Below are 44244 nucleotides of genomic sequence, written 5' to 3'. Positions count from 1 at the left end.
CTTGGAAACACGATTGAATTCTATAAAAACAATATTCCAAATTTCAATAAAACGATTATTTTTGTTTTCTAAAAATTCTTTTGAATTGTCTATTTTTTTATTTTCATAATCATAAAATATTTCAGTACAAGGACCACATGGTCCGCTATCACCCATTTGCCAAAAATTTTCAGAATTATATTGAGTATGATTTTTATCACCTATTTTTATAATACGTTCAGTAGGTATTTTAATGATTTTATTCCATATTTTATATGTTTCACTGTCATTTTGGTATACTGATACCCACAATTTATTCTTCGGTATATTAAACCATTTTTTTGATGTTAATAATTCCCAAGCGTACTCAATTGCTTTTTCTTTAAAATAGTCCCCAAAACTAAAGTTTCCAAGCATTTCAAAAAATGTATGATGTTTTGAACTATATCCTACATTTTCTAAATCGTTATGTTTTCCTCCAGTTCTCAAACAGCGTTGAATAGTAGCTATACGTGGGTAATTGCTTTTTTTTTCACTTAAAAATATTTCTTTAAATTGATTCATACCTGCATTAGTAAATAATAATGTAGAATCATTATATGGAACTAAAGAGCTACTTGGAACAATAACATGTCCTTTTTCTTGAAAAAATTTTAAAAAATCTTGACGTATTTTGTCTGTTGTTATATTCATTATTTTCTTGTTAATGTAAAAATACATATTAATTATATAAAGTATTCTAAAAGTAGAATTTATTTATTGTATCTTTAAAATTTTTAAAAAATTATAAAAGAATAATATTTTACAATTCTTTCTGTTAAATTTTAATTTTCTTGAATTTTATTTAGTAAAATTATTTTTGATATTTTTTTTGCTGTGTCAAAAATTCTTAATGCTTTATAAGACTTTTTCATATATATGAGACTTTTTCTTGCAGCTGGCGTTTCTGAATATTTTTGGATCATTTCTTCTCCTCTATTTACAACTGCTATATATTCTTTATTGAAAAAATAAAATTTTAAGATTTCAAGATCATGTTCAGATAAACGATTTTTTATATATATTAAATTTTTTTTAGCATTTATAATATAGTGACTTTGAGGATATTTGTGTATGAAATTTTGTAGTTGAAAGAATGCATTTTTCGCATAATTAAGATCATTTTTGTAATAATCTATGGGTAAAATTTTAAAAAACACATCTTTATCTAAAGACATACTAATTAGGCATTGTATATATTTAACATAATCTAAATTAGGATGATTGGGATAAAAATTGATAAATTCTTTTATATTTTTTTCGGCCATTTCAAAATTAAAAATTTTATAGTAAGCATAAATTAAATGCATTTGAATTTTATCCCTACTAAAATTAGTAACGTTGTTTTTCTTTATTTTTTCTAATATTAATATAGCATTGTTAAAATTTTCTTCTTTTAACTCTTTTTTAGACTTTTCATAGAGAGTATATGTTTCTATAAAATAATGATTACTTAAAGATTTAGAATGAACTGTTAAGTTCAAAAATAAAATCATAAAAATCAATATAATGCTGTTCTTTTTTTTCATCATTTTGTATTCAATTTCAATTAATAAAATTTTTTATTAAAATGTTTATGTTTGTAATTATATAGAATACCATATTCTATAAATAGAATATCATATTCTATAAATATTAAAGATTCGTTTTAATTACTATAAAAATATTCATTTAATTACAAGAAGGACAAAGAAGGACAATCATATTGAAAAAAATAGAATTAAGTTCTACTGCATCATGTTTTTTGTTTTCAGGACAAAGACTAGATTTGGTTTTATCTAAATTATTTAAAGAATATTCTCGTTCTTACCTAAAGAATTTAATTATTATGAATCGGGTACTAGTTAATAATGGAATTATCAATCAACCTGATAAAAAAATTTTAGGAGGAGAAATTCTTACAATTCATCCTTTCCCTCAAGATTTATTATCTAATACTCCTGAAAACATTTTTTTAAATATTGTTTATGAGGATAAAGATATATTAATAATTAATAAACCTGCTGGTTTAGTTGTACATCCGGGTCCTGGAAATAGAAAAGGTACAATTTTAAATGCTTTATTATATCGTTATAAAAATATTAAAGATTTACCTCGTGCCGGTATAGTTCATCGTTTAGATAAATATACTAGCGGATTAATGGTGATTGCAAAAACTATTTTTGCTTATAATTACTTATTAAAATTATTAAAAAAAAGAAAAATTACTCGAAAATATGAAGGAATTGTTAGAGGAAAAATGATTTCAGGTGGGACTATAAATAAACCTATCATGCGTCATCATACTAAAAGAAGGTGTATGACGGTTCATGATTTAGGAAAACAATCAGTAACACATTATAAAATTATCAATCGTTTTAAATTTCATACTCATATAGCTATACGATTAGAAACAGGACGTACACATCAAATTCGTGTTCATATGTTATATATTAAATATCCGTTAGTTGGAGATCCTTTTTATGGAGGAACTTTTAAAATTCAAATAAATTGTAGAAAAAATAAAAAAATCAATAAAATATATACATTTTCTCGTCAAGCGTTACATGCAAGCCATCTTTCTTTTTATCACCCTGTTACTAAAAACTTAGTATCTTGGACAATACCTTTGCCTGAAGATATGAAAGAACTTATTTCAAAAATACAGAGTATTTAATAATATTTTTATTTATTATTATTTTTGTTTCTAATAAAATATGTATATTTTTATATAAATTTTTCTTTTTAAGTAAAATTTCTTTATATAATACATATAATTATACAAAAACCAAGAGTTGATAGTATTATGCTAAAAAAAAAAATAAATACAGAATTTTTATTTTTATCTACTATAAACAATGAAGGTAAAAACATAAAACAACCTTTGAGTGAATTAGTTAAAAAATCTTTAAAATATTATTTGTTAAATTTAAATGGTAAAGTTGTAAACAATTTATATGAATTAGTATTAGCTGAATTAGAACAACCGATTTTAGATATAATAATGCAGTATACTAGAGGAAATCAAACACGTGCTTCTTTAATAATGGGAATAAATCGTAGCACATTACGTAAAAAATTAAAAAAATATAATATGAATTAATTATTTTAAAGATTTTTTTGATTGTTTTTAAATTGCACTTTCTATTTTATGAAAATTTGAGAGAGTGCAATAGCATATTTTAAATTAATTTAAAATTTTTTATCATATTTTGCAAAATCATTTAATGTTTTATAAATATATTATAATTATATTTTATTTTATAAAATTTTTAAAATAATAATTTTTAAAATTTTTTATATTCTAAAAATTTTTTTTATTCATAAATTTTATTTTTTTTTAAACCTATCATTCTATTAAATATTGTCTCTAATGCCCAATAGTAACCGTCTAAACCTAATCCGCAAATTACACCTTTAGAAATATCAGACAACCATGAATGAGAACGAAAATTTTCTCTAGAATAAATATTTGAAATATGGACTTCGATAAAAGGTATATCAACTGCAATTAATGCATCTCTGATAGCTATACTAGTATGCGTAAATGCAGCTGGATTGATAATAATATAATCTATATTTTTTCTTGAAGAGTGAATTTTATCGATTAATACATGTTCTGCATTAGATTGTATATGATGTAAAGATAAATTAAGTTTTTTTGCTTTTATTTTTAATTTTTCTATCAAATTATTCAGAGTAATATTACCATAAATTTCAGTTTCTCTGGTTCCTAGAAGATTTAAATTAGGTCCATTTATTAATAATACATTTATAATATTCTTCATATTTTTCTCTTTTAACAATTGAATTTAAATATAATAAAATATATTTTTTAAAATGCTATATAATATTTTTAGAAAAAATATTTTTTGTTTTTTCATTTTATATTTTATAATAGATACATATAATATTATCATAAATTAAGTGAGTTTAAATGACATTTGAATTAGTTACAGAATCTTTATTAACTCAAAACAAAATAAATCATCAAGATATTTTTAGTTCTTTAGAAGAACTCTGTACTCGCAAGTTAGATTATGGAGACCTTTATTTTCAATCTAATCTTCATGAATCTTGGTCACTAGAGAATGGTATTATAAAAGAAGGAAATTATCATTCTGATGAAGGCATTGGTGTTAGAGCTATCAAAGGAGAAAGTACAGGATTTTCATATGCAGATCAAATATCAATAGATTCTCTGCGAACAAGTACTAAAAAAGCGTGTAGTATTATTTTTACAAAAGGTTTAGTAAAGGCTAAAACTTTATCAAAAAAACAAATACAACCTTTTTATAGTAGTACTGATCCTTTAAGATCATTTTCTTCTCGAGAAAAAATTGATCTTCTTTATAGAGCAGATCACATAGCGCGCAGTCTTGATCATCGCGTTACAGAAGTTAATGCCAGTTTAACAGGAACATATGAAAAAATCTTGATTGCTTCTACTGATGGTGATTTGGCAACTGATATAAGACCATCAGTACAATTTTCAATTAGTGTTTTAGTTGAAGATCATGGGAAAAGAGAGCGTGGTAGAAGCGGAGGAGGAAGCCGTACTGATTATAACTTTTTTTTAAATAAAGATGATTTTTCAAAGGAAACACGGCTTGATTATTGGTCTAGAGAAGCAGTTCGTATAGCGTTATTGAATTTATCATCTAAAGATGCTCCTTCAGGGACATTTCCAGTAGTTTTAGGATCTGGATGGCCAGGTGTTTTGTTGCATGAGGCTATAGGACATGGCCTAGAAGGTGATTTTAATAGAAAAGGAACTTCAGTATTTACCAATATGATTGGTAAAAAAGTTGCATCAGAATTATGTACTATTATTGATGATGGAACAGTTAAAAATCAACGTGGTTCGTTAAGTATTGATGATGAAGGCACTCCTGGTCAGTATAATATTTTAATTGAAAATGGTATATTGAAAAAATACATGCAAGACAAACTGAATGCACGTTTAATGGGAATGCAATCTACTGGAAATGGACGTCGTGAATCTTATGCATGTTTACCAATGCCCCGTATGACTAATACTTATATGTTATCCGGAAAATCGAAATTAGATGACATCATCAACAGTGTTGATTATGGGATATATGCTGTCAATTTTTCTGGAGGTCAAGTTGATATTACTTCTGGAAAATTTGTCTTTTCTACTTCAGAAGCTTATTTAATCCAAAAAGGAAAAATTATTACACCGATTAAAAATACAACTCTAATAGGATCAGGTCTAGAAGTTATGCAACAAATATCCATGGTTGGTGATGATTTAAAAATGGATCACGGAATGGGTATGTGTGGAAAAGATGGCCAAAATATTCCGGTTGGGATAGGTCAGCCATCTATGAAATTAGAAAAATTAACCATAGGTGGCACTGCATAATTTTCGAAGATAAAAATTTACTTTTATTTTACTACTATAAAAATAATGCAGTCAAGAATTCTGTCATGACTGCATGTTAAAATTAACCTAGTCTTTCTTTAATACGAGCGGATTTTCCAGTTCGAGCTCTCAAGTAATATAATTTTGCTTTTCTAACTAAACCTCTTCTTTTAATAATAATTTCATCAATACTACAAGAATGTGTTTGAAAAACTCGTTCAATACCCTCTCCATTAGATATTTTACGTACAGTAAAAGATGAATTTAACAAACGATTTTTTTTTGCTATTACTATTCCTTCAAAAGATTGTAGACGTTTTTTAGAAGATTCAATTACCCAAACTTTAACTTCTACAGTATCTCCGGGCCTAAAAATAGGTATATTTTTTTTTATTTGTTTTGTTTCAATTTCTTGAATTATATTGAGCATGATTTCCTCTTCAATTTAGACGAATAAAAGAAATTAATAATTATTTTTTTTTTCTGATTTTTTAAATTCATCTAATAGAATTTTTTCTTCTTTAGTTAAAATTTTTTTCTTTAGAAGATCAGGACGTTTAATCCATGTTTTCCCAAGTGATTGTTTTAAACGCCACATGCGAATTTTATTATGATTTCCAGACAATAACACTTTAGGTACTGACATTTGTTTTATAATTTCAGGCCGAGTATAACTAGGATAATCAAGTAAATTATTAGCGAAAGAATCTTCTTCTATTGATTTTTTTTTTTAACTACACCTGGTATTAATCGAGATATAGAGTCAATCATAACCATAGCAGCTAATTCTCCTCCAGTTAGTATATAATTGCCAATAGACCATTCTTCATCTACTTGATTATCTATAATTCGTTGGTCAATTCCCTCATATCGACCACATATTAAAATAATTTTTGTTTTTGCAATTAATTCTTGCATGTTATTTTGTTCTAGTTCTTTTCCTTGCGGAGACAAATAAATAACAGTTGCATTCGCAAATTTAGATTTAGCTTCTTGAATAGCTAAATATAATGGTTCGACACTCATTAACATCCCGGGTCCTCCTCCATAAGGACGATCGTCTACAGATTTATATTTATTTTTGCTAAAACGTCTCGGGTTTAAAAATTTAATATCAATAATTTTTTTTTTGATTGCTCGTCCGACGATTCCATAATCAGTAATTGCACGAAACATTTCTGGAAAAATAGTGACAATATTAAACCATATTGTAGTATTATGTTTTTTTTTTATATTAGAATACATAACTTAGTTCCATTGTACTAATATAAATTTATTATGAGTATTCACGTTTTTTATTATTTTGTTCTCAATAAATGGAATTAATATATTTTTTTTAAATATATTTGATTTATTTTTTATTACAAGAATATCGTTATTTTTTGTTCTTATTAAATCAACTACAATTCCCAAATAATGTTGTTTTAAATTAAATACTTTATATTTAATGAGATCATTCCAATAATAATCATTTTTGTTGAGTTTAGGTAATGTATATTTGCTAATCATTATGTCTGAATTAGTAAATCGACTAATTATAGATCGATCAGAAATACCTTTTATATGAACAATAAAATTGTTTTTGTGTTTCTTCCAATTTTCAAATTGAACTTTTGTCCATTTTTTTTCTTTAAAAAAAAACCAGGGAAGATAATTAAAAATTTTTTCTTCTGTTTCTGTAAAAGAAAAAATATTTATCCAACCTAATATCCCATAAGATTTTCCAACTTTTCCTATCAATAACGGTTTATCTGGTTTATTAACACTAATATTTATAATATTACCTCTTGGAATTTAGTATTTTTATTAGTTTTTTAGTTCTTTCTGACATCTGAGCACCTTGATTGATCCAGTATTTAATGCGTTCTAAATTTAACTTTAATGTTTCAGATTTTCCTTTAGCGATAGGATTAAAGTATCCTAAACGTTCAATAAAACGACCATTTCTGGAAAAACGACTGTCAGCTGCTACCATCTTATAAAAAGGACGTTTTTTTGTTCCATATCTAGCTAAACGAATTTTTACCATATCTTTTCTTCTTAAAAGTTATTAAATTAAAAGGATTATTGTCAATGAATTAAAAAACAAAATTACACTTTTTATAGTATAAAAGTAAAGAATTTAATGAATTTATTTTTATATAATTTTTAAAATCTTTTGGGAAACATGTTTTTTATTCCTCGCATGACTTTTGTTATTCCATCAGTTTTAATTTTTTTCATGATTCTTCGTATATCATCAAAATTTTTTAATAATTTATTTACATCTTGTATTTGTGTTCCAGAACCTAAAGCTATTCTACGTTTTCTTGAACCCTTTATAATCATTGGTTTTTTTCTTTCTTTCGGAGTCATAGAACATATCATCGCTTCAGCTTTATTTAAAGTATTTTCATCTGTATTTAACAATGATATATTGTTAGATAATTGTTGGTTCATAGAAAACTTATCTATAAAGTAATTTAAACCTCCTATTTTTTTCATTTGTTTAATTTGTGTTAAAAAGTCATTTAAGTTAAAATCATGACCTTGTTTGATTTTTTTTGTAAGTTGTTGAATTTTGGATTGACCTACTTTTTCTTCAATGTCTTCAATAAGAGAGATGATATCATTCATCCCTAGAATTCTATCAGCTATTCTTTCGGGATGAAATGTTTCTAATGATGTTATTTTTTCTCCTGTTCCTATGAATTTAATTGGTTTTCCAGTGATATATCGCATAGATAAAGCAATACCACTTCTAGAATCGCCATCTGTTTTAGTCAATATTATACCAGATATTAATAAATCATTATTAAATATTTTTGCCATATTTACTGCATCTTGACCCATCATTGCATCTACGACTAAGAGTGTTTCAATAGGATTTGATAGATTTTGTATCTTTTTGATTTCATTCATCATTTTTTTATCAATATGCAAACGTCCTGCTGTATCGATTAATAAAACGTCATATAATTTTAATTTTGCGTATTTTATTGCCTGTGCAGTAATTTCTATTGGTGTTTGATTTTCAACAGATGAAAAAAAATCTATTCCGATTTCCTGAGACAATATTTTAAGTTGTTTAATAGCAGCTGCACGATAAATATCAGTAGATGCAATTAATATTTTTTTCTTGTGTTTATTTTGAATCCATTTTCCTAATTTTGCTAAACTGGTAGTTTTCCCTGCTCCTTGTAAACCAACTACTAATACAACTGCAGGTGGTTGTGTAGATAAGTTTAAAGAATTATTTTTTTCACCCATAGCAAATATTAATTCATGTTTAACAATTTTTATAAATTCTTGTCCAGGAGTTAAACTTTTATTTATTTCATGACCAATTGATTTTGTTTTAACATTTTCTATAAATTTTCTTATTACTGATAATGTTACATCTGCTTCTAATAAAGCTTTTCGAACTTCTCGTATAGTATCTTTGATATTTTCTTCTGTAAGTCTTCCTTTATTGATAATTTTTTTAAAGCTATTTGAAAGACGTTGAGTTAAATTTTTAAACATTGTTTTTACTCTTAGTAAATTTTTTAATATTTTATTTGAAATAAAAATTAAGATTCAAAATCAATATTTATTAATTAAAAATGATTATTTTTTATTATTTGAAATAGTTAAAATAAAATATTTAGAAATCTATTTAACTTTTAAATACGTAATATATAAAATTTTTTATTTTTTAATAATATATTCTAAAAAATTTTTACGGTACTATTGGAACTATATTTTCACTGGGATAACAACCTAAAATTTTTATAAATTTAGTGATATTCTTTATTTTTTTAAGAACGTCTTGCATCAATTCCGATGATAAGTTCACTTGAATGTCAATATAAAACATTTCTTCCCATGGATTTTTGTAAACTGTTTGAGAAGTTAATTTTTTCATGATTAGCTTTTTTTCTTTTAATACCAATAAAACCTTTGCTAGAGCTCCTGATTCTTGTCCTGTGCTAAATATTAACGTTGTTTTAGTTGGTATTTTTTCAGAAATTTTTATAGGGTTACGATTTAATACAATAAATCTTGTAATATTTTTTTCTTTATTTGCTAAATTTTTCGTCAAGGTTTTTAATTTATAAATTTTACCTCCTATTTCACTGCCTAATGCTGCATTAGTCGTATCATTATATTCGACAATTTTTTTCATTGCATCTGCTGTGCTTTTAGTATATTTGATATTCCATTCTGGAAACTTATTAATAAAATTACTACATTGTTGAAATGGTTGAGGATGACTGTACACTGTTTTTATTTTGCATAATTCAATTTTTTTTAGTGCAAGCAAACAATGATTTATAAAAATATTAATTTCTCCAATAATAAATAAATTAGTATTTTTTAAAATATTAAAAACTTCTTTAATAGAACCGGAGCAAGTGTTTTCAATTGGTAAAATTGCATAATCTGATTGATTATTCTCAACCGAAAAAATTACTTCTTCAAATGTTGAGCATTCATTTGTAATACATGTTTGAAAATTTCGATTTGCGTATTCACAAGCAGCAAGGTGAGAGTAAGAACCTTTAGGACCAAGAAATGAAAAATTTTTAGGAATTAAATCATGCTTATTACAAAATTTTTGTAATAATTTTTTTTGAGTAGATACAGATTCTTCAATTATCAGTTGGAACAATCGAGTTATATATTCAGGCGTTAGATGGTTTTTTTTTGCTAAAAAAATTAAATTTTGCAATATTTTTTTTTCACGTTCTAAATCACGTATGGCTTGATTATTTTCTATTTTAGATTGAGCTATTTTTAATACTAGATTCTTTCTTTTTGCTAATAGTTTTACTATTTTTTTATCGATATTATTGATTTCATTACGAAAAATCAGCAAAGAATTTTGAGTAGGCATAGTTTATTACCTATAAAAGATATGATACTTCTGAATATAATATAAAATATTGCAAAAAATTTTATATAAAATAAATATAAAATAAATATAGAAAATTATATTTAATTTTTTAAAAACATAACTAATTCAGTTAATTTAATTTTGCAAAAAACACATGAAAATAATTTTAAATTATATTTCAGTAAAATATGTTTACTATATCTTATTAATGTGAATCATAGTATTATTTTCTGTATAAATAATTATTTTAAATCGAGTTTTATATGAAAACTTTTTCAATTAAATCGGGTCAAATTAAAAGAAATTGGTATTATATAGATGCAACTGGTAAAATATTAGGAAGATTAGCAAGCATATTGTCTTTTCATCTTAGAGGTAAACATAAAGTAGAATATACTCCTCATCTTGATACTGGTGATTATATCATTGTTATAAATGCTTCAAAAATATTAGTTACAGGAAAAAAACGAACTGATAAAATTTATTATCATCATACAGGTTATGTTGGTGGTATAAAAAAATCTAGATTTGAAGAGATGATTTCTCGTCATCCAGAAAGAGTAATAGAAATTGCAGTAAAAGGTATGTTGCCGAAAGGTCCTTTAGGACGTTCGATGTTTAAAAAATTAAAAATTTTTTCTCATGAAAATCATGAACATATGGCACAATGTCCACAATTGTTAAATATTTAATAAAAGGGTATATAAAATAAATGATTCAAACTCAAAACTATGGTACGGGTCGTCGTAAAAGTTCTTCAGCTAGAGTATTTCTTAGGTCTGGCAACGGAGAAATTATTGTTAACAAACGTTCTTTAAATGAATATTTTGGTCGTGAAACATCTTGCATGATTGTTCGTCAACCATTAGAATTAGTTGATATGATAGATAAATTTAACATTTACATTACGGTTAAAGGCGGAGGCATTTCTGGTCAAGCTGGTGCAATTCGTCAAGGTATTACTCGTGCTTTGATTAAATATAATCAATCATTACGTTTTGAATTAAGAAAATCTGGTTTTGTAACACGTGATTCACGTCAAGTTGAACGTAAAAAGGTTGGTTTTCGAAAATCGAGGAAACGTCCACAATTTTCTAAACGTTAAGTTCAATAAAAAGATAATTGATCTAAAAGAACTTGGTTGTTTAATAGACCGAGTTCTTTTTTTTATTTTTCTAAATATTGACTTATGTCAAAACATAATTTTTTTATACCGATTTTTTTTGCTGAAGAGATAAAATAGCATTTTTCATTTATTTTAAATTGACTGGTTATTTCATCAGTTATTTTATTTAATTTTTCTAAGTTCAATAAATCTATTTTGTTAAAAATTAACCATCTTGGTTTATTATATAGTTTTATACTATATTTTTTTAATTCATTTAGAACAATACGTATATTTTGTGCCGGATGGCAATTATTATGAGGAACTAAGTCAACAACATGAAGTAACAATTTACATCTTTCTAGATGTTTTAAAAAACGAATTCCCAATCCAGAACCATGAGATGCCCCTTTAATTATACCTGGAATATCCGCTATAATAAATTTTTTGTTATTTTGAACAGTTACACTACCTAATACTGGATTTAATGTTGTAAACGGATAATTTGCAACTTTTGTTTTAGCTCCAGATATGCTTGTAACTAAAGTAGATTTTCCAACATTAGGCATTCCTAATGTTCCGACATCAGCTATTAAAACTAATTCTAATTGTATATCTCTTTTTTCTCCTATGGTACCTAATGTACTTTGTCTAGGACTTCTATTTGTTGAAGACTTGAATCTAGCATTACCTAATCCGTGCCAACCTCCTTTAGCAATAAGTATTTTTTGCTTATGTTGAATTAAATCACCTATTGTTTCTCGTGTTTGATGATTTATTGCTCTTGTTCCTATCGGAACATGTATTTTTATATCAGCTCCTTTTTTACCAGAGCATTTTCTACTTGATCCATTTTGTCCATTTTTTGCTTGAAATTTTTTTTTAAATCTAAGATCTATTAGTGTGTTTAAATTATTGTTGGCCTCTAACCAAACATCGCCGCCGTCTCCGCCATCTCCACCGTCTGGACCTCCTTTAGGAACGTATTTTTCTCTTCTAAAATTAACGCAACCATTTCCGCCATTTCCAGCAATAACTTGTATGATAGTTTCATCGATAAATTTCATTTTTTAATCCATATATAATATTTTCACATTAATAATTATTGTAATATTTTATAGAGTTATTTGTTCAAATAAAGTGATTTTTTAATAAATCATATATTTTAAAAAAATATAAACCCCCTAGAGCAGGGGCTTTCATATATAAATTATTTATTGTTTAATTAACAATGTTTATATATGTTCTTTTTTTTAATCCTTTTTTTTTGAATTCTACTTTTCCTTTTATAGTAGCAAAAATTGTATGATCTTTCCCGCAACCTACATTTTCACCTGGATGAAATTTTGTTCCACGTTGCTTGACAATTATACTGCCTGCTTTAATCAGTTGACCACCAAAACATTTAACACCTAGTCTTTGCGCATTAGAATCTCGTCCATTTCTAGTCGAACCACCAGCTTTTTTATGTGCCATTTATTTAAATTTCCTCTTTAATATTATTGATTTCTATAATTTTTACGTCAGTAAAGTGTTGACGATGACCTTGCTGTTTTTTATAATGTTTACGGCGATTAAATTTAATAATTTTAATTTTTTTTAGACGACCATGTTTTTGAATTTTTGCTCTTATTATTCCATTAGTTATAAAGGGAGTACCAATTTTTATAGAATCTTTATCAGATACCATTAAAATTTTGTTAAATTCTATAGTTGTACCAAGTGGATTATTTAATTTTTCTAATCTGATCACCTGATTTTTAATTGCGCGATATTGTTTTCCGCCGCTTAAAAAAACTGCATACATAAAAAACTCCAGTTATTTAATATTTATATTTTTATAAAAAATAATTGATTTTTATTAAAATATATTTTTAATAAATAGTATTTTTTGAAAATTGATTGGATATTACAGAAAAAATTAATTTTTATATAATTTTAATATTTGCTCCTATTTTATTTAGTTTATTAGGAAATGATTCATAGCCTCTGATAAGATGATAAGTATGATTCACTATTGTTAAACCTGCGGCAATACAACCCGCTAATATTAATGTTGCTGATGCTCTCAAATCGCTGCAAAAAACATTAGAAGAAATCAGTTTAGGTACCCCATAAGATATAATTGTATTTTTTTTAATTTTTATTTTAGCTCCCATACTAATTAACTCGGATATATAAATAAAACGATTTTCAAATATAGTTTCTGTTATAGTACCTACACCTTGAGAAATTGCATTCAGTAAAGCAAATTGAGTTTGCATGTCTGTTGGAAAACCAGGATAAGGCGAAGTCAAAATATTTAAAGACTTGGGTCTTCTCCCCCTCATGTCTAATTTAATCCAGTCTTTTCCTGTTTGAATTTTTGCTCCAGCTTCAGTTAGTTTTATTAATACACTTTTTAAGTGTTTAGGTTCAGTTTTATGGCAAATTATATGACCTTGAGAAGCAGCGGCAGCTACCAAGAATGTTCCTGTTTCAATTCTATCTGGAATCACTCGATGTCTACCACCATTTAATTTTAAAACACCTTTAATATGTATTTTATTACTACCTGCGCCAATAATATTAGCACCTAAAGTATTTAAAAATTTTGCGGTATCGATAATTTCTGGTTCACAAGCAGCGTTATCAATTATTGTAGAACCTTCAGCTAAAGTAGCTGCACTCATAATTGTAATGGTAGCGCCAACACTGACTTTTTCCATTAAAATATATTTCCCCTGTAAACGGCCTTTGACAAAAGCATTAATACAATTGTCTTTTAAATCAATTTTTGCACCTAACTGCATCAAACCGTTTAGATGTAAATCCACAGGTCTGCTACCAATTTTACATCCCCCAGGTAAAAATATTTTTGCTTTACCAAAACGTGCTAGAAGAGGACCTAATATCCAGATTGAAGCTCTAATTTTTTTAATTAGATAATATGGAGCATGAAAAATATTTATTGAGCTTGCATCAATACATAACGTTTTTTGATATTGTATTTTTACTCCTAAATATTTAAGTAATTTAATTGTTATTTTAATATCAGTTAAATTGGGAACATTACTAATTTTTATTTTGTCTTCTGTTAATATAGTCATAAATAAAATTGGTAAAGCTGCATTTTTAGAACCTGAAATAATAACGTTACCATTTAAACTTTTATTTCCTTCCACATATAATTTATTCATACATTAATAAATCTCTATTGCATTAATATTTTTTATTTTAATAGATGATTAGAAGTATGTATTTTGTTTTTCTTTTCCCATTCTTCTGGGGTATAAGACAGTATAGAAACTGCATGAATATGTTTTTCTGTAATTATATTTATTAAAGGTGTGTAAACTGTTTGCTGTCTTTTCACTTGACTAATACCTTTAAAAATATTTCCTATTGCAATGATCTTAATGTGATTGTTATCTCCTGTAATGTAAGCTTTTTCTAGATTTAGTTTTGTAATAAGTAATGATTTTATATCTTGATTATTCATTTTTTAATATGCTTTTAATTGAGTAAATGAAATGGCTTAAAATCATGAAGTAATAATTAATATTCTTCTGTGAATTGAGAATTTATAAGTATACAACTAAACTCTTAAAATTTTGATAAATTTTATTTTTTACTTTAAAATAGATCAATATATTTTAATGTTGAAATATATATTTTTTACATGAAATACAATAAATAATTTTTTAAATCACTTAAATAAATTATTTAAAAAATATAATATTTTTATTTCCAATGTATTTTAAATGTCTTTTTGTAATTTGTGAAACATGATCAGATAAAATTCTATTTTATCATTTTAAAATATAAAATTTTTATAGAAGATCTTATTAATAGATTAAATATAGAAAATATTAATAGTTATAAACTATAAAATATATAATTTGATTAATTACAGAAGTATAATTTATCATTTTTTTGAATTTTAAAAAATATTTTTTCACTTTTAGAAATTATTTTTAAAATATTGACCAATAAAATAGTGGAGTATTTACATGATTAATTTAATTCCAATGACTGTAAGAGGAGCAGAGAAACTGCGTCAAGAACTGCAAAAATTAAAAAATATAAAACGTCCGCGTATTATTACAGCAATAGCAGAAGCTAGAGAACATGGTGATTTAAAAGAAAATGCTGAATATCATTCAGCTCGTGAAGAACAGAGTTTTTGTGAAGGACGTATTAAAGAAATTGAGTTAAAATTATCTAATTCTCAAATTATAGATATAACAAAAATATCTAATAATGGTCGAGTAATTTTTGGTTCAACAGTCAGTATTTTGAATATAAGAAATAATGAAAAATTTACTTATCAAATTGTTGGTGATGATGAATCTGATTTTAAAAAAAATTTGATTTCTATTAATTCTCCAATAGCAAGAGGTCTTATTGGAAAAAAAATTAATGATGTTGCAACTATATGTACACCAGGTGGTGATGTAGAATATCAGATTTTAAAAATAAATTATATATAGTTTTAAGCATTGTGAGTTTAATTAAGATTGTTTAAAATTTTTTTTATTAAAAAATTGATTGCAAATTAGTGAAAATATGATTGCTAAAAAAAAGTCAAGTAGTTCTAATCGTTGGTTATTAGAACATTTTCAAGATCAATATGTCAAGGAAGCAAAAAAAAATAATATACGTTCAAGAGCTTGGTTTAAATTGGAACAATTAGATAAAATTAATAAATTATTTAAAATTGGTATGAATGTTATTGATTTAGGTGCTGCTCCTGGAAGTTGGTCTCAATATGCTATTAGTAAAATAGGAAAAAAAGGACGTGTTATAGCTTGTGATATATTACCTATTAAACCAATAACTGGTGTTAATATTTTTCAAGGAGATTTTCGTAATAAAAAAACATTAAATTTGATGCTTAGTTCTTTAAGTAATACTAAATTTCATTTAGTGATGTCAGATATGGCTCCTAATATGACAGGTAATTGTTGTATTGATATGCCAAATATTATTGACTTGTCTAAGTTAGCATTAAAAATATCAAATTATGTTTTGTCTAAAAATGGTATTTTTTTGCTAAAATCATTTCATGGAGAAGGTTTTAATGAATTATACAAAGAAATTAAAACATTATTTACAAAAACTAAAATTTGCAAACCTAAAACTTCTCGAACAAGATCTCGAGAGGTATTCATTCTAGCAACCAGATAAAAATTATAATAATCTGTGTTGTTTTTAAAATATAGATTCCATGAGAGGTTGTTCCTTTGAGTGACATGGTTAAAAACCTGATCTTCTGGTTAGTTATCACAGTAATATTGATGTCTATTTTTCAAACTTTTAATACTAATGATATCAATAATCATAGAGTTGATTATTCGACTTTTCTATCAGAAGTAAATCAAGATCAGGTCCGTGAAGCATATATTAACGGACGTGTGATTAGTGTTACTAAAAAAGATAGTAGCAAGTACACTACCTGTATTCCTATTAACGATCCTAAACTTTTAGATAATCTTCTGACAAAAAAAGTTAAAATTGTTGGAGCAATGCCTGAAGAACCAAGTCTTCTTGTTTCAATTCTTATATCTTGGTTTCCGATGTTATTACTTATTGGTGTTTGGATTTTTTTTATGCGTCAAATGCAAATGGGTGGTGGAAAAGGTGCAATGTCATTTGGTAAGAGTAAAGCACGTATGCTATCAGAAGATCAAATTAAAACTACCTTTGCAGATGTTGCGGGATGTGATGAAGCTAAAGAAGAAGTTAGTGAATTAGTAGAATATCTTAAAGAGCCCAGTCGTTTTCAAAAATTAGGAGGTAAAATTCCTAAGGGTATATTAATGGTTGGTCCGCCTGGTACTGGTAAAACATTGCTTGCTAAAGCAATAGCTGGAGAAGCTAAAGTCCCTTTTTTTACTATCTCTGGTTCCGATTTTGTTGAAATGTTTGTTGGCGTCGGGGCTTCAAGAGTAAGAGATATGTTTGAACATTCCAGGAAATCTGCACCATGTATAATTTTTATTGACGAAATTGATGCTGTAGGACGTCAAAGGGGTGCTGGATTGGGTGGGGGACATGACGAAAGAGAACAAACACTCAATCAAATGTTAGTAGAAATGGATGGTTTCGACGGAAATGAAGGTATTATTTTAATAGCAGCTACTAATAGACCTGATGTTTTAGACCCGGCTCTCTTGCGTCCTGGTCGTTTTGATCGTCAAGTTATCGTAGCACTGCCAGATATTCGTGGAAGAGAACAAATTTTAAAAGTACATATGAGAAAAGTTCCTTTATCCAAAGATGTAGATCCTATGATTATTGCACGTGGAACACCAGGTTTTTCAGGTGCGGATTTGGCTAATTTAGTTAACGAAGCAGCTCTTTTTGCAGCTAGACTTGATTGCCGGGTAGTTTCTATGTTGGAATTTGAAAGAGCAAAAGATAAAATGATGATGGGTTCTGAAAGAAAGTCGATGGTTATGAGCGATTTTCAAAAAGAATCTACGGCATATCATGAAGCTGGTCATGTTATTATTGGAAGGTTAGTTCCTAATCATGATCCTGCACATAAAGTAACTATTATTCCTAGAGGACGAGCATTAGGTGTTACATTTTTTTTGCCGGAATCTGATACTCTTAGTATTAGTCGTCAAAAGTTAGAAAGTCAAATATCCACTTTATATGGTGGTCGTTTAGCAGAAGAAATTATTTATGGCGCTGATAATGTTTCTACTGGTGCTTATAATGATATTAAAATAGCTACAAATTTAGCACGAAATATGGTAACTCAATGGGGTTTCTCAGAAAAATTAGGACCTTTATTATACGCTGAAGAAGAAGGTGAAGTATTTTTAGGTCGTTCAGTAGCTAAAGCAAAACATATGTCTGATGAAACAGCTAGAATTATTGATGAAGAAGTAAAATTGTTAATTGAAATTAATTATAGTAGAGCTCGAAATATTTTAAATGAAAACATTGATATATTACATGCTATGAAAGAAGCATTAATAAAATACGAGACTATTGATGCTTTTCAAATTGATGATTTAATGAAAAGAAAAGAAGTGAGAAAACCAAAGGGATGGATAGAGCCAGATGTAAATAAATAATTTCTTTAATATTAGACAGATAAATATATTTTTTATATATTTTAATAAAAGTTTTATTTTAAAAAAATATTAATTTGATAAATTTTAACATTCCTTCATTTGATGTATCTTAAAATAAGATGAAGTGATAAAATTATTATAACTTCATCTTATTTTTAATAAAAAAGTAAAATTTATTATAATTTATTGCAAAATATAATTATTTTTAAATAATATAGGAATGAAAGTATTATGACTTTTTTGCAATATTTTAAAACAGATGGCATCCGGGGAAAAGTAGGAGTGAATCCGATTACACCAAACTTTTTGTTAAAATTAGGATGGTCAATTGGAACAGTTTTAGGTAAAAATAAAACAAAAAAAATTATTATCGGAAGAGATACACGTGTTTCGGGATCTATGTTACAGTCTATTTTAGAATTTGGTATTTTATCCACAGGAGTGTCTACTTTACTAGCCAATTGTATCCCTACTTCAGCAATTGCATATTTTACTAAATCTTTTAATGCTTCTGCCGGAATTGTAATTTCAGCTTCTCATAATTTTTTTTATGACAACGGAATAAAAATTTTCTATAAAAATGGAATAAAACTAACTAAACAAGTAGAATGTTCTATTGAAAAAAAAATAAAAGATACTTTTTTTTATCCTGATAATACAAATTTTGGTTTTTCTAATAATATTATAGATCCTGAAAATCAATATATTAACTTTTGTAAAAACACCTTTCCTAAAGATTTAAATTTATCGAAATTTACTATTATTGTAGATTGCGCTAATGGTTCGACTTTCAATATAGCACCTAAGATTTTTCAAGATTTAGGTGCAAAAGTTATAACAATTTCTATTAATCCCAATGGTGTAAATATAAATGAGAATTCAGGATCTACTAATATTACAAAATTAAAAAAGTTAGTTTTATTAGAAAAAGCTGATATCGGTTTAGCATTTGATGGGGATGGGGATCGTGTAATAATGGTAGATCATTTGGGAAATACAGTAGATGGAGATCAAATAATTTATATTATTGCAAAAGAATATTTAAAAGAAAATAAATTAAAAGGTGGTGTTGTAGGTACTTTAATGACTAATACGGGTGTAATTTTAAGTTTAAAAAAACTTGGGATTCCTTTTTATACTGCGCCAACAGGAGATCGTAGTGTATATCAAAAAATTAAAGAAAAAAAATCAATTTTAGGAGCTGAAAAATCAGGTCATATTATTTTATTAGACAAACACACTACTGGTGATGGAATTATTGCTAGTTTACAGGTCTTGTTGATTATGATCAAGAATAACATGACGTTGTATAATTTATCGCATCAAATAAAATTATTTCCTCAAATTTTGTTAAATATTTTCGTAAAAAAAGATGAAAATTTAAATGAAAATATAAAAATAAAAAATATTCTTTCACGATATAAAGATTTTTTAGGTAAAAATAGTCGTGTTTTAGTTCGTAAATCTGGTACAGAACCGTGTATTAGAATTATGGTTGAGGGGGAAAATTATTCAAAAGTTTACAAGCTAGCTCATGATATTAAAGAAACTATTCAATTGCTTTAATTTATATATTTCATAAAAATGATAGTTATGATAAATTTTGAAATTGAATATATGATTTATATATAAAAATTTATATGTAATTTAAAAAATATTATAATCGGTAATATTAAATAGAAAAAGGAAGTAGTCTTTTATGCATTTGTTTTTTTCAATTTTTTTTATTTTTATTTCTATTTTGCTAATTTTTTTTATTTTACTACAGCCTGGGAAAGGGCTAAATAATACAGGCTATTTAAATATAAAAAATAATATTAAATTTTTCAGTGATATTAGAAACAATAGTTTTATAACAAATATTATTAAAGTTCTTTGTTTCTTGTTTTTAGTAACAAGTATTATGTTGTGTAACATTAATAATAGAAAAATTGATTCGGATTTTTTTTTAGAAGACAACCACAAAAAAACTACAATAGAAAAAAATTTTTTAAATAAAAAAAATTTAAATTCTGATATACCTGATTAATTATCGTTTCATATAAAATATATACGATTATAGTAAATTTTACCGGGATGGTGAAACTGGCAGACACGCTATCTTGAGGGGATAGTGCCTAATAGGCGTATGGGTTCAAATCCCATTCTCGGTATCAATAACGTATCATCGAATAATATTTTGGAATAATTCGATTATCTTTTAAATCAATCATACTCAAGTATTTAATTTGTAAAGATTATCAATAATCATTTTATTATAGGGTGATAGTGCACCTGAAACCCCGAATTTTCGGGGTTTTTTATTAGAACATTTATTCTGCATAATATAGCTTAATTAGTCTTTAAATATTAAGTAATAATTAATTATATAAACTCTTGATTAATAAAAATTAGTGTATTAATTGTCTAATTTCATAATTAAATTTTTTTGTAATTAATACATGAAAAATGAGTTTTAATTGCTCATTTTAAAAATTTTTATTTTGAGGTTCTATTAAGATGAATAAAGAAATATTAGCTGTTGTTGAAGCTGTTTCTAACGAAAAATCTCTCCCACGTGAAAAAATTTTTGAAGCTTTAGAAATTGCATTGGCAACAGCAACTAAAAAAAAACATGAACAAGAAATTGAAATAAGAGTAAGTATCAATCGAAAGACTGGGATTTTTAGTACTTTTCGACGTTGGATGGTAGTAGAAACAGTAACTCAACCAACTAGAGAGATTACTTTAGAAGCAGCATGTTTTGAAGGTGAAAAATTTCGTCTTAACGATTATATAGAAGAACAAATTAAATCTGTTAATTTTGATAGAATAACAACTCAAACTGCGAAGCAGGTAATTGTTCAAAAAGTTCGTGAAGCAGAACGATCAATGTTAGTTGAGCAATTTCGTAAATATATAGGTCAAATTATTACAGGTATAGTTAAAAAAATTAATCGCGATAATATAATGTTAGACCTAGGTAATAATGCTGAAGCATTGATTTTACGCGAAGGCATGTTACCTAGAGAAAACTTTCGTCCAGGTGATCGAGTTCGTGGTATTTTGTATGGAGTTTATCCAGAAGCTCGGGGAGCTCAATTATTTATTAGTCGTTCAAAAACTGAAATGCTCATTGAATTATTTCGCATAGAAGTACCTGAAATTGGAGAAGAAGTAATTGAGATAAAAGCTGCGGCACGTGATCCGGGGTCTCGTGCTAAAATTGCAGTAAAGACTAATGATAAGCGTATTGATCCAGTAGGAGCTTGTGTAGGTATGAGAGGAGCTCGTGTACAAGCCGTGTCAAGCGAATTAGGTGGAGAACGTATTGACATTATTTTGTGGGATGATAATCCTGCTCAATTTGTTATAAATGCTATGGCACCAGCTGATGTATCTTCTATTATTGTCGATGAAGATCGTCATTCTATGGATATAGCGGTAGATAATAACAATTTAGCACAAGCAATCGGTCGTAATGGTCAAAATGTTCGTTTAGCTTCTCAAATCAGCGGTTGGGAATTGAATGTCATGACCACGGAAGATCTTAATTCTAAACATCAAGAAGAAGCCCATGCTGCTTTTGATGTTTTTAAAAAAAATTTAAATATAAATGACAATCTTATTAAGATTTTAGTAAAAGAAGGTTTTTCTTCTCTTGAAGAATTAGCATATATACCATTTCATGAATTACTAGAAATTCAAAATTTAACTAAAGATCAAGCAAAGCTTATACGTGAATGTGCAAAAAGTAAATTGCTCTTAATAGAATCAGAAAAAAAAAATACTATATTTAAAGAAAAAAAAATAGCAGAAGATTTATTGAAAATAAATGGTATGAATAAAGTTTTAGCTATGCAGTTAGCGGAAAAGAATATATTTACTTTAGAAGAATTAGCTGATCAAGGAATAGATGATTTAACTGATATTAAAAATTTAAATTCTGAACAAGCTGGTTTGTTAATTATGACTGCTCGTAATATTTGTTGGTTTGGTAATAAAGTCTGATAATAGGAATAATAGTATGCCAGATATAAGTTTAAAAATTTTATCTAACGAAATAAAAATATCAATTAATGAATTAATAAAAGAGTTATCTGATATTGGTATAATAAAAAATCCAGATAATTGCATTAATGAAACTGAAAAAAATCTTTTATTAAAACATTTAGAATCTAAAAAAAAACGTTTCTTAAATACTTTTGTTTTGCAGAGGAAAACACGTAGTACTTTAAATATCTCGACTATTGGAGGAAAAAATAAAGCGGTACAAGTAGAAATTAGAAAAAAAAGAACTTATATAAAAAATAATCAATTTGAAACTGAACCTGTATTAAATAAATTAGGAACAATTAAACCTTCAATAAAAACAACATTATCTTTAAAAAATCAAGAGAAAAAATTTTTAAAGAAAAATATCAAAAACAATGATATAGAAAAAAAACATATAAAAAATTTCGAAAAAACAGAATTAAATAAAATTGATTTTAAATCTTTAAAATTAAAGAAAATAAATAAATCTAAAATATTAAATAAAGATGAAAAAAATAAAAAATTTAAAAAAAACTTAGATTCTAGTTCTTTTGATCTAAATAATAAAAAAAGAATTAAAGAAAAAACAGAAATTTGGCATGCTTCGAAAGAAGAAAAAAAAGACTATCGTTTGACAACATTTCTAAATACTCGTCAATCTGAGGATGATGACGATCGAGAAATAGAAATAGATAAAAGAAATCATGGTCGAATTTTAAAAAATTATCGTCAAAAGAAAAATAATAAAAATTTTCATAATGGAAAAAATCATAAAGAAGAAGTTCGCATTTCTAATCGCAATAAAAAAAATAGCAAACAAAAGAATAAACCTGTTGTATTGCAACAAGTTTTTCAAAAACCTGAATCTATTATTAATAGAGATGTTATTATTAGCAATAAAATTTCTGTATCTGATTTAGCAAATAAAATGGCTATTAAAAGTTCTCACGTTATTAAAAATATGATGAACATGGGAATTGTAGGCAGTATTAATCACATTCTTGATCAGGACACAGCTCAGTTGATTGCAGAAGAAATGGGACATAAAGTTATCATACATAGAGAAAATGAATTAGAAGAATTAATCATGAAAGATCGTGATACAGGAAATAATATTTCTATTGTTAGAGCTCCAATAGTTACTATCATGGGACACGTTGATCATGGTAAAACATCATTATTAGATTACATTCGCTCAACAAAAACAGCATTTTATGAAGCTGGTGGTATCACACAAAATATTGGCGCTTATCATGTGAAGACTAATTCAGGTTCAATTACTTTTTTAGATACACCTGGACATTCCGCATTTACTGCAATGAGATCTCGCGGAGTTCAAGTCACTGATATTGTTATTTTAGTTGTAGCGGCGGATGATGGAGTCATGCCACAAACAGTTGAAGCTATTCAACATGCAAAAGAAGCTAATGTGCCTGTAATAGTAGCTATTAATAAAATTGATAAAATAGATACTGATATTAATAAAATAAGAAATGATTTAACAAAATATAATATTCTTTCAGAAGAATGGGGGGGTGAAAATATATTTGTATCTGTTTCTGCAAAAACAGGAAAAGGTATTGATAGACTATTAAATTCAATTTTACTGCAAGCAGAAATGTTAGAATTAAAAGCAGTACCTACTGGAATGGCTGAAGGTGTTGTTATAGAATCTTTTCTAGATAAAGGTCGCGGGGCAATAGCTACTGTATTAGTCAAAAAAGGAAAATTAAATAAAGGCGATATAATATTATGCGGGTTTGAATATGGTCGTGTTAAATCTTTACGAGATGCAAGCGGGAAAGAAGTTTTAAGTGCAGGACCTTCTATTCCAGTAGAAATTTTGGGCTTATCTAAAGTTCCTTTTTCAGGAGATATGGTTACTGTAGTTCGTAATGAGAAAAAAGCAAGAGAAGTAGCTTGTTATAGAAAAGAAAAATCACGTGAAATGAAATTATCAAATCAGAATAGAGCAAATTTAGAAAATATGTTTGATAACATACATAAAGATAATGTTTCTGAGTTAAAAATTATTCTTAAATCTGATGTGCAAGGTTCTTTAGAAGCTATTTCTGGAGCTTTATTGAAGCTATCGACTAATGAAGTAAAAATAAAAATAATAGGATTAGGTATCGGCGGTATTACAGAAACAGATGCTTCTTTAGCACTAGCTTCAAATGCTATTATTTTGGGATTTAATGTTCGTGCAGATTCTTCTGCTAAAAAAATAATTAATTCAGAACATCTAGATCTTCGATATTATTCAGTAATTTACAATTTACTTGATGAAGTTAAATCTTCTATGACAGGTCTTTTATCACCTGAATATAAAGAAAATATTATTGGTCTAGCTGAAGTAAGAAATATATTTAAATCTCCTAAATTTAGTTTAATTGCTGGCTGTATGGTTATGGAAGGAATAATTAAACGCAGCAATCCTATTCATATATTAAGAGATAATATAGTCATATATAAAGGTGAATTAGAGTCATTACGTCGTTTTAAAGAAGATGTAAATGAGATACGTAATGGATTAGAATGCGGGATCGGTATAAAAAATTATGATGACATACGTATTGGAGATATTATAGAAGTTTTTGAAGTAAAAGAAATTAAAAGAACTTTATAAACCATGATGTATATTTTGTATATATTTAATATGGTAAAATTTTTATGGAAAAATTATTTAATCGGTCTGTGCGTGTTGCACAAGAACTACAAAAAAAAATAGCTTTAATCATACAATATTCACTTAAAGATCCACGTATTAGCACAATAATAACAGTTTCTGATGTAAAAGTTTCCAAAGATTTATCTCATGCTCAAGTATTTGTTAGTTTTCTTCGGATGCATGATGAATTTAATATAGAAAAAAAAATAATTATCTTAAATAAATCTACTGGTTATATTCGGAAGTTATTATGTAAAAAAATGAAATTAAGAATTATTCCAAATATTATTTTTTATCATGACGATTCTTTTTTAAAAGGCAATAAAATTTCTTTTATTTTAGAAAATTTAAAAAAAAAGAATAATAAATTTTATATCAATGAAATAAAAGGACAATAGATGTTTTTTTATAAAAAACGTAATGTTCATGGACTTTTTTTGCTTGATAAACCTAAAGGTATTTCTTCTAACAATGCTTTGCAGAAAGTTAAAATGATTTTTAATGCGAAAAAAGCAGGTTATATTGGAACTTTAGATCCTTTAGCAACAGGTATGTTGCCAATTTGTTTTGGTGAATGTACGAAATTTGCAAATTATCTAACAGAATCTAACAAACGATATCATGTCATTGCTAAATTAGGTGAAAAAACATCTACATCTGATTCTGATGGAATTATAATTAAAAAGCGTCCTATTTTATTTACTTCATGCAAATTAGATTTATCTATCAGAGAATTAATTGGTACAATTGAACAAATTCCTTCAATGTATTCAGCAATTAAACATAATGGTATACCTTTATATAAATATGCACGTCGAGGATTGAAAGTTCCACGTGGTATCAGAAGAGTAACTATATACAATATATATTCTATTCATCAAGAAAAAAACTTAATTGAATTTAAAATATTTTGTTCAAAAGGAACGTATATCCGAACACTCATTGATGATTTAGGAGAAAAATTAGGTTGCGGTGCTCATGTTATTTTTTTGAGACGTTTACAGGTAGCTTCATATCTTTATTCAAAATTAGTAAAAATTTCTGATTTATATGAATTGTTGAATATGAAAAAAGTTAATGATATTAACTTTTTTAAAAATATAGATAATTTATTGATGCCAATAGATAGTCCGGTATCTTTTTTACCTAAAGTCTATCTTTCTCTTAAAGAGTCATATCATTTTAGATTAGGACAAAGAGTAAATTTTTGTTCTAATATAAAAAATAGTTTAGTTCGTGTGATAGAAAAAGAAAATAAAGAATTTCTTGGATTAGGAAAAATTAATACAGAAGAATTATTAATTCCACATCGTTTAGTTTCTATATTTTCTAATTAAGTTATTCGCTATTAAATTTAAGATGCGCATGATATTATTTTAAAATAAGATAATCAAGTTAGAAATGATTTAATGTAGTTTTAAATACAGGGAGTATCATTATATGTCTTTATCAGCAATAGATACAAAAAAAATTATTTTAAAATATGGTAAATCTGAAAATAATAGTGGAATAACAGAAGTACAAGTTGTATTGTTAACAAATCAAATTAATCATCTTCAGAAACATTTTGCTTTACATAAAAAAGATCATTGTAGTCGTAGAGGTCTTTTAAATATGGTATCAAAACGTCGTAAATTATTGGATTATTTAAAGAAAAAAAATATATCGCGTTATGCTAATCTAATTGAAGATCTAAATTTAAGACGATAAGTAATTTTTATAAAAATTAAACAATTAAAAATTTTATATTAACAAAAAACAAAAATAATTTTTTGAAAAGGGCTTTATTAGCCCTTTTTTTACAGTTTTATTTAAGTTTTTTTAGATTAAATACTAATTTTTTATTAAAAAATTAGTTTCATGTTAAGGATATTATTTTGTTAAATCCAATTATACGCAAATTTCAATATGGGCAACATACAATTACTTTAGAAACAGGTGTGATGGCGCGGCAAGCTACAGCCGCTGTTATGGCTAGCATGGATGATACAGCAGTTTTTGTAACTGTTGTTGGACAAAAGAAAATACATATAGGGCAGAAATTTTTTCCACTTACTGTTAATTATCAAGAACGTACGTATGCAGCAGGTCGTATACCTGGTGGTTTTTTTAGAAGAGAAGGACGACCTAGTGAAAATGAAATATTAACAGCTAGATTAATAGATCGACCTATTCGTCCATTATTTCCTAAAAATTTTTTCAATGAAATTCAAATAATTGCTACAGTAGTATCCGTTAATCCTCAGATTAATCCTGATATCATTTCTATTATAGGCGCGTCTGCTGCACTTAGTTTATCAGGAATTCCATTTTACGGGCCAGTAGGTGCTGCTAGAGTAGGTTATATTAATAATCAATATGTTTTAAATCCTATTAGCGATGATATGAAAAATAGTTCTTTAGATTTAGTAGTCTCAGGCACGCAAAATGCTATTCTTATGGTAGAAGCTGAGTCTAAAATACTTAGTGAGGAACAAATTCTTGGAGCTATTATATTTGGTCATCAACAACAACAAGTAGTAATTAATAATATTCGTTCTTTATCAAATGAAGCAAGCAAGTTACCTTGGGTGATCTCTTATCCAGAAACAAATAAAATTTTAGAATCGAAAATAATTAACTTGTTTGAAAAAGATATAAACAATGCTTATTTTATTTTTAACAAACAAGAAAGAATCGAAAAATTAAATAGTCTCAAGGAAGATATAATTAAATTAATTTTAGAAGAAAATTCTAATATAGAGATATTAGAAATAGAAGATATTTTTGAAAAAATCGAAAAAAAAATTGTCCGAAAACGTGTATTAACTAATCAATTACGCATTGATGGACGTGAAAAAGACATGATTCGCGCCTTAGATGTTCGAACTGGTGTTTTACCTCGAACACATGGTTCTGCTTTATTCACTAGAGGAGAAACTCAATCTTTAGTTTCAGTGACTTTAGGAACATCTCGAGATGCACAAAATTTAGATGAGCTATTAGGAGATAGAATAGATAATTTTTTATTTCATTATAATTTTCCTCCATATTCTGTTGGAGAAATAGGAATAGTAGGCTCGCCTAAAAGACGAGAAATTGGCCATGGTCGACTTGCTAAAAGAAGTCTTTTGGCAGTAATGCCTGAATTAGAAGATTTTCCTTATACTATTCGAGTAGTATCTGAAATTACTGAATCTAATGGTTCTTCTTCTATGGCCTCGGTTTGTGGTGCTTCTTTAGCACTAATGGATGCTGGAGTGCCTATACAATCTGCTGTTGCTGGGATAGCAATGGGTTTGGTTAAAGAAGGAAATCAATATGTTTTACTTTCGGATATTTTAGGAGATGAAGATCATTTAGGTGATATGGATTTTAAAGTTTCTGGTACGGAAAAAGGCATTACGGCTTTGCAAATGGACATGAAAATTGAAGGGATTACTAATGAAATTATACATGAAGCTTTAAACGAAGCGAGATCAGCTAGACTACATATTTTAAATGTTATGAATCAAGCATTAAACAAATCTAGAAAAGAAATTTCTGAATTTGCACCTCGTATTCATACTATAAAAATAAATCCTGAAAAAATAAAGGATGTTATAGGTAAAGGAGGTTCTGTCATTCGTATGCTAACTGAAGAAACTGGAACAATTATTGAAATTGAAGACGATGGAACAGTAAAAATATCATCTACTATGAAAGAAAAAGCAAAAAATGCAATCCGTAGAATCGAAGAAATTACAGCTGAAATTGAAGTTGGTCGTATTTATTCTGGAAAAGTTACTCGTATTGTTGATTTTGGAGCTTTTGTCTCTATCGGTTTAGGGAAAGAAGGTTTAGTACATATTTCACAGATTTCTGATAAAAGAGTAGACAAAGTATCTAATCATTTAAAAATCGATCAAATAATATCTGTAAAAGTTTTAGAAATAGATCGTCAAGGTCGATTAAGATTAAGTATTAAAGAGATAGAACACTCTGTTATTTCTAGTAAATCAATAAATAATACTATTATCTGATATAATTATTTTATTCAAATATTGTTTATATTTTTTTAATAAAATATAGATTTATCTCTTTTCAAATAGTACCATATAAATATAAACAATATAGACTTAATTTATTTTATTTTAAGATAATCATTATATAATATGTACACATATAATGTTTAAAAATAAACTTCAATAATTTGCTAATGTTGTTTTTATAAAATATTTTAAAAATCATTAGCAATAACTAATAAATATTATTATTGTTTCTTAAATAGTTCAATATTTTATTTTTTAGATCATTTAATTTGAGCCGGTTCACACTTTTCAATGAGAATAAATAAATATTTTCATAATGAGCTATGTAGACTGGCTGCTGTAACTTAAAAGGCATATCTACTGCATGACTCATATTGAAAGCACATTTTCTTTTCTTGGTTTAAATCCTTTTATTATTCAATCTTTAACTGAAATGGGATATGTTAAACCTTCTCCTATTCAAGCATCTTGTATTCCTTTACTTTTGGCAGGACATGATGTATTAGGAATGGCACAAACTGGAAGTGGTAAAACAGCTGCTTTTTCACTACCACTATTACATAATCTTAACATTAATTTAAAAGCTCCTCAAATATTAGTACTGGCCCCTACAAGAGAATTAGCGGTTCAGGTAGCAGAAGCATTTTCAGATTTTTCTAAACATATGATAGGGATACACGTATTACCATTATATGGTGGCCAACGATATGAACTGCAATTGCGAGCATTACGGCAAGGACCTCAAATTGTTGTAGGAACTCCAGGACGATTATTAGATCATTTGAAGAGAGGCACACTAAATCTTTCAAATTTACATGGATTAGTTTTAGATGAAGCAGACGAAATGTTACGTATGGGATTTATAGAAGATGTAGAAACAATTATGGCTCAAATCCCTAAAGAACATCAAACTGCATTGTTTTCAGCTACTATGCCAGAAGCAATTCGTCGTATTTCTAAAAGATTTATGAGAAATCCACAAGAAATTAAAATACAGTCTAATATTACTACACGCCCAGACATAAAACAAAGTTATTGGATGGTATACGGTAGGAAAACAGATGCTTTAATTCGTTTTTTAGAAGCAGAAGATTTTTCAGCTACGATTATTTTTGTTAGAACTAAAAATGCAACTTTAGAAGTTTCTGAAGCATTAGAACGTAATGGATACAACAGCGCCGCATTAAACGGAGATATGAATCAAGCATTGCGAGAACAAACTTTAGAACGATTAAAAAGTGGTAGATTAGATATTTTAATTGCTACAGATGTTGCAGCACGTGGTTTAGATGTTGATCGTATCAGTTTAGTTATCAATTATGATATCCCTATGGACTCAGAATCTTATGTTCATCGTATCGGTCGTACAGGTCGAGCAGGTCGAGCAGGTCGAGCATTGTTATTTGTTGAAAATCGTGAACGTCGTTTATTACGTAATATAGAGCGTACTATTAAACAGTCTATACCAGAAGTTCAATTACCTAAAATAGAGTTATTATGTCAAAGACGTCTTGAAAAATTTGCAAAAAAAGTACAACAGCAATTAGAAAGTCGAGACTTAGATGAATATAGCGCATTGTTAGATAAGTTATATTCTACAGATGATTTAGATATAAAAACCTTAGCAGCTGCTTTATTAAAAATGGCTCAAGGCGAACGTCCTTTAATTGTTAAACCAGATGCAATAAAACGTCAATCACGAGATTTATTCTTCAGGGACGATCGTAGACGTGAAGATAATCGAAATAGTCGACCACGTCGCGAACGTCGTGATAATAAAGATATCGAATTATATCGTATTGAAGTAGGTCGTAATGACGGAGTTGAAGTACGCCATATAGTTGGTGCAATTGCTAATGAAGGAAATATTAATAGTCGTAATATTGGCAATATAAAACTTTTTCCATCTTATTCTACAATTGAATTGCCTAAAGGTGTTTCGAAAGATTTATTACAGACTTTTTCTCGTACTAGGATTTTAAATAAACCAATTAATATTAAATTATTAAGAGATGTAAAGAGCTATGACAATAAAATCTCTAATCGTTCTGTTTTTAATAGAGATAAAAATAGTAATCGTCGTGTTTTTGAAAATAATTTAAATAAATCCAGCACATCTAAAAAAAATGAAATTAAACCATCTTTTCCCCGTCGTAGAAAAATTTAATTTTTTAATTTTATGCCGCTTTGCGGCATATTAAAAATTTTGATAAATGAATTATTTCTTATGTGCCATGACTTCAATTTCTATTTTTACATTTTTAGGTAGCGCCTGAACTTCAATACAAGATCGAGCGGGAAATACTGCATTATTATCCATAAAAAATTTAGCATAAATCTCATTAATTATATCAATTTTTTTTAAATTGGTAGTAAAAATTGTAGTTTTGACAATATTTTGAACTTGAAATCTAGCATGAAATAAAATTGATTTTATATTTTTCAACACGAGATATGTTTGTTCAGCAACATTCTCTGGTATTTGATTAGATATAACATCAATGGGTATTTGTCCGGATAATATAATAAAATTATCAATTTGAATGGCTTGTGAATAAGGTCCAATAGGTTTTGGAGCCTTGTTAGTATTGATTATATGATTCATATAGTACCAATTATGTTTTTATTAACTTGTATATTTGAACAAATATTATTGACATGATAAAACTGTATTTTTAGAAAATTCTTTTTCGCAATATTTGCATGTTAAATTCATATTTAAAAACTGATCTTTTTTTAGAATAAAACTTGAATTTATAGCATTATGATTACTGACACAATTACTATTTGGACAAATTAAAATTCTGTCAATTTTTTCAGGTAAAGCAGGAAAAACTTTTCTTATTAGATTGTATTTATGAATATAATTTACAGTAGCATGTGGCGCATAAATTGCTAATTGATTAATTTGATCATCACTGAGAAAAGTATTTTCAATTTTTATAATATCTTTTTTCCCTAATTTTTCAGAAGGTAAATTTAAGCCTATAGTAATACGTTTTTCTGTTTCAGTAAATCTAAATAAAGATAATAATTTAAATCCAATATGTGCAGGGATATGATCAATTACACTGCCAGATTTAATAGCTTCTACTTGAAGTTTATTGATTTCCATTTTTTTATAAATGTTTTTCTATTAATACTAAAGATAAAATTGCTTGACGTGCATAAATGCCATTTGCTGCTTGTTTAAAATACCAGGCATAAGGTGTATAATCAACATCACGATCTATTTCATCTATACGAGGAAGAGGATGTAATATCTTTAGATTGCTACGAGCATTTTTTAACACTTTAGTATGCAATACAAATTTTGATTTTGCGTTTGCATATTCAGTAGAATCTAACCGTTCTTTTTGAACACGAGTCATATAAAGAATATCTATTTCAGAAATTATTTCTTCAATATTTTTACATCTCTTCCAAAAAATTTCTTTTTTATCAAGCATGTTATCAATATAATGTGGCATTTTTAAAGCATCAGGTGAAATAAAATAAAATTTATTATTTTTGAATTTAGCCAGTGCTTGTGTTAATGAATGTACTGTTCTTCCATATTTAAGATCTCCGACAATAGCAATATTTAAATGGGTGAGTCTATCTTGAGTTTCTTGTATAGTAAATAGATCTAAAAGTGTTTGAGTAGGATGTTGATTTGCTCCGTCTCCTGCATTAAATACTGGTGTTTTATTAGAAAACTCTACAGCTAAACGTGCAGATCCTTCTTGAGGATGTCTAATAATAATAGCGTCTACGTAAGAACTAATTACTGAAATAGTATCTGCTAATGTTTCTCCCTTTTTTTCTAAAGAAATATTATTTCCATCAGAAAATCCTATTATTGATGCGCCTAATCGATAAATTGCAGTTTCAAACGATAAACGAGTGCGAGTTGATGCTTCAAAAAAACAACTAGCAATAATCTTATTTTTTAACAAATTAGGTTGTGGTTTTTTCTTAAGCAAAGCAGATTTATTTAAAACCAATTCTAATTCATTTCGATTAAGATCATTAATTGAAATAATGTTTTTTTTATATAGAGAATTTCTCAAATTTTATTTTCCTTGATTATTGAAGAAAAGATGATTTTCAATACTTTTCAACAGTATAAAGAAACTAAAAAAGTCTTGAGTGTCTTATTAAATTCTTACGTTATTTATTATTTTTTTAAAAGTTAATTTCTTTCAATAAACTAGATATGAGAATAGATTTTATAGTATGTAATCGATTTTCTGCTTGTTCAAAAATAATTTCTTGGTTTTTTTGAAATACATCATCTGTTATTTCCATTCCATTTTTTAAACCATTTTTCTTTAATATAGATTTACCTATTTCCGTTTTTTGATCATGTAAAGCAGGCAGGCAATGTAATACTTTTACATTTGGATTATTAGTCATATCTAACATGGAACTATTAACTTGATAAGAACTCAGTAAATTAATTCTTTTTTCCCATACTTCTTGAGATTCCCCCATAGACACCCAGACATCAGTATAGATGAAATCTACATTATTAACACCTTCATTAATTTTTTCAGTACAGATTATATTTCCCTTTTTTTTCTTGGTTTGTTTTTGGCAGAATTTGAATAGATTTTTTTCTGGCCAGTATTCTTTAGGAGCAACTAAACGAAGATCTAATCCAATCAATGATGCAGCTTCTAATAAACTATTTCCCATGTTATTATGTGTATCTCCTACATAAGCACACTTTATTTCATGAAAATTTTTTTCTGGAAAAGTTTCTTTGATAGTAAGTAGATCAGCCAGCAATTGAGTTGGATGAAATTTTTTGGTTAAACCATTCCAAACCGGTGCTTTTGAATATTCAGCAAAAATTTCTATTGTGCTATGATTGTGACCTCGATATTGAATACCATCATATAAACGTCCAAGTATTTTTGCAGTATCTTCAATTGATTCCTTTGTTCCAAGATGTGTGCTACCAGGTCCAAGATAAGTGACATGAGCTCCTTGATCAAATGCAGCTACTTCAAAAGAACATCTTGTACGAGTTGATTCTTTTTCAAAAATTAAAGCGATATTTTTTTTTTTAAGTAATTGTATTTCTTGATTATTTTTCTTATACTTTTTTAGTTTTTGAGCTAATAAAATTAGATTGTTTAATTCTAAAGAAGTAAAATCTAATAGTCTTAAAAAATCACGTTGATAAAAAGTATTCATATTAAATTCTCAGGGTTAGATAAAAATATATTTCTAATGAATTGAAATTGAAGAAAAAGAATTTTTATAGTATATAATATTTTTTATTAAACTTAAAACTATGACGATTTTTAATAAAAAAAATAATAACATTATCTATTAAAATTGATACTAAATTCGGAATAAATATTTTGATATTAAATCTAGAATACACATTATTACTTTTATAAAAATGCAGCAATTTAAAATTTTTTATATTAAATATGTGTAATTAAATCAATTAATTTTATTTAAAAAAGAGAGCATATCATGAATTTTTTTATAAAAAATTGCAAGTTAGATGAAGAAAAAGTTGATTGTATAGTACTTCCTGTTTTTGAATTATGCGAACTTTCTAACTCCGCTTTTTATTTAGATAAGTGCAGTAATGGTTACATAACTTCTTTAATCAAATTAGGTGATATTCAAGGAAAAATAGGGGATACAATGATGTTGTATAAAATCCCTAAAATTTTTGCAAAAAGAATATTGTTAGTAGGATGTGGAAAAAAAAATGAAATAGATAGATCATGTTTAAAAAAAATATTCACAAATACCATAAAAATTTTAAAAAAACTTTCTGTAAAAAATATTATTTATTCTTTTTCTGAACTAAAAATTCATGATATTAATAATATATATTGGATGATTAGATTGACAGTATTTTCTATAAAAGAATCTTTATATGAAATTATCAAGATTCACAGTAAAAATGTAAAAAATATTAATTTAGATTGCATTGTATTAAATATTTTAAGAAAAAATGATTTATCTTTAGCACAAATCGCTTTAAAACATGCGCTAGCAATCAATTGTGCAATCACATCCGCAAAAAACTTAAGTAATTTACCACCTAATATTTGCAATCCCCTATATTTATCTGAAAAATCTAAAGAACTGTCAAAAAAATATAACAGCAATATTGTTGTTGAAGTAATTGATATCAAAAAAATGAAAGAATTAGGAATGAACGCTTATGTGGCAGTAGGAGATGGCGCAAAAAATAAACCATTTATGTCTGTAATAAAATATTCTGGAAATAATACTACGAACAATAAAATAATTGCTTTTGTAGGAAAAGGCTTGACTTTTGATTCTGGAGGTATATCTATTAAACCTTCATTTAATATGCACGAAATGAAATATGATATGTGTGGTGCAGCAGCAGTATATGGAATTTTAATTATGGCCGCTGAATTACAATTGCCCTTAACAATCATAGGAATTTTATCTGGTTGCGAAAATATGCCAGGAAGCAATGCTTTTAGACCTGGAGATGTTTTAACTACTATGTCAGGTCAAACAGTCGAAATATTAAACACTGACGCCGAAGGACGTTTAGTTTTATGTGATTCATTGACATATTTAGAACGTTTCTCTCCAGATATAGTAATTGATATTGCTACATTAACTGGAGCTTGTGTTACAGCACTAGGAGAATCAGTAAGTGGACTGTTTTCTAATAATGAAGAACTTGCAAAACAGTTACATCATGCATCAAAAGAAACAGATGATAAAGTATGGTCTTTGCCTTTATTTTCAGAATATCAGAAATTATTAGATTCTAATATTGCAGATTTCTCCAATGTGGGACAAGGTAAAGCAGGTGCTATCACCGCAGCTTGTTTTCTTTCTAAGTTTACACAAAAGTATAATTGGGCACATTTAGATATTGCTGGAACTGCATGGGCGTCTAAAAGAAAAAAAGGAGCGACAGGACGTCCTGTTGAACTTTTATGTCAATTTCTGTTGAATCAATCAAAGTATATTTATTCTTAATTTTATTAAATGAAATTTTATTTTTAGTGGAAATATCATCTTATTAAAATGGCAATTTCGCCTTTTTATTTTAAAATAGCCGAGTAAAATGGAAAAAAATTATCATCCTAAACATATCGAAGAATCTTTATATAGTTTTTGGGAAAAAAATGGGTATTTCAAACCTAATAATTTAGGCAATTCAGCTTTTTGTATTATGATGCCCCCGCCTAATATTACAGGGAGTTTGCATATGGGTCATGCTTTTCAACAAACAATTATGGATATATTAGTTCGTTATCACAGAATGCAAGGAAAGAATACGTTGTGGCAAGTTGGAACAGATCATGCAGGGATAGCAACACAAATTTTAGTTGAGCGTCAGATATTTTTAGAGGAAAAAAAAACAAAAAAAGATTATGATCGAGATGATTTTATTAAAAAAATTTGGTTATGGAAAAAAAAATCTAGTAGTATTATTACGAAACAAATGCGTCGCTTAGGAATATCTGTTGATTGGGAAAATGAAAAATTTACTTTAGATCCCGATATTTCTTTTTCTGTTAGAGAGGCTTTTATTTTATTTTATAAAAATAATTTTATTTATCAAAAGAAAAGATTAGTACATTGGGATTCAAAATTAGAAACTGTCATCTCGGATTTGGAAGTCGAACACCGTTCAATACAAGGTAGAAAATGGTTTATTCGCTTTCCAATTGTTCAAAATGATATTTGTTTAAAAAATAAATTAAAATATTTAGTAGTTTCTACAACGCGACCTGAAACTTTATTAGGTGATACAGCAGTCGCTGTTAATCCTAAAGATTACAGGTATAATCAATTTATTGGACAGTCTGTTTTATGTCCGCTAACTAATAGAATAATTCCTGTTATTGGAGATAAATACGCTGATTTAAAAAAAGGAACTGGTTGTGTAAAAATTACACCGGCACATGATTTTAATGATTATCAAGTAGGATTAGATCATAAATTACCAATGATTAATATTTTTACTTTTAATGGAAAAATTAGATCTATTTCTGAAGTTTATAATCATAAAGGTGAAAGATCTAATCAATATAGTACATTTATTCCACTTCAGTTTCAAAATTTAGATATTTTGTCTGCTCGAATTAAAATTATCAAAGCGATTAAAAAATTAGGATTATTAGAGAAATTTGAAGAATGTAATATCATTGTGCCTTATAGCGATAGAAGCGGTGTTATTATTCAACCCATGCTTACAAATCAATGGTATTTAAAAACTTCAAAATTAGCTAAGGTAGCTCTAAAAGCTGTAAAAGATAAAAAAATAAAATTCATACCAGAACAATATGAAAGTATGTATACATCTTGGATGAATAATATTGAAGATTGGTGTATTTCTCGTCAATTATGGTGGGGTCACCGTATTCCAATATGGTATGATAATCAAAAAAATATCTATATTGGACACAACGAAAAAGAAATACGTCAAGAATATTCGATATCAGAAAAAATAACATTAAAACAAGAAAACGATGTTTTGGATACTTGGTTTTCATCTGGTTTATGGACTTTCTCTTCATTAGGATGGCCTAAAAAAACAAAATTATTAAAAATTTTTCATCCTACCAGTGTTTTAGTAAGTGGTTTTGATATTATTTTTTTTTGGATTGCTAGAATGATTATGTTGACAATGTATCTTGTAAAAGACAAACAGAATAATTCTGAAGTACCTTTTAAAAATGTCTATATAACAGGATTAATTCGTGATGAATATGGGGAAAAAATGTCTAAGTCAAAAGGAAATGTAATTGATCCTTTAGATATGATAGATGGAATTTCTTTAAATGAATTAATCAAAAAGAGAACAAATAATCTATTACAACCAAATTTATCCAATAAAATTATTCAACGTACTATTAAACAATTTCCTGATGGCATTAAACCCACTGGTACAGATGCATTGCGTTTTACTTTTGCTGCATTAGCGTCTAATACACGCGATATAAAATGGGATATGAATAGATTAAAGGGATATCGTAATTTTTGCAATAAACTTTGGAATGCTAGTCGTTTTGTTCTAATTAATACAAAAAATCATAATTTTTCAGAATTCAATATAAAAGATAATACGTTATTAATGAATAAGTGGATTTTAATAGAATTCAATAATACAGTGAAATCATACCGTGAATCATTAGATAACTATCGCTTTGATATTGCATCTAATATTTTATATGATTTTATTTGGAGCATATTTTGCGATTGGTATCTGGAATTTGTGAAAGTAATGATTAAAATAGGTTCTTCAAAAGAGGTATATTTTACTAAAAATGTTTTATTGTATATTCTAGAATTACTTTTAAGATTAGCTCATCCTATCATTCCTTTTATAACAGAAACAATTTGGCAACGTATGAAATTGCTTAACAATATTAAGAAAGAGACAATTATGTTGCAGTCTTTTCCAGAGTACAATCATGAATTATTTGATAAAAAGATATTACTCAACATGGATTGGATAAAAAAAATAATTGTATTTTTAAGAAATATTAGAAAAAACATGAATGTCAGTCCTACAAAATTATTACCATTATTTTTATATAAAATAACTTTTGAACAACAAATAATTATCAAAGAAAATATTTTTCTGATAAAAAAAATATCTTTTTTAGATAGTATCACAATACTTTCAAAAAAGTATGATCAGGATTTATGTATAAGAGAAATAATAAGTGGAGCTGAAATCATAATTCCTATTCTGAGATTAATCGATACAGAAGTAGAATTAAAACGATTGCTAAAAGAAGAAAAAAAAATAAAACTTAATATATCAAAAATTAAAAATAAAATATTAAATAAAGATTTTTTATCTCATGCTCCCAAAAATATAGTCACTCAAGAACAGCATAAATTATTAAAATTAGATGAAATATATATCAAATTATCTAAACAAATAAAAATGTTAAATAATATATCTCATAAAAATAGAACATAATATGCTCTATATAAATTCTTTTAAATTCATATTAATTGTGGGTATTTTAAAATGTCTTTTTTATATAATCTAGTTTCTAAAAAAGAATTAAAAAAACGTATTTTTTCTGAAGCAGAACCGCGTTTAACATTATCTTTTTATAAGTATTTTACTATTAAAAACACTCAAGAATATCGCGATCAATTTTATAAAAATCTTTATAAGTATAATGTTTTAGGAAGGATTTATATAGCGACTGAAGGTATCAATGCGCAAATTAGCGTACCAAAAAAATATTATTTTTCTTTAAAAGAATTTTTATACAATTTTGATTCAGAGCTAAATGATTTGCGTATTAATAAATCCTTAAACAATGAACAATCTTTTTGGGTTCTTTCTGTTAAAATCAGAGAAAAAATTGTGCAAGATGGAATTTTAGAGAAATTTTTTAATCCTAAAAATGTTGGAATTTACATTAAATCGAAAAAATTTAACTTGATGTTAAATGATAAAAAAACAATACTTATTGATATGAGAAACTCTTATGAATATGCTATTGGTCATTTTAAAAATGCAATAGAAATTGCAAGCTTAACTTTTCGAGAACAATTAAAAAATTTAATACCATTAATGAAACACGCAAAAAATAAAAAAATTGTTATGTATTGCACAGGTGGTATTCGTTGTGAAAAAGCTACTGCTTGGATGCTTTTCAATGGTTTTAAACATGTTTATCATTTGGAAGGAGGTATTATTGGTTATGTACATGATGCCCGAAAAAATGGATTACCTATTCTTTTTAAGGGGAAAAATTTTGTTTTTGATAATCGAATGAGTGAAAAAATTTCAGATGAAATAATATCATTTTGTAAACAGTGCGGCGAACCTTCTGATACTTATGTTAATTGCAGTTATAATTTATGTCATCTTCTTTTTATTCAATGTAAAAAATGTTCTATTAATTTTAGTCATTGCTGTTCTTTAAATTGCATGCAAAAAATATAGAAATAATATGAAAGTTTATATTTTTAGAAAATGTATTTTTTATCTAATATATTTTATATACTAAAAAAATTTTTAAATTTTAGTATTTATAATACATTTTTCTAAATTTTCCCAACATAGTATTTTTTTTTCTAATTTTTTTTCTTGTTGAGCTAACATTTTCAAGACTGGTAATTGATCTTGTAATTTTTTTTTAAAAAAATTAGGTTCGTTTATTTCTTTTTGTAACTTTTTAATATTAAGTTCAGTTTTTTCTATTGAATAAAAGACTACATTGAGCTTTTCTTTGAAATTACTTTTTATTTTTATTTTATCGTTTTTACTTAATTGTTTTTTTTGTATTTTTTCTTTTTTTAAATTATTTTTTTCTTTTTTAAAATAATTATAATTACCAAAATAGGTATTGATTAATCCGTTTTTTTCAAAATATAAACATTTATTTACTGTATTATTAATAAATGTTTCATCATGACTAACAATTATAGCGGTGCCTTTGTAATTAATAATAATTTTTTCTAATAATTCAAGAGTATCTAAGTCTAGATCATTTGTTGGTTCATCGAGAATTAAAACATTACTTGGTATTAAAAATAATCGAGCTAAAAGCAATCTATTGCATTCACCACCTGACAATGTTTTTACTAAAGATTGTAATTGATTAGGTTTAAAAAGAAAATTTTTTAGATACCCGATTATATGCTTTTCTCTTCCATTTAATATAATTTTTTCTTTTCCATAAGATATGTTTTCTAAAATAGATTTATTAGGATTTAATACAGATCTATTTTGATCAAAATATGATATTTTTAATCCCTTTCCTTTATATATTTCTCCTGTTTGCGGTTTTTTTTCACCTGTAAGAATTTTAATTAATGTACTTTTTCCACATCCATTATTACCAATTAATCCTAATTTTTCACCATTTTTAATGATCGATGAAAAATTTTTTATAACAATTTTATTATCTATCAAAAAATCTATATTTTCTATTTTAAAGACTATTTTTCCTAAATAATTTGTAGCTTGATTTATTTCAATATCATTTAATTTTTCTATTTTTTTATAATCTTCATGCTCTTTTCGTAATATTTTTAAATTTTTAACTCTTCCTTCATTACGAGTAGTTCGAGCTTTAATTCCTTTTCTAATCCATTTTTCTTCTTTTTCTAAATTTTGATCAAATATTTTTTTTTGTATATTTTCAATACGATTGCTTTCATTTTTTAGTTTTATAAAATTTTCATAATTGCCTGGCCATGATACTAATTTGCCACGATCAAGGTCTATAATACGTGTGGATATATTTTTGATAAAACTTCTGTCATGGGACACAAATAATATGCTACCTGAAAATCTTTTTAAGAATGCTTCAAGCCATTTTACTGTTTTTATATCTAAGTGATTTGTAGGCTCATCAAGTAGTAGTACATCGGGTTCTCCTATTAGCACATGACCTAAAGCGGCTTTTCTTAATAAACCACCAGATAAATGAGATAATAAAGTATTTTTATTTAATTTAATTAAATCAATTATTTTTTCTATTTTTACTGTTTCTTTTATGTTTTTTTTTTAATTGTCTTGTTTTTATTTAGTCCTAAACTAATAAAATCATATATAGAAATATCAAGATTTTTAGGATTTTCTTGTTGCAAATAAGATATTTTTAAATTTTTTTTATAGATAATACGACCATGATCTAAGTCTTGTTTTTGATTGATGACTTTTAATAAAGTAGATTTTCCAGTTCCATTTTTACCGATTAAGCAAATTCTTTCATTTTCTTGGATGTGTAATGTGCTATTTTTTAATATTTCTATTTTACCAAATGATAAATAAGCATTTTGTATATTAATTACAGACATAAATTTTCTATCCTTGAATTTATTTTAAATGTTTTATTAACCAGGAATAGTGCAAGTTTTTATTCGTAATAAAATCTTTTGATTGTGTTTTTTTAGTAATTTCTTTTGCACATAATTTTATTTTTTTTATATAATCAAAGTTAATTTTGAAATTTCGTGTAGAACTTGAAAAGACAATATCGCCATTATAACTTAAAATTCTCTTTAAATTTAACATTATATCAAAGTAATCTCTTTTTAAATCAAATGTTTTTTGCATTTTTTTAGAATTAGAAAAAGTAGGTGGGTTAATAAATATTAAATCAAATTTTTGATTAGTTTTTTTTATCCAGCTAAGACAATCAGATTGAATAAAATTATGTTGAGAACCTGTTAGATGATTAAGTAACATATTACGCATAGACCATTTTATATAAGTATTAGAGATATCTATACTAGTTGTACTATTTGCTTGTCCTAATCCGGCATAAACACTAGCAGTTCCAGTATATGAAAATAAGTTAAGAAAATTTTTCCCCTTAGCCATTTCGCCTAATAATTTTCTTATATCTCGTTTATCTGAAAACAATCCAGTATCTAAATAATCTGTTAAATTTACTAAAAATTTTGCATGATATTCTTGGACGATAATAAAATTATTACTATTAAATAATTTTTTGTACTGTGTTTTATTTTTATTTTTTTGTCTTATTTTTAATACAATATTGTTTATAGGAATAGATAATGTTTCTTTGGCATAGTAAATGGCATTGCACAATCTTTTAAATGCTTGATTATGATCTATAAGTTTTGGAGCTTTATATTCTTGAATAACTATCCATTTATGATACATGTCAATAATTATGTTGTAATTTGGTAAATCTGCGTTGTAAACACGGAAACATTCCAATTTTTTTAGATTGGCCCATTTTTTTAATTTTTTAAATTTTTTGTTCAATCTGTTTTGAAATTCGTTTCTTGTAATATGATTATTTTTTGAGAAAATTAAAAAATTTTTTTGAACGCAATTCAGAGCGCCGTTTTTAAAAAAATATTCTTCATATGATTGCATTTGTAAAAATTTTAATAAAAATTTTGATGCTGTGAATATTGATAATTTCCAATTTTTAAAATATTTTTTTAATACAATTCCTAATTGTACGTGTAAAGCTACTAATTGACTATCAGTCTGACATCTTTCTCCATATGGTGGATTGCTTAATATCATTCCTATTTGATCTTGATGGTAAATATTTTTTAAGTCATTTAAATTTTTTATTGAAAACTTGATGATTTCTAATACACCTGCATTTGATGCATTAATTTTAGCTTTTTCGATAATTTCAGGATCATAATCATATCCTATAAAATAATTTTTAAAACATTTTTTAATACCTTTTTTAAATCTTTCTTTAGCTTCTTGTACAACTGTTTGCCATAAATTTTTATTATATTTTTTCCATGATTGAAAGCCCCATTTTATTCTTTTTAATCCGGGTGCTCTATCAGAAGCTATCATTGCTGCTTCGATTAATAACGTTCCTGAACCACACATGGGATCTATCATCGCTATACTCTTGTTCCATCCTGAACTTAATACAATTGCAGTTCCTAAATTTTCTTTAATAGGAGTAATATTGTTAAATTGACGATATCCTCTCTTATTTAAAGATTCACCACTTAAGTCTAACATAATATGTAAGACATTGTTTTTTAATAAAAACAATTTTATTCGCACATCAGGTTCGATAAGACTTATGTTTGGACGAGAAGAATATTTTTTTTGGAATTGATCAACAATTGCATCTTTAGTTTTTAGTGCTCCAAATAAACTGTTACGAACAGTATTATTAGTTCCTGCAAATTTAACTAAAAAAGTATTTTTTTTATGAAAAATTTGAGTCCAATTGATATCATATACATGATTATAAAGATCATCGACATTATTTATGGTACATTGCTTTATGCACAAATAAATACGCGAAGCAATTCGACTCCACATTAAACTTTTATATAATGACAAATCATTAGATGCATAATAAATTCCTCCGTTTGTTAAATTGATATTTTGAGCTCCTAGAGATAATAGTTCTTTTTCTAATAATTTTTCAGTTCCAAAATTTGTGCTTGCAAATAAATGATTCATTTTATATTTTATCAATAATTTTTTTTACTAAGTTTGGACCATGATATACTAATCCAGAATAAATTTGTATCAAAGTAGCTCCTGACTTAATTTTTTCTTTAGCCGAATTTACAGAATTAATTCCTCCTACTCCAATAATAGGAATTTTTTTTTGTAGGTTTTTTGATAATATTGAAATTATATCAGTGCTTTTCTTTTGTAAAGGTAATCCACTCA

40 protein-coding genes, 1 tRNA gene and 3 pseudogenes are annotated in these 44244 nt (G+C 26.5%); 21 read left to right on the top strand and 23 right to left on the bottom strand.

The window, feature by feature from the left end; all coding sequences use genetic code 11:
* A partial coding sequence (locus ACTP5B_RS03055; protein ID WP_464829900.1) for an alanine--tRNA ligase-related protein occupies positions 1–672 on the bottom strand: 672 nt, incomplete at its 3' end.
* Positions 673–803: 131 nt separating this feature from the next.
* Positions 804–1547, bottom strand: a complete 744-nt coding sequence (locus tag ACTP5B_RS03050; protein ID WP_464829904.1) for an outer membrane protein assembly factor BamD — start codon at positions 1545–1547, stop codon at positions 804–806.
* 173 nt (positions 1548–1720) lie between these two features.
* On the opposite strand from ACTP5B_RS03050, the gene rluD reads away from it, so the two are divergent.
* Entirely contained in the window at positions 1721–2674 is a 954-nt protein-coding gene (rluD, locus tag ACTP5B_RS03045; protein ID WP_464829903.1) for a 23S rRNA pseudouridine(1911/1915/1917) synthase RluD, read from the top strand.
* A 129-nt stretch (positions 2675–2803) separates the two neighbouring features.
* Positions 2804–3100 (top strand): DNA-binding transcriptional regulator Fis, encoded by a 297-nt coding sequence (gene fis, locus ACTP5B_RS03040; RefSeq protein WP_464829899.1) that lies wholly within the window; start codon positions 2804–2806, stop codon positions 3098–3100.
* A 214-nt stretch (positions 3101–3314) separates the two neighbouring features.
* Here the strand turns inward: fis and aroQ are convergent, their stop codons facing one another.
* On the bottom strand, positions 3315–3785 hold the full coding sequence (gene aroQ, locus ACTP5B_RS03035; protein WP_464829898.1) for a type II 3-dehydroquinate dehydratase: 471 nt from the start codon (positions 3783–3785) through the stop codon (positions 3315–3317).
* Between the two features lie 149 nt (positions 3786–3934).
* On the opposite strand from aroQ, the gene tldD reads away from it, so the two are divergent.
* The gene (gene tldD / locus ACTP5B_RS03030) at positions 3935–5386 is read left to right on the top strand and encodes a metalloprotease TldD (RefSeq protein ID WP_464829896.1); all 1452 of its coding nucleotides are present in this window, start codon (positions 3935–3937) and stop codon (positions 5384–5386) included.
* 82 nt (positions 5387–5468) lie between these two features.
* Here the strand turns inward: tldD and rplS are convergent, their stop codons facing one another.
* From rplS to ACTP5B_RS03000, 6 genes and pseudogenes are all read right to left on the bottom strand, one after another.
* Positions 5469–5816, bottom strand: a complete 348-nt coding sequence (gene rplS / locus ACTP5B_RS03025; RefSeq protein WP_464829895.1) for a 50S ribosomal protein L19 — start codon at positions 5814–5816, stop codon at positions 5469–5471.
* A 33-nt stretch (positions 5817–5849) separates the two neighbouring features.
* Positions 5850–6619: pseudogene (gene trmD, locus ACTP5B_RS03020) on the bottom strand (tRNA (guanosine(37)-N1)-methyltransferase TrmD).
* 15 nt (positions 6620–6634) lie between these two features.
* Positions 6635–7165 carry a ribosome maturation factor RimM gene (gene rimM / locus ACTP5B_RS03015; protein ID WP_464829902.1) on the bottom strand — a complete coding sequence of 177 codons (531 nt, stop codon included), beginning with the start codon at positions 7163–7165 and terminating at the stop codon, positions 6635–6637.
* A gap of 1 nt (position 7166) precedes the next feature.
* Positions 7167–7415, bottom strand: a complete 249-nt coding sequence (gene rpsP, locus ACTP5B_RS03010; RefSeq protein ID WP_464829894.1) for a 30S ribosomal protein S16 — start codon at positions 7413–7415, stop codon at positions 7167–7169.
* Positions 7416–7534: 119 nt separating this feature from the next.
* Positions 7535–8890, bottom strand: a complete 1356-nt coding sequence (gene ffh / locus ACTP5B_RS03005) for a signal recognition particle protein (RefSeq protein WP_464829892.1) — start codon at positions 8888–8890, stop codon at positions 7535–7537.
* A 196-nt stretch (positions 8891–9086) separates the two neighbouring features.
* A complete protein-coding gene (locus ACTP5B_RS03000; protein ID WP_464829890.1) occupies positions 9087–10244 on the bottom strand; it encodes a chorismate mutase in 1158 nt (385 codons plus the stop codon).
* Positions 10245–10507: 263 nt separating this feature from the next.
* Here ACTP5B_RS03000 and rplM point away from each other — a divergent pair, with 263 nt between their 5' ends.
* Positions 10508–10936: a 50S ribosomal protein L13 gene (rplM, locus tag ACTP5B_RS02995; protein ID WP_464829889.1), complete on the top strand. Its 429-nt coding sequence runs from the start codon at positions 10508–10510 to the stop codon at positions 10934–10936.
* A 20-nt stretch (positions 10937–10956) separates the two neighbouring features.
* The gene (gene rpsI, locus ACTP5B_RS02990; RefSeq protein WP_464829887.1) at positions 10957–11349 is read left to right on the top strand and encodes a 30S ribosomal protein S9; all 393 of its coding nucleotides are present in this window, start codon (positions 10957–10959) and stop codon (positions 11347–11349) included.
* Between the two features lie 62 nt (positions 11350–11411).
* Here rpsI and cgtA read toward each other — a convergent pair whose 3' ends face one another.
* From cgtA to ACTP5B_RS02965, 5 genes are all read right to left on the bottom strand, one after another.
* Positions 11412–12416 (bottom strand): Obg family GTPase CgtA, encoded by a 1005-nt coding sequence (cgtA, locus tag ACTP5B_RS02985; RefSeq protein WP_464829886.1) that lies wholly within the window; start codon positions 12414–12416, stop codon positions 11412–11414.
* A 154-nt stretch (positions 12417–12570) separates the two neighbouring features.
* Complete coding sequence (rpmA, locus tag ACTP5B_RS02980) at positions 12571–12825, bottom strand: 50S ribosomal protein L27 (protein WP_464829884.1); 255 nt, start codon at positions 12823–12825, stop codon at positions 12571–12573.
* Between the two features lie 4 nt (positions 12826–12829).
* Entirely contained in the window at positions 12830–13156 is a 327-nt protein-coding gene (gene rplU, locus ACTP5B_RS02975) for a 50S ribosomal protein L21 (RefSeq protein ID WP_464829883.1), read from the bottom strand.
* 121 nt (positions 13157–13277) lie between these two features.
* Positions 13278–14528 carry a UDP-N-acetylglucosamine 1-carboxyvinyltransferase gene (gene murA / locus ACTP5B_RS02970; RefSeq protein WP_464829881.1) on the bottom strand — a complete coding sequence of 417 codons (1251 nt, stop codon included), beginning with the start codon at positions 14526–14528 and terminating at the stop codon, positions 13278–13280.
* Between the two features lie 32 nt (positions 14529–14560).
* Positions 14561–14830 (bottom strand): BolA family protein, encoded by a 270-nt coding sequence (locus ACTP5B_RS02965; RefSeq protein ID WP_464829880.1) that lies wholly within the window; start codon positions 14828–14830, stop codon positions 14561–14563.
* Between the two features lie 511 nt (positions 14831–15341).
* On the opposite strand from ACTP5B_RS02965, the gene greA reads away from it, so the two are divergent.
* The 13 genes from greA to ACTP5B_RS02900 all read left to right on the top strand — a co-directional run bounded on the left by greA (position 15342) and on the right by ACTP5B_RS02900 (position 31281).
* Entirely contained in the window at positions 15342–15821 is a 480-nt protein-coding gene (gene greA / locus ACTP5B_RS02960; RefSeq protein ID WP_464829878.1) for a transcription elongation factor GreA, read from the top strand.
* A gap of 76 nt (positions 15822–15897) precedes the next feature.
* A complete protein-coding gene (gene rlmE, locus ACTP5B_RS02955; RefSeq protein WP_464829876.1) occupies positions 15898–16518 on the top strand; it encodes a 23S rRNA (uridine(2552)-2'-O)-methyltransferase RlmE in 621 nt (206 codons plus the stop codon).
* A gap of 65 nt (positions 16519–16583) precedes the next feature.
* On the top strand, positions 16584–18419 hold the full coding sequence (ftsH, locus tag ACTP5B_RS02950; RefSeq protein ID WP_464829875.1) for an ATP-dependent zinc metalloprotease FtsH: 1836 nt from the start codon (positions 16584–16586) through the stop codon (positions 18417–18419).
* A gap of 231 nt (positions 18420–18650) precedes the next feature.
* Positions 18651–19985 (top strand): phosphoglucosamine mutase, encoded by a 1335-nt coding sequence (glmM, locus tag ACTP5B_RS02945; protein WP_464829873.1) that lies wholly within the window; start codon positions 18651–18653, stop codon positions 19983–19985.
* A gap of 133 nt (positions 19986–20118) precedes the next feature.
* The gene (secG, locus tag ACTP5B_RS02940; protein ID WP_464829872.1) at positions 20119–20448 is read left to right on the top strand and encodes a preprotein translocase subunit SecG; all 330 of its coding nucleotides are present in this window, start codon (positions 20119–20121) and stop codon (positions 20446–20448) included.
* A 41-nt stretch (positions 20449–20489) separates the two neighbouring features.
* Positions 20490–20572, top strand: a tRNA-Leu gene (locus ACTP5B_RS02935).
* Positions 20573–20918: 346 nt separating this feature from the next.
* Positions 20919–22409, top strand: coding sequence for a transcription termination factor NusA (nusA, locus tag ACTP5B_RS02930; protein ID WP_464829871.1), 1491 nt, complete (start codon positions 20919–20921; stop codon positions 22407–22409).
* A gap of 16 nt (positions 22410–22425) precedes the next feature.
* Positions 22426–25062, top strand: coding sequence for a translation initiation factor IF-2 (infB, locus tag ACTP5B_RS02925; protein ID WP_464829869.1), 2637 nt, complete (start codon positions 22426–22428; stop codon positions 25060–25062).
* Between the two features lie 44 nt (positions 25063–25106).
* Positions 25107–25502: a 30S ribosome-binding factor RbfA gene (gene rbfA / locus ACTP5B_RS02920; RefSeq protein WP_464829867.1), complete on the top strand. Its 396-nt coding sequence runs from the start codon at positions 25107–25109 to the stop codon at positions 25500–25502.
* Positions 25503–26441, top strand: a complete 939-nt coding sequence (gene truB, locus ACTP5B_RS02915) for a tRNA pseudouridine(55) synthase TruB (protein ID WP_464829866.1) — start codon at positions 25503–25505, stop codon at positions 26439–26441.
* 103 nt (positions 26442–26544) lie between these two features.
* A complete protein-coding gene (gene rpsO, locus ACTP5B_RS02910; RefSeq protein WP_464829864.1) occupies positions 26545–26814 on the top strand; it encodes a 30S ribosomal protein S15 in 270 nt (89 codons plus the stop codon).
* A gap of 167 nt (positions 26815–26981) precedes the next feature.
* Positions 26982–29105, top strand: coding sequence for a polyribonucleotide nucleotidyltransferase (gene pnp, locus ACTP5B_RS02905; protein WP_464829862.1), 2124 nt, complete (start codon positions 26982–26984; stop codon positions 29103–29105).
* A 373-nt stretch (positions 29106–29478) separates the two neighbouring features.
* The gene (locus ACTP5B_RS02900; RefSeq protein WP_464829860.1) at positions 29479–31281 is read left to right on the top strand and encodes a DEAD/DEAH family ATP-dependent RNA helicase; all 1803 of its coding nucleotides are present in this window, start codon (positions 29479–29481) and stop codon (positions 31279–31281) included.
* Positions 31282–31332: 51 nt separating this feature from the next.
* Here ACTP5B_RS02900 and ACTP5B_RS02895 read toward each other — a convergent pair whose 3' ends face one another.
* The 4 genes from ACTP5B_RS02895 to argF form a co-directional block, all read right to left on the bottom strand.
* On the bottom strand, positions 31333–31719 hold the full coding sequence (locus ACTP5B_RS02895; protein WP_464829859.1) for a Rid family detoxifying hydrolase: 387 nt from the start codon (positions 31717–31719) through the stop codon (positions 31333–31335).
* A gap of 45 nt (positions 31720–31764) precedes the next feature.
* A complete protein-coding gene (pyrI, locus tag ACTP5B_RS02890) occupies positions 31765–32229 on the bottom strand; it encodes an aspartate carbamoyltransferase regulatory subunit (protein WP_464829858.1) in 465 nt (154 codons plus the stop codon).
* 4 nt (positions 32230–32233) lie between these two features.
* Entirely contained in the window at positions 32234–33166 is a 933-nt protein-coding gene (gene pyrB / locus ACTP5B_RS02885) for an aspartate carbamoyltransferase (protein ID WP_464829856.1), read from the bottom strand.
* A gap of 115 nt (positions 33167–33281) precedes the next feature.
* The gene (argF, locus tag ACTP5B_RS02880; protein WP_464829854.1) at positions 33282–34298 is read right to left on the bottom strand and encodes an ornithine carbamoyltransferase; all 1017 of its coding nucleotides are present in this window, start codon (positions 34296–34298) and stop codon (positions 33282–33284) included.
* Positions 34299–34586: 288 nt separating this feature from the next.
* Here argF and ACTP5B_RS02875 point away from each other — a divergent pair, with 288 nt between their 5' ends.
* The 3 genes from ACTP5B_RS02875 (at position 34587) to trhO (ending at position 40041) form a co-directional block, all read left to right on the top strand.
* Positions 34587–36095, top strand: a complete 1509-nt coding sequence (locus ACTP5B_RS02875; protein ID WP_464829852.1) for a leucyl aminopeptidase — start codon at positions 34587–34589, stop codon at positions 36093–36095.
* Between the two features lie 88 nt (positions 36096–36183).
* The gene (locus tag ACTP5B_RS02870; protein ID WP_464829850.1) at positions 36184–39057 is read left to right on the top strand and encodes a valine--tRNA ligase; all 2874 of its coding nucleotides are present in this window, start codon (positions 36184–36186) and stop codon (positions 39055–39057) included.
* A gap of 51 nt (positions 39058–39108) precedes the next feature.
* Positions 39109–40041, top strand: a complete 933-nt coding sequence (gene trhO / locus ACTP5B_RS02865; protein WP_464829848.1) for an oxygen-dependent tRNA uridine(34) hydroxylase TrhO — start codon at positions 39109–39111, stop codon at positions 40039–40041.
* 72 nt (positions 40042–40113) lie between these two features.
* Here trhO and ACTP5B_RS02860 read toward each other — a convergent pair whose 3' ends face one another.
* The 5 genes and pseudogenes from ACTP5B_RS02860 to ACTP5B_RS02840 form a co-directional block, all read right to left on the bottom strand.
* Positions 40114–41490, bottom strand: coding sequence for an ATP-binding cassette domain-containing protein (locus tag ACTP5B_RS02860; protein ID WP_464829846.1), 1377 nt, complete (start codon positions 41488–41490; stop codon positions 40114–40116).
* 12 nt (positions 41491–41502) lie between these two features.
* A pseudogene (locus ACTP5B_RS02855) lies at positions 41503–41562 on the bottom strand (hypothetical protein); the annotation flags it as partial.
* A gap of 35 nt (positions 41563–41597) precedes the next feature.
* On the bottom strand, positions 41598–41903 hold the full coding sequence (locus tag ACTP5B_RS02850; protein WP_464829844.1) for an ATP-binding cassette domain-containing protein: 306 nt from the start codon (positions 41901–41903) through the stop codon (positions 41598–41600).
* 19 nt (positions 41904–41922) lie between these two features.
* A complete protein-coding gene (gene rlmKL / locus ACTP5B_RS02845; protein ID WP_464829842.1) occupies positions 41923–44028 on the bottom strand; it encodes a bifunctional 23S rRNA (guanine(2069)-N(7))-methyltransferase RlmK/23S rRNA (guanine(2445)-N(2))-methyltransferase RlmL in 2106 nt (701 codons plus the stop codon).
* Position 44029: 1 nt separating this feature from the next.
* Positions 44030–44244, bottom strand: a pseudogene (locus tag ACTP5B_RS02840) (quinone-dependent dihydroorotate dehydrogenase); the annotation flags it as partial.

The sequence above is a fragment of the Buchnera sp. (in: enterobacteria) genome (assembly GCF_056343165.1).
Note: the sequence above shows the minus strand (reverse complement) of the source record. Positions and strands in the feature narration are given on the sequence as shown.

Excerpts from the sequence above, each read along its gene's own strand:
- secG (WP_464829872.1), top strand. The coding sequence starts at position 20,119 with ATGCATTTGTTTTTTTCAATTTTTTTTATTTTTATTTCTATTTTGCTA.
- ACTP5B_RS02850 (WP_464829844.1), bottom strand. The coding sequence starts at position 41,903 with ATGTCTGTAATTAATATACAAAATGCTTATTTATCATTTGGTAAAATA.
- ACTP5B_RS03050 (WP_464829904.1), bottom strand. The coding sequence starts at position 1,547 with ATGAAAAAAAAGAACAGCATTATATTGATTTTTATGATTTTATTTTTG.
- rpmA (WP_464829884.1), bottom strand. The coding sequence starts at position 12,825 with ATGGCACATAAAAAAGCTGGTGGTTCGACTAGAAATGGACGAGATTCT.
- rplM (WP_464829889.1), top strand. The coding sequence starts at position 10,508 with ATGAAAACTTTTTCAATTAAATCGGGTCAAATTAAAAGAAATTGGTAT.
- ftsH (WP_464829875.1), top strand. The coding sequence starts at position 16,584 with ATGGTTAAAAACCTGATCTTCTGGTTAGTTATCACAGTAATATTGATG.
- ffh (WP_464829892.1), bottom strand. The coding sequence starts at position 8,890 with ATGTTTAAAAATTTAACTCAACGTCTTTCAAATAGCTTTAAAAAAATT.
- aroQ (WP_464829898.1), bottom strand. The coding sequence starts at position 3,785 with ATGAAGAATATTATAAATGTATTATTAATAAATGGACCTAATTTAAAT.
- cgtA (WP_464829886.1), bottom strand. The coding sequence starts at position 12,416 with ATGAAATTTATCGATGAAACTATCATACAAGTTATTGCTGGAAATGGC.
- rpsP (WP_464829894.1), bottom strand. The coding sequence starts at position 7,415 with ATGGTAAAAATTCGTTTAGCTAGATATGGAACAAAAAAACGTCCTTTT.
- rbfA (WP_464829867.1), top strand. The coding sequence starts at position 25,107 with ATGGAAAAATTATTTAATCGGTCTGTGCGTGTTGCACAAGAACTACAA.
- fis (WP_464829899.1), top strand. The coding sequence starts at position 2,804 with ATGCTAAAAAAAAAAATAAATACAGAATTTTTATTTTTATCTACTATA.
- rlmKL (WP_464829842.1), bottom strand. The coding sequence starts at position 44,028 with ATGAATCATTTATTTGCAAGCACAAATTTTGGAACTGAAAAATTATTA.
- ACTP5B_RS02870 (WP_464829850.1), top strand. The coding sequence starts at position 36,184 with ATGGAAAAAAATTATCATCCTAAACATATCGAAGAATCTTTATATAGT.
- truB (WP_464829866.1), top strand. The coding sequence starts at position 25,503 with ATGTTTTTTTATAAAAAACGTAATGTTCATGGACTTTTTTTGCTTGAT.
- ACTP5B_RS02875 (WP_464829852.1), top strand. The coding sequence starts at position 34,587 with ATGAATTTTTTTATAAAAAATTGCAAGTTAGATGAAGAAAAAGTTGAT.
- rpsO (WP_464829864.1), top strand. The coding sequence starts at position 26,545 with ATGTCTTTATCAGCAATAGATACAAAAAAAATTATTTTAAAATATGGT.
- tldD (WP_464829896.1), top strand. The coding sequence starts at position 3,935 with ATGACATTTGAATTAGTTACAGAATCTTTATTAACTCAAAACAAAATA.
- ACTP5B_RS02965 (WP_464829880.1), bottom strand. The coding sequence starts at position 14,830 with ATGAATAATCAAGATATAAAATCATTACTTATTACAAAACTAAATCTA.
- pyrI (WP_464829858.1), bottom strand. The coding sequence starts at position 32,229 with ATGGAAATCAATAAACTTCAAGTAGAAGCTATTAAATCTGGCAGTGTA.
- ACTP5B_RS02900 (WP_464829860.1), top strand. The coding sequence starts at position 29,479 with ATGACTCATATTGAAAGCACATTTTCTTTTCTTGGTTTAAATCCTTTT.
- trhO (WP_464829848.1), top strand. The coding sequence starts at position 39,109 with ATGTCTTTTTTATATAATCTAGTTTCTAAAAAAGAATTAAAAAAACGT.
- glmM (WP_464829873.1), top strand. The coding sequence starts at position 18,651 with ATGACTTTTTTGCAATATTTTAAAACAGATGGCATCCGGGGAAAAGTA.
- rpsI (WP_464829887.1), top strand. The coding sequence starts at position 10,957 with ATGATTCAAACTCAAAACTATGGTACGGGTCGTCGTAAAAGTTCTTCA.
- murA (WP_464829881.1), bottom strand. The coding sequence starts at position 14,528 with ATGAATAAATTATATGTGGAAGGAAATAAAAGTTTAAATGGTAACGTT.
- greA (WP_464829878.1), top strand. The coding sequence starts at position 15,342 with ATGATTAATTTAATTCCAATGACTGTAAGAGGAGCAGAGAAACTGCGT.
- nusA (WP_464829871.1), top strand. The coding sequence starts at position 20,919 with ATGAATAAAGAAATATTAGCTGTTGTTGAAGCTGTTTCTAACGAAAAA.
- argF (WP_464829854.1), bottom strand. The coding sequence starts at position 34,298 with ATGAATACTTTTTATCAACGTGATTTTTTAAGACTATTAGATTTTACT.
- ACTP5B_RS03000 (WP_464829890.1), bottom strand. The coding sequence starts at position 10,244 with ATGCCTACTCAAAATTCTTTGCTGATTTTTCGTAATGAAATCAATAAT.
- infB (WP_464829869.1), top strand. The coding sequence starts at position 22,426 with ATGCCAGATATAAGTTTAAAAATTTTATCTAACGAAATAAAAATATCA.
- ACTP5B_RS02895 (WP_464829859.1), bottom strand. The coding sequence starts at position 31,719 with ATGAATCATATAATCAATACTAACAAGGCTCCAAAACCTATTGGACCT.
- rplU (WP_464829883.1), bottom strand. The coding sequence starts at position 13,156 with ATGTATGCAGTTTTTTTAAGCGGCGGAAAACAATATCGCGCAATTAAA.
- rlmE (WP_464829876.1), top strand. The coding sequence starts at position 15,898 with ATGATTGCTAAAAAAAAGTCAAGTAGTTCTAATCGTTGGTTATTAGAA.
- rplS (WP_464829895.1), bottom strand. The coding sequence starts at position 5,816 with ATGCTCAATATAATTCAAGAAATTGAAACAAAACAAATAAAAAAAAAT.